Source organism: Streptomyces sp. NPDC001903, assembly GCF_042891345.1.
GTDB lineage: Bacteria > Actinomycetota > Actinomycetes > Streptomycetales > Streptomycetaceae > Streptomyces.
The window spans coordinates 56,753-100,366 of the sequence record NZ_JBIASZ010000027.1 but is presented as its reverse complement, the minus strand read 5'-3'; the positions used below and the strand labels follow the sequence as shown (position 1 = coordinate 100,366).

At 72.6% G+C, this 43,614-nt stretch carries 43 protein-coding genes and 1 pseudogene (1 of these 44 running past the window's edge); 28 read left to right on the top strand and 16 right to left on the bottom strand.

Annotated elements, in window-relative coordinates; genetic code table 11:
* The 3 genes and pseudogenes from ACFYZS_RS37510 to ACFYZS_RS37500 form a co-directional block, all read left to right on the top strand.
* Window positions 1-95 (top strand): annotated as a pseudogene (locus ACFYZS_RS37510) (ABC transporter permease); the annotation flags it as partial.
* Window positions 96-473: 378 nt separating this feature from the next.
* Window positions 474-1,877, top strand: a complete 1,404-nt coding sequence (locus ACFYZS_RS37505; protein WP_389023145.1) for a sulfatase — start codon at window positions 474-476, stop codon at window positions 1,875-1,877.
* Between the two features lie 79 nt (window positions 1,878-1,956).
* A complete protein-coding gene (locus ACFYZS_RS37500) occupies window positions 1,957-2,868 on the top strand; it encodes a formylglycine-generating enzyme family protein (protein ID WP_389023142.1) in 912 nt (303 codons plus the stop codon).
* Between the two features lie 37 nt (window positions 2,869-2,905).
* Here ACFYZS_RS37500 and ACFYZS_RS37495 read toward each other — a convergent pair whose 3' ends face one another.
* Genes ACFYZS_RS37495 through ACFYZS_RS37485 form a run of 3 tightly spaced genes read right to left on the bottom strand, consistent with a single transcriptional unit; the run spans window position 2,906 to window position 5,764 of the window.
* Entirely contained in the window at window positions 2,906-3,961 is a 1,056-nt protein-coding gene (locus tag ACFYZS_RS37495) for a tartrate dehydrogenase (protein WP_389023139.1), read from the bottom strand.
* 57 nt (window positions 3,962-4,018) lie between these two features.
* Window positions 4,019-4,912, bottom strand: coding sequence for a LysR family transcriptional regulator (locus ACFYZS_RS37490; protein ID WP_389023136.1), 894 nt, complete (start codon window positions 4,910-4,912; stop codon window positions 4,019-4,021).
* A 3-nt stretch (window positions 4,913-4,915) separates the two neighbouring features.
* A complete protein-coding gene (locus ACFYZS_RS37485) occupies window positions 4,916-5,764 on the bottom strand; it encodes an MBL fold metallo-hydrolase (protein WP_389023133.1) in 849 nt (282 codons plus the stop codon).
* A 111-nt stretch (window positions 5,765-5,875) separates the two neighbouring features.
* Between ACFYZS_RS37485 and ACFYZS_RS37480 the strand changes: the two genes are divergently transcribed.
* The 3 genes from ACFYZS_RS37480 (at window position 5,876) to ACFYZS_RS37470 (ending at window position 9,247) form a co-directional block, all read left to right on the top strand.
* Window positions 5,876-7,372 carry a carboxylesterase/lipase family protein gene (locus tag ACFYZS_RS37480; RefSeq protein ID WP_389023130.1) on the top strand — a complete coding sequence of 499 codons (1,497 nt, stop codon included), beginning with the start codon at window positions 5,876-5,878 and terminating at the stop codon, window positions 7,370-7,372.
* A 76-nt stretch (window positions 7,373-7,448) separates the two neighbouring features.
* Window positions 7,449-8,291, top strand: coding sequence for a polysaccharide deacetylase family protein (locus ACFYZS_RS37475; protein ID WP_389023127.1), 843 nt, complete (start codon window positions 7,449-7,451; stop codon window positions 8,289-8,291).
* A 104-nt stretch (window positions 8,292-8,395) separates the two neighbouring features.
* The gene (locus tag ACFYZS_RS37470; RefSeq protein WP_389023125.1) at window positions 8,396-9,247 is read left to right on the top strand and encodes a class I SAM-dependent methyltransferase; all 852 of its coding nucleotides are present in this window, start codon (window positions 8,396-8,398) and stop codon (window positions 9,245-9,247) included.
* 69 nt (window positions 9,248-9,316) lie between these two features.
* Here the strand turns inward: ACFYZS_RS37470 and ACFYZS_RS37465 are convergent, their stop codons facing one another.
* Both ACFYZS_RS37465 and ACFYZS_RS37460 read right to left on the bottom strand, forming a co-directional pair.
* Window positions 9,317-10,666, bottom strand: a complete 1,350-nt coding sequence (locus ACFYZS_RS37465) for a lipase family protein (protein ID WP_389023123.1) — start codon at window positions 10,664-10,666, stop codon at window positions 9,317-9,319.
* A 308-nt stretch (window positions 10,667-10,974) separates the two neighbouring features.
* Complete coding sequence (locus ACFYZS_RS37460; protein WP_389023120.1) at window positions 10,975-11,481, bottom strand: MarR family winged helix-turn-helix transcriptional regulator; 507 nt, start codon at window positions 11,479-11,481, stop codon at window positions 10,975-10,977.
* 148 nt (window positions 11,482-11,629) lie between these two features.
* Between ACFYZS_RS37460 and ACFYZS_RS37455 the strand changes: the two genes are divergently transcribed.
* From ACFYZS_RS37455 to ACFYZS_RS37435, 5 genes are all read left to right on the top strand, one after another.
* Entirely contained in the window at window positions 11,630-12,904 is a 1,275-nt protein-coding gene (locus ACFYZS_RS37455) for an MFS transporter (RefSeq protein WP_389023117.1), read from the top strand.
* A gap of 304 nt (window positions 12,905-13,208) precedes the next feature.
* A complete protein-coding gene (locus tag ACFYZS_RS37450; RefSeq protein WP_389023114.1) occupies window positions 13,209-14,750 on the top strand; it encodes a Re/Si-specific NAD(P)(+) transhydrogenase subunit alpha in 1,542 nt (513 codons plus the stop codon).
* Window positions 14,751-14,756: 6 nt separating this feature from the next.
* Entirely contained in the window at window positions 14,757-16,214 is a 1,458-nt protein-coding gene (gene pntB, locus ACFYZS_RS37445) for a Re/Si-specific NAD(P)(+) transhydrogenase subunit beta (protein ID WP_389023111.1), read from the top strand.
* Between the two features lie 167 nt (window positions 16,215-16,381).
* Window positions 16,382-16,873 carry a DUF2975 domain-containing protein gene (locus tag ACFYZS_RS37440; RefSeq protein WP_389023108.1) on the top strand — a complete coding sequence of 164 codons (492 nt, stop codon included), beginning with the start codon at window positions 16,382-16,384 and terminating at the stop codon, window positions 16,871-16,873.
* Window positions 16,873-17,178, top strand: coding sequence for a helix-turn-helix domain-containing protein (locus ACFYZS_RS37435; protein ID WP_389023105.1), 306 nt, complete (start codon window positions 16,873-16,875; stop codon window positions 17,176-17,178). Before ACFYZS_RS37440 ends, ACFYZS_RS37435 begins: the two co-directional genes overlap by 1 nt.
* 22 nt (window positions 17,179-17,200) lie before the next feature.
* Here the strand turns inward: ACFYZS_RS37435 and ACFYZS_RS37430 are convergent, their stop codons facing one another.
* Window positions 17,201-18,274 (bottom strand): alkene reductase, encoded by a 1,074-nt coding sequence (locus tag ACFYZS_RS37430; RefSeq protein ID WP_389023102.1) that lies wholly within the window; start codon window positions 18,272-18,274, stop codon window positions 17,201-17,203.
* Window positions 18,275-18,402: 128 nt separating this feature from the next.
* Between ACFYZS_RS37430 and ACFYZS_RS37425 the strand changes: the two genes are divergently transcribed.
* A complete protein-coding gene (locus ACFYZS_RS37425; protein ID WP_389023099.1) occupies window positions 18,403-18,783 on the top strand; it encodes a MerR family transcriptional regulator in 381 nt (126 codons plus the stop codon).
* Between the two features lie 52 nt (window positions 18,784-18,835).
* Here the strand turns inward: ACFYZS_RS37425 and ACFYZS_RS37420 are convergent, their stop codons facing one another.
* Window positions 18,836-19,771, bottom strand: coding sequence for a DMT family transporter (locus ACFYZS_RS37420; RefSeq protein WP_389023097.1), 936 nt, complete (start codon window positions 19,769-19,771; stop codon window positions 18,836-18,838).
* An 82-nt stretch (window positions 19,772-19,853) separates the two neighbouring features.
* On the opposite strand from ACFYZS_RS37420, the gene ACFYZS_RS37415 reads away from it, so the two are divergent.
* From ACFYZS_RS37415 to ACFYZS_RS37400, 4 genes are all read left to right on the top strand, one after another.
* Window positions 19,854-20,798 (top strand): LysR family transcriptional regulator, encoded by a 945-nt coding sequence (locus tag ACFYZS_RS37415; RefSeq protein ID WP_389023094.1) that lies wholly within the window; start codon window positions 19,854-19,856, stop codon window positions 20,796-20,798.
* A 379-nt stretch (window positions 20,799-21,177) separates the two neighbouring features.
* A complete protein-coding gene (locus ACFYZS_RS37410; protein WP_389023091.1) occupies window positions 21,178-21,840 on the top strand; it encodes a deoxynucleoside kinase in 663 nt (220 codons plus the stop codon).
* Window positions 21,841-21,869: 29 nt separating this feature from the next.
* On the top strand, window positions 21,870-23,090 hold the full coding sequence (locus tag ACFYZS_RS37405; RefSeq protein WP_389023088.1) for a hypothetical protein: 1,221 nt from the start codon (window positions 21,870-21,872) through the stop codon (window positions 23,088-23,090).
* Window positions 23,091-23,220: 130 nt separating this feature from the next.
* Complete coding sequence (locus tag ACFYZS_RS37400) at window positions 23,221-24,240, top strand: alcohol dehydrogenase catalytic domain-containing protein (protein ID WP_389023086.1); 1,020 nt, start codon at window positions 23,221-23,223, stop codon at window positions 24,238-24,240.
* 27 nt (window positions 24,241-24,267) lie between these two features.
* Here the strand turns inward: ACFYZS_RS37400 and ACFYZS_RS37395 are convergent, their stop codons facing one another.
* On the bottom strand, window positions 24,268-25,341 hold the full coding sequence (locus ACFYZS_RS37395; RefSeq protein WP_389023083.1) for an AraC family transcriptional regulator: 1,074 nt from the start codon (window positions 25,339-25,341) through the stop codon (window positions 24,268-24,270).
* A 149-nt stretch (window positions 25,342-25,490) separates the two neighbouring features.
* Between ACFYZS_RS37395 and ACFYZS_RS37390 the strand changes: the two genes are divergently transcribed.
* Window positions 25,491-26,276, top strand: coding sequence for a type 1 glutamine amidotransferase domain-containing protein (locus ACFYZS_RS37390; protein WP_389023079.1), 786 nt, complete (start codon window positions 25,491-25,493; stop codon window positions 26,274-26,276).
* Between the two features lie 181 nt (window positions 26,277-26,457).
* Window positions 26,458-26,958, top strand: coding sequence for a VOC family protein (locus tag ACFYZS_RS37385; protein ID WP_389023076.1), 501 nt, complete (start codon window positions 26,458-26,460; stop codon window positions 26,956-26,958).
* 25 nt (window positions 26,959-26,983) lie between these two features.
* Here the strand turns inward: ACFYZS_RS37385 and ACFYZS_RS37380 are convergent, their stop codons facing one another.
* From ACFYZS_RS37380 to ACFYZS_RS37370, 3 genes are all read right to left on the bottom strand, one after another.
* Window positions 26,984-27,556 (bottom strand): dihydrofolate reductase family protein, encoded by a 573-nt coding sequence (locus ACFYZS_RS37380; protein WP_389023073.1) that lies wholly within the window; start codon window positions 27,554-27,556, stop codon window positions 26,984-26,986.
* A gap of 83 nt (window positions 27,557-27,639) precedes the next feature.
* Window positions 27,640-28,377 (bottom strand): SRPBCC domain-containing protein, encoded by a 738-nt coding sequence (locus ACFYZS_RS37375; protein ID WP_389023070.1) that lies wholly within the window; start codon window positions 28,375-28,377, stop codon window positions 27,640-27,642.
* The gene (locus tag ACFYZS_RS37370) at window positions 28,374-29,072 is read right to left on the bottom strand and encodes an ArsR/SmtB family transcription factor (protein ID WP_389023068.1); all 699 of its coding nucleotides are present in this window, start codon (window positions 29,070-29,072) and stop codon (window positions 28,374-28,376) included. Before ACFYZS_RS37370 ends, ACFYZS_RS37375 begins: the two co-directional genes overlap by 4 nt.
* Before the next feature lie 218 nt (window positions 29,073-29,290).
* On the opposite strand from ACFYZS_RS37370, the gene ACFYZS_RS37365 reads away from it, so the two are divergent.
* Together ACFYZS_RS37365 and ACFYZS_RS37360 are read left to right on the top strand one after the other, a co-directional pair.
* Window positions 29,291-29,878 (top strand): ankyrin repeat domain-containing protein, encoded by a 588-nt coding sequence (locus tag ACFYZS_RS37365; protein ID WP_389023066.1) that lies wholly within the window; start codon window positions 29,291-29,293, stop codon window positions 29,876-29,878.
* The gene (locus tag ACFYZS_RS37360) at window positions 29,875-31,008 is read left to right on the top strand and encodes a YncE family protein (RefSeq protein WP_389023064.1); all 1,134 of its coding nucleotides are present in this window, start codon (window positions 29,875-29,877) and stop codon (window positions 31,006-31,008) included. The genes ACFYZS_RS37365 and ACFYZS_RS37360 overlap by 4 nt, the downstream gene beginning before the upstream one ends.
* A gap of 42 nt (window positions 31,009-31,050) precedes the next feature.
* Here the strand turns inward: ACFYZS_RS37360 and ACFYZS_RS37355 are convergent, their stop codons facing one another.
* Complete coding sequence (locus tag ACFYZS_RS37355) at window positions 31,051-31,782, bottom strand: TioE family transcriptional regulator (protein ID WP_389023061.1); 732 nt, start codon at window positions 31,780-31,782, stop codon at window positions 31,051-31,053.
* 58 nt (window positions 31,783-31,840) lie between these two features.
* Here ACFYZS_RS37355 and ACFYZS_RS37350 point away from each other — a divergent pair, with 58 nt between their 5' ends.
* Genes ACFYZS_RS37350 through ACFYZS_RS37335 form a run of 4 tightly spaced genes read left to right on the top strand, consistent with a single transcriptional unit; the run spans window position 31,841 to window position 34,359 of the window.
* On the top strand, window positions 31,841-33,043 hold the full coding sequence (locus ACFYZS_RS37350) for an erythromycin esterase family protein (RefSeq protein WP_389023059.1): 1,203 nt from the start codon (window positions 31,841-31,843) through the stop codon (window positions 33,041-33,043).
* Window positions 33,044-33,101: 58 nt separating this feature from the next.
* Window positions 33,102-33,464 (top strand): hypothetical protein, encoded by a 363-nt coding sequence (locus ACFYZS_RS37345; RefSeq protein WP_389023056.1) that lies wholly within the window; start codon window positions 33,102-33,104, stop codon window positions 33,462-33,464.
* A 32-nt stretch (window positions 33,465-33,496) separates the two neighbouring features.
* Complete coding sequence (locus tag ACFYZS_RS37340) at window positions 33,497-34,051, top strand: hypothetical protein (protein ID WP_389023054.1); 555 nt, start codon at window positions 33,497-33,499, stop codon at window positions 34,049-34,051.
* Window positions 34,048-34,359: a hypothetical protein gene (locus tag ACFYZS_RS37335; protein WP_389023051.1), complete on the top strand. Its 312-nt coding sequence runs from the start codon at window positions 34,048-34,050 to the stop codon at window positions 34,357-34,359. Before ACFYZS_RS37340 ends, ACFYZS_RS37335 begins: the two co-directional genes overlap by 4 nt.
* 22 nt (window positions 34,360-34,381) lie before the next feature.
* Here ACFYZS_RS37335 and ACFYZS_RS37330 read toward each other — a convergent pair whose 3' ends face one another.
* Window positions 34,382-35,146 (bottom strand): YqjF family protein, encoded by a 765-nt coding sequence (locus ACFYZS_RS37330; protein ID WP_389023049.1) that lies wholly within the window; start codon window positions 35,144-35,146, stop codon window positions 34,382-34,384.
* A 114-nt stretch (window positions 35,147-35,260) separates the two neighbouring features.
* Complete coding sequence (locus ACFYZS_RS37325; RefSeq protein WP_389023046.1) at window positions 35,261-36,196, bottom strand: LysR family transcriptional regulator; 936 nt, start codon at window positions 36,194-36,196, stop codon at window positions 35,261-35,263.
* Between the two features lie 133 nt (window positions 36,197-36,329).
* On the opposite strand from ACFYZS_RS37325, the gene ACFYZS_RS37320 reads away from it, so the two are divergent.
* Entirely contained in the window at window positions 36,330-37,658 is a 1,329-nt protein-coding gene (locus ACFYZS_RS37320) for an MFS transporter (RefSeq protein ID WP_389023044.1), read from the top strand.
* Here the strand turns inward: ACFYZS_RS37320 and ACFYZS_RS37315 are convergent.
* Window positions 37,565-38,527 (bottom strand): TetR/AcrR family transcriptional regulator C-terminal domain-containing protein, encoded by a 963-nt coding sequence (locus ACFYZS_RS37315; RefSeq protein ID WP_389023041.1) that lies wholly within the window; start codon window positions 38,525-38,527, stop codon window positions 37,565-37,567. The two genes, ACFYZS_RS37320 and ACFYZS_RS37315, sit on opposite strands and share 94 nt — an antisense overlap.
* Before the next feature lie 100 nt (window positions 38,528-38,627).
* Between ACFYZS_RS37315 and ACFYZS_RS37310 the strand changes: the two genes are divergently transcribed.
* Complete coding sequence (locus tag ACFYZS_RS37310) at window positions 38,628-39,839, top strand: FAD-dependent monooxygenase (RefSeq protein WP_389023038.1); 1,212 nt, start codon at window positions 38,628-38,630, stop codon at window positions 39,837-39,839.
* 34 nt (window positions 39,840-39,873) lie between these two features.
* Here the strand turns inward: ACFYZS_RS37310 and ACFYZS_RS37305 are convergent, their stop codons facing one another.
* Window positions 39,874-42,105, bottom strand: a complete 2,232-nt coding sequence (locus ACFYZS_RS37305) for an MMPL family transporter (protein ID WP_389023035.1) — start codon at window positions 42,103-42,105, stop codon at window positions 39,874-39,876.
* Between the two features lie 268 nt (window positions 42,106-42,373).
* On the opposite strand from ACFYZS_RS37305, the gene ACFYZS_RS37300 reads away from it, so the two are divergent.
* Both ACFYZS_RS37300 and ACFYZS_RS37295 read left to right on the top strand, forming a co-directional pair.
* Entirely contained in the window at window positions 42,374-43,600 is a 1,227-nt protein-coding gene (locus ACFYZS_RS37300) for a sensor histidine kinase (RefSeq protein WP_389023033.1), read from the top strand.
* Window positions 43,597-43,614, top strand: partial view of a response regulator gene (locus ACFYZS_RS37295; RefSeq protein ID WP_389023030.1) — the start only. 654 nt of this gene lie beyond the right edge of the window; only the first 18 of its 672 coding nucleotides appear in the window; the start codon lies at window positions 43,597-43,599; the stop codon falls past the right edge of the window. Before ACFYZS_RS37300 ends, ACFYZS_RS37295 begins: the two co-directional genes overlap by 4 nt.

Below are 43,614 nucleotides of genomic sequence, written 5' to 3'. Positions count from 1 at the left end.
TCATCCTCGTCGTCGGCATCGCCATCGACCTCCTCATCTTCAGCCCCATCGAACGCCGGGTCCTGCGCACCCGCGGCCTCCTGGTCAAGAGCTGATCGGACGAGCGGTCACCGGCCGGTCCGTCCGGCCAACACCACGCCGTCCAGGCCGAGTTGCACTCTTCACATGCCGTACATGGACCGGCTTCTCCACCGCCCCTAATCTCATCGGCATGGCAGCTGGAAGCCTTCTCACCGCGCGCCGCCACCTCGATCTGGGCAGGCTGGCGAGCGCGCTGTGTCCGATCGCCCGAGCGCGACGGTAGTCACGCCTCGCCTCTTCGCACGGGATCCCCACCTGGCATCTGCGTACCGGCCCGCCCCCTCGGGGGCCGGCCGGTCGATGCCCGATGCGCGATGCCCGTCTCTCTTCCCCCTTCACGGCAGTCGCCCTGCCGTACCCGTACGAGCTGCGGAACCAGGAGAAGACATCCCATGAGCGACAACAGCAGACCGCGGGTGAGCCGCCGCGGATTCCTCGCCGGCACGGCGGCCGCCGCGGCCGCGGCGGCGGTTCCGGCCATCGCCCAGGTGGCGGCCGCCTCCCCCGCCGCTGCCGCGGCCCGCCCCAACATCCTGCTCATCGTCACGGACGACCAGCCCAAGCACACGGAATGGGCGCTGCCGAAGACCACGGCCTGGCTGGCCGACCAGGGCGTCAAGTTCACCAACGGGCACGTCACCACCCCGCTCTGCGCACCTTCCCGCTCGTCGGTCCTCACCGGCCGCTACGCCCACCACCACGGCGTCCGCAACAACAAGGCCTCGTACCAGCTCGACCAGAGCACCACGCTGCCCCGGTACCTCAAGCAGGTCGGCTACCGCACCGGCCTGTTCGGCAAGTGGCTCAACTCCTGGACCCTGTCCGACAATCCGCCGCACTTCGAAGAGTTCGCCCTGCTCCAGCCGGGCTACGTCGACGCGCAGTGGAACGTCAACGGCACGGTCCAGACGATCAACGGATACACCACCAACATCATCAAGAACCGCACGCTGAACTTCCTCGACAAGGCGGCGGCCGACACCCGGCCCTGGTTCGCGTACGTCACCCCGTACGCCTCCCACGGCCCGCGCACCCCCGAGGCCAAGTACGCCGGCACGGCCGTCCCGGACTGGGACGGCAGGCCCTCCGTCCCGGAGAGCGACCGCAGCGACAAACCGGCCTACATCCGGAACGCGACCGGGACACTGGCCGACGGCAAGCAGATCCGTGCGGAACAGCTGCGCACCCTGCTCTCCGTGGACGACACGGTCCAGGCGCTCAAGAACAAACTGCAGGCTCTCGGCCAGCTCGAGAACACCTTGGTCATCTACATCGCGGACAACGGCTTCACCTGGGCCGACCACGGATGGACCAAGAAGTCGGTGCCCTACCGCCCGGCGCACGAGGTGCCGTTCTACCTCTCCTGGCCGGCCGGCGGCCTGGGCGCGGGAACCACCGACAGCCGCATCACCGCGAACATCGACATCGCCCCCACGGTCCTCGACGCGGCCGGCATCACCCCCACCCACTCGGTGGACGGCCGCTCCCTGCTCTCCTCGTACAGCCGCGACCACCTGCTCGTGGAGTGGTGGAAGCAGGGCACGGCCGCGGGCGGCCCGCCCACCTGGGCCTCGTACGTGTCCCAGAACAAGCAGTACACGGAGTACTACGACCTCACCACCGACGGGAACGGCACCGTGTCGGGCACGGGGCAGGTGAAGTTCCGCGAGTACTACGACCTGGCGGGCGACCCCCACCAGCTGACCAACCAGCTGTACCAGGCCACCCCGGCCGACGAGCAGAACCTGGGCATCCCCGCCCTGGCGGCGCAACTCGCCGCCGACCGCACCGCTTAGCGCCGGCCGCTCGGGTGCCCCGCGGCATCACCCGCGGGGCACCCGCTCCTCCCCCTCCACGCACCCCGACGGAGCCGTCATGCTCTCCTGCTGCACCCCCGGACACGGTGACGCCACCGCCGTCGCGCTCTCCCTCGCGCCACGTCCGCCCGTGGCCGCCGCACCGCGCGCCGCCCGCCGGCTGATCGACCTGCCGGGCGGCCGCTTCCTCATGGGTACCGAGGATCCGGACTCCTTTCCGGCCGACGGCGAAGGGCCGGTGCGCGAGGTCGCCGTGGACCCGTTCCGCATCGCGCCCACGACGGTCACCAACGCCCAGTTCGCCGCCTTCGTCAAGGCCACCGGCCACGTCACCGAGGCCGAACACTTCGGTTTCTCCTTCGTCTTCGGCGGCTTCCTGACCGAGGACGTCGCCGCCGTGTCGCCGCCGGTCGCGGCCGTCCCCTGGTGGCGGGCCGTCCCCGGCGCCGGCTGGCGGCACCCCGAGGGCGCCGGTTCGTCCTTCGCGGCGCGCCAGAACCACCCCGTCGTCCACGTCTCCTGGAACGACGCCCAGGCGTACTGCGCCTGGTCCGGCACGCGCCTGCCCACCGAGGCCGAATGGGAGTACGCGGCCCGCGGCGGGCTGGAGCGGCGGCGGTACCCGTGGGGGGACGAACTCGCGCCCGGCGGGCGGCACATGTGCAACATCTGGCGGGGCGACTTCCCGACCCTCAACACCGCGGAGGACGGCTACGAGGGCACGGCGCCGGCGAAGTCCTTCCGCCCCAACGGCTTCGGTCTGTACAACGCCGTCGGGAACGTATGGGAATGGTGCGCCGACTGGTTCGCCCCCGAAACCAGCCGTGTGATGCGCGGCGGCTCCTACCTCTGCCACGACTCGTACTGCAATCGCTACCGCGTCGCGGCCCGCAGCTCCAACACGCCGGACAGCTCCACCGGCAACATCGGCTTCCGCGTGGCCGCGGACAGCGGCACCGCCGCCGGTTAGCCACTGCGCCGCCCCGGTCCGGTCGGCGCGATCCGCCTCAGAGGTGCTGGAGGAGGGCGGACGTGAACTCTGCGGTGGAGGCGGAGCCTCCGAGGTCGCGCGTGCGCACCGCGGTGGTGGCCAGGACGCGGGCGATGGCGTCGGTGATCTCGGCCGCGGGCCCGGGGTGGCCGAGATGGTCGAGCATCATGGCGGCCGACCAGATCGCGCCGATCGGATTGGCGATGCCCTGCCCGGCGATGTCGGGGGCCGATCCGTGGACCGGCTCGAACATCGAGGGGTACTCGCCCGGCGGGTTGAGGTTGGCGGACGGCGCGATGCCGATGCCGCCGGCGACCGCCGCCGCCAGGTCGCTGAGGATGTCCCCGAAGAGGTTGGACGCGACGACGACGTCGAAGCGTGCGGGGTCGAGTACGAACTTGGCCGCCAGCGCGTCGATGTGCTCCTGGTTCCACTCGACGCAGGGGTGCGCGGCGCCGCGCTCGGCCACCAGCTCGTCCCAGAACGGCATGGTGTGCACGATCCCGTTGGACTTCGTCGCCGACGTGAGGGGGCCGCCGCGCCGTTCCGCGAGGCCGAAGGCGAAGTCGAGGAGCCTGGTCACTCCCGCCCGGGTGAACACCGCCTGCTGCACGGCCATTTCCTCGGGGAACCCGCGGTTCATCCGACCGCCGATCTCGCTGTACTCGCCTTCGGTGTTCTCCCGGACGACCACGAAGTCCACCTCACCGGGCACGGCGGCGCGGACGGGGCTGGGAAGGCCGTCGAACACCCGGATGGGGCGGAGGTTGACGTACTGGCTGAAGGCCCGGCGGATCGGGATGAGCAGTCCCCACAGGGAGACGTGGTCCGGTACGCCCGGATAGCCGACGGCGCCGAGGAGGATCGCGTCATGACGGCGGAGCTGCTCCAGTCCGTCCTCGGGCATCATCGATCCGTGGCGGAGGTAGCGCTCGCAGGACCAGTCGTACTGCTCGTAGGTGAACGTGATGCCGTGGCGCGTTCCGACGGTGTCGAGGACCTCGCGCGCCGCCGGGAGGACTTCGGTGCCGATGCCGTCACCGGGGATGAGGGCGATGCTGTGGTTCGTCATGGTTCGCATTCCAGCAATCGGGGGTCGGCCGGGTCCAACACGTATCGCCGATGTGACTCATAGGCCCGCCCTATGGGCCGGTGGGGCGGCGGTCTCCAGGAAGGCGCCGGCTGCGGGTGTCAGCTGCCCCTTGCGGCTGACCAGGACGTTGTGCTGGATGCGGGCCGGTTCCAGGTCGAGGACGAGGGCGCCGGACCGCTCGGCCAGGCCGGCCCAGGACCCCGTCACGACCGCGAGTCCGACTCCCTCGAGCACCAGGGGCAGGAAGGCCATGCGGTGTTCGGTCTCCACCGCGATGCGGACGTCGATGCCCTGGGCCGTCAGGTCGTCGACGTAGGCGCGGATCCCGGTGCCCCGCTGCCCCACGATCAGCCGGTGCCCTGCGAGCTGCTCGGCGTGTACCGCCCGCCCGGGTGGAAAGGGGCCGTCCGGCGGGGTGACCAGGACGAGCCGGTCGTCTCCGACGTGGTGCGGGACGACGTCCCGGCTCGACAGCGGCGTCGAGGTGACCAGCAGCCCGAGTTCGCATCCCCCGGTGCGCACCGTCTCGATCACGGCCTCGGGGGTGAGGGCCACGCGCAGGCTGACCGACACCGCGGGAAAGCGCTCGGTGAAGCGCTGGACCATGGTGCTGAGGGGTTCGATGGTGGGCGAGGCCATCGTGGCCATCTCCAGGCGCCCGCCGCGCAGTTCGCGGACGGATCCGACGCTGGCCCTGGCCAGCTCCAGCGCGTGCAGGGCTTCCCGCGCCCGGGGAACGAGTGCGGTTCCGGCCTCGGTCAGGACCGCCCTCCGGCCGATCCGGTGGAACAGGCTGCCGTCCAGGTCCCGTTCCAGGGTCTGGATGGCCTGCGACAGGGAGGGCTGCGATACGTAGAGCGCCGCGGCCGCGCGGTTGAAGCCACCGTGGTCCACGATGGCGAGGAAGTACGTCAGCTGGCGGAAGTCCACGGTTCAGCGTAGGCCGTCCGCGACGAACCGCACGGCCCCGTCACCGCCGCGCCGGAGCAGGCCGGCCGTGGGAGCGGGGAAGTGCGTGCCGATCACGAGGGTCCCGGTGTCGGCGTACCGCTCGACGAACGCCCGCCGGGTGGCGGCGGCCTGCGCGGCGTCGGTGTCGGCGAGGCCGGCCACGTCGGGTTCGATGAACTGCACCGGGTGGTGTACGAGGTCACCGGTGATGACGGCACGGTCCCCGCCGGACTCGACCACGACCGCGACCTGGCCGGGGGTGTGTCCGGGGGCGGCCTCCAGGCGTACGCCGTCGCACACCCGGTGGTCGGTTGCGACGAGATCGACGAGGCCCGCGTCGATCAGAGGCTGCATCGTGTCGTGGAGGTTCGTCTCCTGCGCGTCCGCCCAGTGGTCCCATTCCACGCGGGTGACCAGGTGACGTGCACGAGGGAAGGTCGGCACCCACTTCCCCTCCACCAGTCGCGTGTTCCACCCGATGTGGTCGAAGTGGAGGTGGGTGCACACCACCGTGTCGATCGATTCCGGAGGGTGGCCGAGGGCGGCGAGGTCTTCGAGCCACGCCGTGTCCAGCATGCGCAGGAAGGGCACCGATGCCCGCGCGTTGCCCACGCACGTGTCGACGAGGATCCGGCGCGTCCCGGTGTCGACGACCAGGCCGTGGACGGAGAGCAGGAAGCTGCCGTCCACCCCGCTGAATCCGGGGGCGGGCCACGGATACCTCTTCAGGAGTGCCGTGTCGTCCGTCCGCAAGGCCTCTGTGAGGAGGACCCGCTGTTCCACCTCCAGCACCTTGTGGATCGTCGTCGTTCCGATGCGCCACGTCGCCATGCGTCCACCCTCCACACTCACCAGGGATCGAATAATATTGACGATCGACACTAGAGCGCAATATTTTGATGGCCCCAAGAGCCCCGCTCCCGGTCTGGAAGGACGCATTGGATGGGTTTCACCCAGAACCGCACCGCGCCCGTCGTGAACACCCGCTCGGGCCCGATCCGCGGAGTCGCCGAAGACGGCCTGGCCGTGTTCAAGGGCGTGCCGTACGCGGCGCCCCCCGTCGGCCCCCTCCGGTGGCGCCCCGCACAGCCGCATCCCGGATGGAGCGGCACCCTCGACGCGACGGAGCACGGTCCCAGCGCGCCTCAGGCCGTCCGCGAGGGCGACCCGGTCCTGGGCGGCCATGGCCTCCCGCCCTTCGACGAGGACTGCCTGACGCTCAACGTCTGGACGCCCGGCACCGATGACGCGCGCCGGCCCGTCCTGGTCTGGATCCACGGCGGCGCCTTCATCTCCGGCTCCGGGGCGATGCCCAACTACTCCGGCGAGACCTTCGCGCGGGGCGGCGACCTGGTGGTGGTGAACCTCAACTACCGGCTCGGACCCCTCGGCCTGCTGTCCTTCACGTCGGACGGCGGCGCCGGGGGCGGCAACCTCTGGCTCACGGACCAACTCGCCGCGCTGCGCTGGGTCCGGGACAACATCTCCGCCTTCGGCGGTGACCCCGACGACGTCACCGTCGCCGGCCAGTCGGCCGGAGCGCTGTCGACCGCGGCGCTCGCGGGACACGCCGGCGAACGGCTCTTCCACCGGGCCATCCTCCAGAGCGTCCCGCTCGCCATGCCCCTCGCCACGCGCGCCGAGTCCCTGGCCCGCACCGCCGCCTTTCTGGACATCCTCGGCGTCAAGGACGAGGAGGAACTGCGGGCGACCGCGTGGCCGCGCCTGGTCGAGGCCACGGCCGGACTCCTCGCGGCGACCACGGAGTGGGGGCACTGGACCGCTCCGTTCATGCCGGTGCTCGACGGCGCGACGGCGGCGCGGCAACCCGCCCTGAACCTGCTCGACGGCCCGGGCGCGGACATCGACGTCCTCGTCGGCTGGACCGGGGAGGAGTCCGCGTTCACCTTCGCGCTGGGCGAGACGTACCGGTCGGCGACGAAGGAGCAGGTGCTCCGCCGGGCGCGGGACAGCTTCGGCGACGGCGCGGCCGAGGCGTACGCGGCGTACGAGGCCGCCCGCCCGGGCGCACGGCCGGTCGACGTACTCATCGACCTGAGCACCGACGAGCTGTTCAGGAAGCCCACCCTGGCGTTCGCGGAAGAGCGGGCGGTACGGGGCCGCCCGGTATGGGCGTACGAGTTCGCCTTCCCCACCCCCGCGCACGACGGACGCCTGGGCGCACCGCACTGCCTGGAGCTGCCGTTCGTCTTCGACAACTTCGACAAGTGGTCGCACGCGCCGTTCCTGGCGGGAATGGACACGAGGATCAGGGACGGGCTCGCCAGGACCGTGCACGCGGCGTGGATCGCCTTCGTCCGCACCGGCGACCCCAACCACCCGGCCATGCCGCGCTGGGACCGGTACGACGCGCCGTCCCGCACCACGATGCGGTTCGACACCGTCACCGAGGCCGTTCCACGTCTCACTGCGCGCTGAACCCCGCACCGGCCGTCGGGAGCCCCGCGACCGGTGCGGGCTCAAGGGCGGGTCCCGGCGGGCCGATGGCAGTGCCATGGAGACACGCGCTTTCGCCCCCGTACGCCCCGCTGCGCACCGCCGGCTCCTGAGAGGGCTCGCCGGGCTGTTCGCCGTCCTTTGGCTGGTGGCACCCAGGCCCCCGGCCACGGCGGCCGGGGCCGCGCCGCCGCGTCCGGTGGCAGCCACGGACCAGGAGGGCCTGCGGTCCCTGTTCGCATCGGAGAACCGCGCGATCCGCACGGCCGCGCCGGTGGTCGCGGTGACCTTCAACGCGGCGTGGAACGACGCCGGCCTGGACCCCGTCCTCGACGAGCTCGCCCGCCGGCACGCCCCGGCCACGTTCTTCCTCACCGGCGACTTCGCCGACCGGCACCCCGAGGCCGTCAGGCACATCGCGGCCGCGGGACACGGGCTGGGCAACCACTCCTACAGCCACCCCTACTTCAAGGACCTCACCGCCACGGGACGACGCGACGAGGTCCGGGCCGCCGACCGGGCCCTGCGCACGGCCGGCGCCGGCGCGGCCCTCACCCCCTACTTCCGGTTCCCCTACGGCGAGACCGCCCCCGAGCACATCACGGAGGTCAACGCACTCGGCTTCGCGGACATCGAGTTCACCCAGGACACCAACGGATGGATGGGCACCGAAGGCGGCATGACCGTGGACCGGGCGGTCAGCAGGGCCCTGGACGCCCTGCGCCCGGGGGCGATCCTCCAGATGCACATCGGCGCCCCCGAGGGCCGCACAGAGGTGCTCGACGCCCAAGCCCTGCCGCGGATCCTCGAAGCGATCAGCACCCGCGGCTACCGCGTCATCGACCTCCGCACCCTCCTGACCACACCCCCGGCCCCCACCGCGCTCGGACCCGTGCCGTGAGCGGAACGGCCGGGCCGTGACGGGCGGGGCATGACGGACGGGCCGTGACGGACGGGCCCCGTCGGCTCCTCGGGGGTACTTTGGGACCATGGGTGGTGGTGGCCATGGTCAGCGCTCTTCACGCCGATCCCTCCAACGCCGAGCAGGCGCGGGCCTGGGACGGACAGGAAGGTGCGTACTGGGCGGAGCACGCCGACCGGTTCGACCGCGCGGTGCGGCCCTACCGGGAGGCCTTCCTCGCTGCCGCCGGCGTATCTGCCGCCGACCGGGTGCTCGACATCGGCTGCGGCACCGGAGAGACCACCCGCGACCTCGCCCGGCGGGCGACCGGGGGCCGGGCCCTGGGTGTGGACCTGTCGGCCGCGATGCTGCGGGTCGCGCGGGAGCGCGCGGCGGCCGAAGCACTCGACAACGCCGACTTCGTCCAGGCGGACGCCCAGGTCCATCCCTTCCCCGCGGGGGCGTTCGACGTGGCCGTCAGCCGCTCCGGGACGATGTTCTTCGCCGACCCTGTCGCCGCGTTCCGCAACATCGGCGGCGCGCTGCGCCCCGGCGGACGCCTCGTGCAGCTGGTCTGGCGAGCACTGGCCGACAACGAGTGGTTCCTCTCGTTGACCCGGTCCCTGGCCGCCGGCCGCCCGGCGCCCACGCCCGCGGCCGATGCCCCCGGGCCGTTCTCGCTGGCGGACCCCGCGCGGGTCCGGACCGTACTGGGCGCCGCGGGTTTCACGGACATCCGGCTGGAGCCGCACGGTGAGGCGATGTGGTTCGGCGAGGACGCGGCCGATGCGGAGCGGTTCACGCTCGGCATGCTCGGCTGGATGCTCGACGGCCTCGACGAGCAGGACCGGCGTCGCGCCGTCGACGAGTTGAGAAGCACGCTCGCCGCCCACGAGAGCGACAGCGGCGTCCGCTACGCCTCGGCGGCCTGGATCATCCGGGCGGTCCGCGCGTGACGCGGCCGATGCCCGCGGTGCCGGGCCGTCCCGACGAGCGTCGGGACGACCCGGGACCGGGGCGTGCGGTCACGAAGTGACGGTCGGCTTCTCCGGCTCCAGCGAGTTGCCGGCGGGGATCCGGCCGCAACTGGTGGGTGCGGTCCGGCCGGCGAAGCGGTCGTCCAGCCAGGCCATCGCGCGCGGCGCCCAGTACGGCATGGCGCCGACGTGGCTGAGCAGGCCGTATTCCTCGTACTTGATCGAGCCGTTGCCGTCGGCGCAGTACTGCCGGGCCAGCGCCCGTACGTCCCCGGCGACCATGACGCCGTCCCCCGTGCCGATGCCCGGCGGGGCGTTGAACGTCCCTTCGAACCAGCCCGCGTTCCCTTGTCCGATGAACCCCGGGACGGTCGGGGTGGCGGCCTGGCCCAGATTGATCTTGTTGACGGCGGCGACGAACGCCGGCACGGAGTTCGGGTCCTTGTACTCCGGTTTCGCCATGTCCTTCCAGGTCATCCCGGGGTGGCGGCCCAACGCGTCGACGATCGACCCGTGTTCGAGGTCCTTGACGACCGCGAGGCCCTTCGCGCTCAGGTACGGGGTGAGGTCGATGCCGTACGAGCGCGAGACGCCGATGACCGCCATCGGGATCACCCCGTTCCACACCAGGGCGCCGTCGACGTACTTGAGGTTGTGCGCGGGGGCGACGAGCAGCCCGCCCTCGGCGAAGCCGACCAGCTGCCCGTTCACCTCGGGCGCGTACGCGGGGGCGAGGGCCGAAGTCCAGTTGGTGGCGATGGCCCCGCCGGAGTAGCCGAACAGGCCGATCCTGGTGCCCGCGTGCAGGCCCGCCTCCTCGGTGCGGATGGCGGCGCGGATCGAGTCCAGGGTGTTCGTTCCGTACTCGGGGCCGGCCGCGAAGTCGGCGTTCTGGCCCTCGGTGTCCGGGATCACCAGGTCGTAGCCCTTGAGCAACAGCGGTGCCAGGATGAGGGATTCGGCGTTGGCGATGGCGCCACCGAGGGAGACGTCACCCGCGATCGCCCGGGAGGGGCCGTCCTCCGGGCTGAGGGAATCGTAGAACGACTGGTACGACACCGCCTTGCTGCCGTCGCCGTGGGGGCTGCGGACCACGGTGGTCACGTTGGCCGAGGGCCTGCCCTGGGCGTCGGTCGTGCGGTAGAGCAGTTGGACGGCCTTCAGCGGCGTCGGGACGCCGAAGACGTGGTAGTTCAGCGTGCGCTTCTTCAGGACGTCGCCCGGCCGGTACGAGGCCAGCGGCTTGCCGCCGTCGTAGCGGTAGAACGCGTCGGGCGTCGCCGTGGCCGCCCGTGCGCCCGCACGGGGTGCGGCCGACGCCGTCGGCGCCGCGCCCACGGCGAGGGCGAGCGCAGTCACGATGGCCGTGGACAGCAGAGCAGTGGTTCTCCGGTTCATTACTCCCCCGTACGTCGAGCCGCAGCGGCTTTACCTGGCGGTAACTTACTGGAGGTAACGCCGTTTCACATAGGCGCGTCACGTTGGTTTTCGGAGTCCACCGCACGACCGGACGGGCCCGTACGGAGAGGGCGAAACCGGCCACATCGGATGGAAGGTGCCGGCGGACGGACTGCCGGCACGCCCCGGTCAGGTGGAGGGAAAGGTTCCAACTGCCGCCCCCGTATGGCTTCGCCGCAGATCAGAGGCGGTACGGACGCAGCGTGGCCGGATGTGTGGGGGCGACCTGACACAGCACCCGCAGGGCCCTAGCCGATCGAAGTGTCCCCGTGGGATTCCAGGAGGGTGCGCAGCGCCGAGGCCACCGTGTCGCAGGTGTCGCGGTCCAGGGGAGCGAGGAGGGAGGCGAAGTGGTGCAGATGCTCCGCCATCACCTTCTCCGCGACCTCGCGGCCCTGCCCGGTCAGGCGGACGCGGACCGATCGGCGGTCCTGGCCGTCACGGATCCGTTCGACCAGACCCTTGGCCTCCATCCGGTCGATGCGGTTGGTGATCGCCCCCGAAGTGACCATCGCGGCCGGGATCAGCGCCCCGGCGGTGAGCGTGTACGGCGGGCCCGAACGCCGCAGCGTCGTCAGGATGTCCAGCTCGCCGACCTCCAGGTCGCGTTCGGCCACGAAGGCCTTGAGCTGCTTCTCGATGATGCGGTTCATCCGCTGGATCCGGGCCAGGACCTCGATGGGCCACAGCTCGTCCGTCAGGTCGGGCCGCTGCGCCGCCCACTGGCCGACGATCACATCCACCGCGTCGCTCATCAGGCCTCCGCCCCTCTCGATCACCCGCTCGTGCCGGACCCAGCATAACCCGAATCCCTCAACGTTAAGAGACTTGACGTTCAGGAGCTTCTGGTGATTTTATTTCAACGTTGAGATTATTAACCTTCAGATGGATTGGAGCGGCGCCATGACCACCGCGCCCGCAGGCACAGACACCGGCATCCGTGCCGGGACCGGCACGTCCGCCACCCGCGTACCCGGAGCCCAGGCCGCCCCCGGCCGCCCAGCGGCCCGCGGGCCCGTCCCCGCCTTCTGGCTCGCGCTGCTCGCCACCCCCATCGCCGCCGGGGCCAACGCCCCGGTCCTGATCCTCCCGGACATGGCCCGCTCGCTCGGGGTGTCCACCTCCACCGCGTCCTGGCTGGTCTCCGCGTTCGCCTGGGCCATGGCCATCGGCACCCCGCTGCTCGCCGGACTCCTGCGCCGCACCGGTCTGCGGCCCGTGCTGCGCCTCGCCTCCGTGCTCGTCCTCGGCGGCACCCTCCTCGTCGCGGTCTCCCCCTGGCTCCCGCTCACCCTGTTCGGCCGGGCGGCCCAGGCCGCGGGAGGCGCGGGACTGGTCGCGGCGGCGATGAGCCTGGCCGGCACGGCCCGCCGGATGGGCGTCATCAGCGCCGGGTTCGGCATGCTCGGGGCGGCCGGCCCGCTCCTCGGCGAACAGCTCGCGCACGCCGCCTCCTGGCGGCTCTCCCTCTCCGTGTCCGTGGTCGCGGTGCTCGCCGTGCCCGCGGTGCTCCGGTACGCCGGCGCCATCACGCCCTCCTCCGACCGCTTCGACGGCCGCGGCGCCGTCCTGCTGACCGTGCTGGCCAGCGCCCTGGTCACCCTCCCCCACGCCCCGCTCGCCGCACTCGGCGCGGCCCTCGTCGCGGCGGTCCTGCTCGCCCTGCACATCCGCCGCCGCCCGGAGGGGTTCGTCCCGGCCGCCCTGCTGCGCACGCCGGTCTTCCTCACCTCGGGCCTGCTGGCGCTCCTCCTCTCGGGGTCGTACTTCACGCTGCTCTTCGCGGTACCGCGACTGCTCGGCGACCGGGCCGGCTGGGACACCGGCGCGGCCGGGGCCGGGCAGCTCGTCGCGCTGCTCGTCGGCTCGGCACTGTCCTGGCTGCTCGCCGCGGCCTCCGCCCGGATGGGCCGCCCGGCCGTACTGGCCGTCCTGATCGGCGTCGGGTCCCTGGCCGCTGCCGCCGCGGCCTTCTCGGACTGGGGCCCGCTCCTGCTGGCGGCCACCGTCGGCGGGGTCTTCGCCGCCACCGGTGCCAACGCCTGCCTCTCGATGCACGCGGCGGCCGGCGCCCCCGAGCACCAGCGGCCCACCGCCATCGGCCTGTTCGCCCTCTGCTACCAGCTCGGCGGCGCCTTCGGCCCGGCGGTCGCCGCGGCCCTGGTGCTCGGCTCCTGACCCAGGGCCGCCCGCAGAACCCCGACCCCCGGGCCCGTCCCGCCACACCGGCGGCGGCGGGCCCGCCGTCGTTCTCCCCCGGACGGCGGCCGGCCCCGCGGTCGCACGATCATGCCCTCGCTCCGCCGGACGGACACGACCCGTACATGACGCAATACCGGCTCGCACCTGCCCGGATGGGCGTCCGCGTGACCAAAATCTGGCGGGCGAAGGCGGTCATGAGGGAACTGATCGGCCGCGACTTCGGACTACAGCCGCTGTCGGCTCCATTCCACATTCACGTTCATCACAAGGGAGGTAAACCATGGGTCATCCCGTACCGCAGCGGATCGGTGTCGCAGCCGAGACAAGCCCGGGAGAGACGCGCGTGGCGGCCACGCCGTCGACCGTGCGCCAGTTGGTCGCGCTGGGCTACGAGGTCGTCGTCGAGTCGGGGGCCGGCACCGCCTCCGGCTTCTCCGACGACGCGTACGTCGCGCAGGGCGCGAAGGTCGGTGACGCCTGGGGCGCGGACGTCGTACTGAAGGTCAACGCACCGTCGAGCGACGAGATCCGGAGCCTGCGCGACGGGGCGACGCTGGTCAGCCTCATCGGCCCGGCGCTCAACCCCGACCTGGTCGAGGAACTCGCGAGCCGTCCGATCACGGTCCTCGCCATGGACGCGGTCCCGCGGATCTCGCGGGCCCAGTCCTTGGACGTGCTCAGCTCCATGGCGAACATCGCCGGTTACCGTGCGGTCGTCGAGGCGGCCCACGCGTTCGGCCGGTTCTTCACCGGTCAGGTGACCGCGGCCGGAAAGGTTCCGCCGGCGAAGGTGCTCGTGGCGGGCGCCGGCGTGGCGGGACTCGCGGCCATCGGCGCCGCCAGCAGCCTGGGTGCGATCGTCCGCGCGACCGATCCGCGGCCGGAGGTGGCGGAGCAGGTCCGTTCGCTCGGTGGCGACTTCCTCGCCGTCGAGGTGGAGCACAAGGCCGGCACCGACGGGTACGCCAAGGCGACCTCGGAGGAGTACGACCGGCGGGCCGCGGAGATCTACAGCGAGCAGGCCGCCGACGTCGACATCGTCATCACCACCGCGCTGATCCCCGGAAGGCCGGCGCCGAAGCTGCTCACGGCCCAGGACGTCGCGAGCATGCGCCCCGGCAGCGTGATCGTCGACATGGCCGCCTCGCAGGGCGGGAACGTCGCCGGCACGGTGGCGGGAGAGGTGGTCGTCACCGACAACGGCGTCACGATCATCGGCTACACCGACCTGCCCGCCCGGCTGCCGGCCCAGGCATCGCAGCTGTACGGCACGAACCTCGTCAACCTGATGAAGCTGCTCACGCCGGCCAAGGACGGCCGGCACGTGATCGACTTCGAGGACGTGGTGCAGCGGTCCATGACCGTGGTGCGTGACGGAGCGACCACGTGGCCGCCGCCCCCGGTGCAGGTGTCCGCCGCTCCGGTCGCGCAGGCGCCGGTGGCCGCGAAGCCGGTCGTACCGGAGAAGAAGCCGATGTCGGCGGCGGCGAAGTACGTGCTCGCCGGTACCGGAATGGCGGCGCTCTTCCTCCTGACCGCGTTCTCCCCGTCCCAGCTGATCGGCAACTTCACGGTCTTCGTGCTGGCGATCGTCATCGGCTACTACGTCATCGGCAAGGTGCACCACGCCCTGCACACGCCGCTCATGTCGGTCACGAACGCCATCTCCGGGATCGTCGTCGTGGGCGCCCTGCTGCAGATCGCCCAGACGGACACCACGATCACCGTGCTGTCGTCCGTCGCGATCCTGCTGGCCAGCATCAACATCTTCGGCGGATTCGCGGTCACCCGCCGCATGCTCGCCATGTTCTCGAGAGGCTGATCCCCCATGACTGCCGCCACGGCCGCGCAGGCCGCCTACATCGTCGCAGCACTCCTGTTCATCCTCAGCCTCGCCGGGCTCTCGAAGCACGAAAGTTCCCGTTCAGGACTCGTGTTCGGCGCCTCCGGAATGGTGATCGCCCTCGCCGCCACCATCGGCCTGGCCTCGCGCAGCATCACCGCGACGGGCCTGACCCTGCTCGTCGTCGCCGTGCTGATCGGCGCGGGTGTCGGTTTCTGGCGTGCCCGGGTCGTCGAGATGACCGGCATGCCCGAGCTCATCGCCCTCCTGCACAGCTTCGTCGGCCTGGCCGCCGTACTCGTCGGCTGGAACGGCTACTTCGAGGTCGAGGGGGCGGGCCCCGGGCACGCCGCGGTGGCCCAGGACCTGCTCGGCATCCACCACGCCGAGGTGTTCATCGGGGTGTTCATCGGAGCCGTCACCTTCAGCGGATCGATCATCGCGTACCTGAAGCTGTCGGCGCGCATCAAGTCCAGCCCGCTGGTACTGCCCGGCAAGAACCTGATCAACCTCGGGGCCCTCGTCGCGTTCGCGGCCCTGACGGTCTTCTTCGTCCTCCACCCGAGCCTCGGCCTGCTCATCGCGGTCACCGCGGTGGCGCTCGCCCTCGGACTGCACCTGGTCGCCTCGATCGGCGGCGGCGACATGCCGGTCGTGGTGTCGATGCTCAACAGCTACTCCGGCTGGGCCGCGGCGGCGTCCGGGTTCCTGCTGAACAACAACCTGCTCATCGTCACCGGAGCGCTGGTCGGCTCCTCCGGCGCGTACCTGTCCTACATCATGTGCCAGGCGATGAACCGCTCGTTCATCTCCGTGATCGCCGGCGGCTTCGGCGTCGAGGCTGCCGCGAGCGACGACACCGACCTCGGCGAGCACCACGAGATCACCGCCGAGGCCACCGCCGAACTGCTCCTGAACGCCTCGTCCGTCGTGATCGCCCCGGGCTACGGAATGGCCGTCGCGCAGGCCCAGTACCCGGTCGCCGAACTGACCCGCAAGCTGCGCGAGCGGGGGGTGGACGTGCGCTTCGGGATCCACCCCGTGGCCGGACGACTGCCGGGGCACATGAACGTGCTGCTGGCGGAGGCGAAGGTGCCCTACGACATCGTCCTGGAAATGGACGAGATCAACGACGAGCTCTCCGACACCACGGTCGTGCTCGTCATCGGCGCCAACGACACCGTCAACCCCGCCGCCGCCGAAGACCCCAACAGCCCGATCGCCGGCATGCCCGTACTGCGGGTGTGGGAAGCGGAGAACGTCGTCGTCTTCAAGCGCTCGATGGCCACCGGATACGCGGGCGTTCCCAACCCCCTCTTCTACCGCGACAACACCCAGATGCTCTTCGGCGACGCCAAGCAGCGGATGGAGGACATCCTCGGGGCGCTCGGATCCGACACCGCGTCGCACCGCTCGCCCGCCGTGCTCGCGGCGTCGCGGTAGCCGGGCGGGCGGACCCCGCCTTCGCGCAGGATCGGCCCGTCCGGTGGGACGGGTCGGAGCCTTCGCGGAGGCGGGGTCCTTCCGCTTTCCGGGGGTCGCCTCTCCACCCCTTGCCCGACCTATCGATTTTCGATAGATTCCCATCGTAAATCGATGGAGGGATGGGCATGGGAAAGCTGACCGTGGGTGCGCTGCGCGCGGTGCTCGTGGTGGTGCTCGCCGGCACGGTGGGCGTGCAGGCGTTGATGGTGTGGACGCTGGCGAGCGGGAACGACCCGGAGGACGGATCGCTCCCGCTGACCGCGATGCGCGTGATCACGATCCTGGGCCTGGCGTCCGCCCAGGTCGCCCTGGTGTGCGTATGGCGGCTGGTGACGATGGTGCGACGCGGGACCGTCTTCTCCCACGCCGCCTTCCGGTACGTGGACGTCATGATCGGCGCGATCGTGGCGGCCGCCCTGGTCTGGTTCGCGGTCACGGCCGTCAATGCGCCGGGCCAGCGGGAGGACCCGGGCGTCACCGTCATCATGGGCGGGATCGGACTGGCCATCCTGGGGGTCGCGCTCATGGTCCTCGTCCTGCGGATGCTGCTCGCCCAGGCCGTCGCGCGCGACGTCGAGGCGACGCAGATGCAGGCCGAGCTGGACGAGGTGATCTGATGCCGATCACCGTCGACATCGACGTGATGCTGGCCAAACGGAAGATGTCCGTGGGCGAACTCGCCGACCGCGTGGGGATCACGCCCGCCAATCTGGCGGTGCTCAAGAACGGCCGCGCCAAGGCGGTGCGCTTCGCGACGCTCGCCGCGCTCTGCGAGGTGCTCCAGTGCCAGCCGGGCGACCTGCTGCGCTGGGAGGCCGGGAACGCCGAGGGCGGCGACCGGTCGCCCGATCACGCCGAGACCGACCGGACGACCGTGCCCCGGGGGCCGAGCCGCCCGGATCAGACGGTGCGGCCGAAGTAGCCGGGGCTCGGATCGGGCTCGGTCAGTTCGCGTGCTGATACGCCGGGTACGTCAGGTAACCCGCGTCGCCGCCCTGGTAGAACGTGCTCTCGTCCACCGGCGCGACCGGCAGTGCGAGGCGCAGCCGCTCGACCAGGTCGGGGTTGGCGATGTAGGCGCGGCCGAAGCTGACGAGGTCGGCGCCCTGCCCGAGCCAGTGGTCCGCGTCGGCCCGGCCGGTCTGCTTCGGCCCCATCGGGAGGGTCGGGTTCACGATGAGGGTGCCCGGCCAGGCACGGCGCAGGCCCAGGAGCACGTGCTCGTCGGTGGTGGCCTCGAGGTGGACGTAGGCCACGTCGAGGCGGGCGAGCTCGGCGAGCAGCGCGGCGTAGAGCTCGGGGACGTCGGATTCGGCGACGCCCCAGAAGGTCCCGCCCGGTGAGAGGCGGATGCCGGTCCTGGCGCCGCCGACGGCGTCCACGGTGGCGGCCGTCGCCTCGACGGCGAACCGGATCCGTTGGGCCACCGAGCCTCCGTAGCGGTCCGTTCGCAGGTTGGCGTTCGAGGACAGGAACTGCGAGATCAGGTAGCCGTTGGCGCCGTGCAGCTCGACGCCGTCGAAACCGGCGTCGACGGCGCGGCGGGCGGCCTCCGCGTACGACAGGGCATGCCCGGCCACCTCGGCGGTGTCCAGGGCTCGCGGCACCGGCGCGGGCCGGGGCCCGGCCGGGGTGAACACCTCACCGGCGGCGGGGACGGCGGAGGGCCCGACCGGCTGCATGCCGGTGGTGTCGGGGTGCGAGACGCGGCCGCCGTGCATGATCTGGGCGAAGATCCGTCCGCCGTTGGCGTGGACCGCGGCGGTCACCGGGCGCCACGCGTCGACCTGCTCGTCGGTGTGCAGTCCCGGGGTCCCCGGATTGGACTGCCCGATCAGGCTCGGCTGCACCCCCTCGGTCACGATCAGTCCGGCGGTCGCCCGCTGGGCGTAGTAGGTCGCCATCGACGGTGTCGCCAGACCGCCGGCGGCGGCCCGCACCCGGGTCATCGGGGCCATCACCACGCGGTTCGGCAGGGTCAGGTCACCGAGGCGATGGCTGTCGAAGAGTGTTGACACCGTGGGGCTCCTTCGCGGTCCGCAGCGCCCGGATGTCGGGCACAGCGGCTACGCTAAAACCTGACATTGACGTCAGAGGCAAGCTGTATGCCGCACCATGTGGTGCGGGTCACGGCCGGGAGGGCGAGATGCGCATCGGGGAGCTCGCGACGCGGGCCGGAGTCAGCGTCCGGTCGGTGCGGTACTACGAAGAGCAGGGGCTGCTCGCCAGTACGCGCAGTGCCAGTGGGCAGCGGCACTACACGGACGACGAGGTGGAGCGCGTGGCGTTCATCCAGCGGCTGTACGCGGCGGGCCTGTCCAGCCGCACCATCGTCGAGCTCCTGCCGTGCGTCGACGCGCCCAGTGAAGAGAACTCCGAGGCGGCGCTGGAGCGGATGCTGCAGGAACGCGACCGGCTCTCCGAGCACATCGCCGGCCTCATCCACACGCGGGACGCACTGGACGGGCTGATGGCCACGGCCAGGGCGCACCGCGAGGGTCTGCGCCCGGAGGTGACCGCCTCCTGAGCCGACCGCCCCCTGAGCCCGATGGACCTCGCGGCGATCGGGCCCCGGGCGGTCAGGCGCCGGTAGGTGTCATCGGCCGACCTGCGCGCTCCTCCTTCCCGGCGTGCTGCGCAGTGCGGTGGGCGCGCTCGACGGCCTGGCCCCAGTAGGTTCCGGTGATCATGAGAGCGGCGCCCAGGAAGGCCCATGCGGTGAGCCGTTCGCCGCCGAGGGCGATCCCGACCGCGACCGCCCAGATCGGTTCGGTGCCCAGCAGGAGGCTCGCCCGGCTGGCGGAGGTGCGTTGCACGGCCCAGGTCTGGGCGAGGAAGGCGAACACGCTGCAGAACAGGGCGAGATAGACCAACTGTGCCCAGGTGGCGGCACTGCTGCCGGCCAGGTCCGGGAGGTGCGCGATCGCGGCCGGCAGGAACAGCGCCGAGCCGACGACGGTCTGGACCGTCGTCAGGTGCAACGGGTCCACGGGGCGGCCGGCGGTGAGCCGTCCGACGAGCGCGACGTGCCCGGCCCGGACGACCGCGGCGGCGAGCATCAGCCCGTCCCCCAGCCGGGGTGCGTGCAGTCCGGTGCCGGAGATGAGCAGTCCGACGGCCAGGACGCAGAGGCCTGCGGCGAGGAAGAACGTCACGGGCAGCGCGGGGCGTCCCCCGGTCCGGTCCATCAGCGGTGTGAGCACGATGGTCAAGCTGATGATCAGTCCGGCGTTCGCGGCGCTGGTGTGCGCCACCCCGTAGGTCTCCAGCACGAGAACGGCCGCCTGGGTGACGCCCAGGAGCACCCCGATGCGCACCTCCGCCCGCGTCCAGCGGCGCGGCCGGCGGCGCGCGGCGACCAGGGCGCCACAGGCGAGCGCGGAGATCGCGTACCGGGCGAACAGGACCACCAGGACGGGAAGGAGGACGGTGGCCGTCTTGGCTGCCAGATAACTGGAGCCCCAGACGAGCGCGACCAACAGGAGTACCGCATCGGTACGGCGGGCAACAGGCATGCCCCACACGCTGCACGACGTGGGACGTTGAAGGCCATGACCAACTTCTTAAACCAACTTGTAGCAGCCCTACACTGTGGGCATGGATGAGCGGCAGTTGCGGATCCTGCGCGAGCTGGGTGAGCTGGGAAGCGTCAGTGCGGTCGCCGAGGCGCTGCATGTGACGCCTTCCGCGATCTCGCAGCAGCTGAGGCTGCTGCAGCGCTCGATTCCCGTACCGCTCACCGAACGGGCCGGGCGTCGGGTGGTGCTGACCGACGCCGGGCACGCCCTGGCCGGGGCGGCCATCGAGGTGGAGACCGCGCTGGCCCGGGCCCGGCACACCATCACCGATTTCGCGGAGCAGCCCGACGGCAAGGTGTCGATGGCGGCGTTCCACAGCGCGGGCTCCGCGTTCTTCCCGCTGATGCTGCGCGTCTTCGCCGGCCCGGACCGCCCCCGTCTGACCCTCGCCGACGAGGACGTCGCCCAGGACCGCTTCCCCGCCCTCACGCGCGACTACGATCTCGTGCTCGCCCACCGCCTCGACCACGGTCCGCCGTGGCCGCGCACCGTGGCCGCCACCACCCTGCTGCACGAGCCCCTCGACATCGCCCTGCCCGTCGGCCACCCGCTGGCCTCCCGCCCGCAGCTCTCGCCGCAGGACGTGGCCGACCAGCCCTGGATCACCGTCCACGACGGCTTCCCGCTCATGGCCACCATCGAGGCCATCGCCGGCGTCGCCAACCGCCGGCTCGACATCGTCCACCGCATCAACGAGTTCGCGGTGGTCGCGGAGGCGGTGGCCGCCGGCGGCGGCCTGGCGCTGATGCCGCGCTGGACCACCCGCGTGCACCCCGACGTCATCCTCAGGCCGTTGAGCGGGGTGCACGCCCGACGCCGCATCGACGTGCTCCACCGGCCCGAGCGCACCGCGCGCAAGGCCGTCCGTACGGTCCTCGCCGAGCTGCACCGCGCCGCCGCGGCGATCCGGGGCCGGGACCCCGGCGGCCGCCCGGGGGACGCCGGCACGCGCGCCCTGTCCTGAGCCGGACGCGAAGTCCTCCGGCTCGGGACCGAGTTGGCCTGGCGACCCCGGGCAAGGGGTCCGACGCCGTCCGGGCTCACCCGTGAACGTCGCTGATCGCCCCGGCGACCGCCGCATGGCCAGTACGGGGTCGATCGTCATTTAAGATTCAAGACGGCCGCTGGGCTGCGGCTCGTCACCGTGCGCGGCGGCCGTGGAACGGTCAGGCCGGCCGGTCGAAAAGAGCGGCCTGTGTCAGAGCCCTGGTCCCCGTCGGGGACCACATGACGCTGATCATGAAGATCCCGGGGAATCGCGTGACCACCGGCGTGCGTCTCAGTGGTGTGGGGCGCCCAGCCCACCCGCCCACGAACAGAAGACCCCCAGGGAGAAGTGAGGGATGCCAGTGATCTGCGTCGGAGGCATGATCGGAATCGGCAAGACGAGCGTCGCCGAGCTGCTCGCCAAGGAGCTGGGCAGCGAAGTCTTCTACGAGAGCGTGGACGACAACCCGATCCTTCCGCTCTTCTACACGGCGAGCCCCGAGGAGATCCAGGCCAAGCGCTACCCCTTCCTGCTCCAGCTGTACTTCCTCCAGACGCGGTTCGCCGCGATCAAGGAGGCGTACAAGCAGGGGGACAACGTCCTCGACCGGTCCATCTACGAGGACTGGTACTTCGCCAAGGTCAATCACGACCTGGGCCGCATCAGCTCCCTCGAGATGCAGGTGTACGAGGGCCTGCTGGGCGAGATGATGCGCGAAATCGACGGCCTGCCGTACCGCAAGGCACCCGACCTCATGGTCTATCTCAAGGCGGACTTCGAGACGGTGCTGTACCGGATCGGGCTGCGGGGCCGCGGTTTCGAACAGGACGAAAGCCTCGTCGAGTACTACCGGACGCTGTGGTCGGGCTACGACGACTGGGTGCACAAGCACTACTCGGCCAGCGACGTCCTCGTCGTCGACATGAACCACACGGACGTGGTGAACAACCCCGAGGACGCGGCCCGCGTGGCGCAGGAGGTCAAGGACGCCCTGGCGGCGGTCGAACACCGGGTCTGAGGCCGGCCGTCCGTGGGCAGCCTCGGGCCATGGCCCTGAAGATATCGTGGCTGCACCGCGCGATCGCGGATGCCGACCTGCTCAACGTGTACTGGTTCCACGAGGAGGACGGGCAGGCACGGCGCGCCGCGCCGGGCGGGCTCGGCTCCTCCTACGTGCGGCGCACCGAGGTGTACGTGGCCCACGCCCCGCAGGAGGCGGCCGTCTGGAATGCCGCTGCCCTCGCCTACCTGAGTGCACTCCGCCCTGCCGTGAAGGAACTGGAGCGGGTCGAGGAGCGCGTCCGGCCATGGCGCGGGCGATGGGTGGGCCGGCGGTGGGCCGAGGCGACGTACGCGAGGGCCGAGGCCGCCTTCCTGGAGCGGGTGGAGCCCGCGGCAGCCGCCTACCGGCTGGTGCGGGAGGCCGTGGAGCGAAGGATGGCCGAAGGGAACGCGGGGCGGGCAGAGGCGGGCCGGCGTGCCGACCAGGAACGGGAACAGCGGCGGAAGAAGGCCCGCGCCCGGTTCGAGGCGTGGGAGCGGCGCCAGGCGGCCGCAGACCGGCCGCTACCCGGCGCAGGCACTCCGCGGGAGCTGGCGGCGCGGGGCGAAACACCGCAGGACTGGCCCGCCGAGCTGCGGGAGACGGTCGGTGACATCGACACCTGGTGGGAGCGCGTGCGCGGATCGGTCCGCAACGAGCGGGCTCGCGAGGAGGCCGTACGGCAGGTGGTCGAGGTGATCACCGAGACCGTGGCGGGCCTGGAGTCGGCCGGCCGGCCGGGCATCGGCGCCGTCAAGGACAGGCCGGACCAGTTGCGCCACGGATGGTGGGTGGACTTCACCTGGTCCGGCCTGCCGGAAGCCACCTGGCTCGGGCCACCGCCGGACATGCCGACGGGGCACCTGAACGCAGGACGGTGGGAGGACGACGTCTACCACCCGGACCGGATGCTCCTCACGCGGAGCCCGTTCGGTGCCTACGGTCTGGCGGTCGTGACCAGTGAGAACATCGGGAACGGACTGGCCACCCTGTACAAGTGGCAGGAATGGGACATCGAGGAGTTCGCGCAGGCGCTGCTCCCCGAACTGCTCGACTACACCATGACCCACGCTTTCGAGGTCTCGGTGAGCCTGCCCATCACGGACCACGCCGATCCGGCCGTCTTCGTGCCGTACGCCGAGGAGGTCGCACGCCGGGCGACCGCGGCCTTCCGGGCGGTGGCGGCCGGTCATCGGCGCGCGTTGGGCGACGGACCATCCGGCTGACAGTCCCGTCGTCAGCGCGTGGGTACGCGATCACGGGGCGGGGCGTGTGCTGTTCTCCGTACAGCGCCCCCGGCTCGCATTCCGCGGCGCCGCCGCAACCCACGGCAACGGCTTCCACCCGAGGTGAGACATGTCTGAGTACCGCGCCGTCCAGGTGACCGGATCCCGCAATTTCGAGCTCGTCACCCGGGAGGTCGAGCCGCCGCCCGCGGGGCACGTACGGATCAGGGTGGAGGCTTGCGGCGTCTGCCATTCGGACGTCCTCGCGGTGGAGGGGCTGCGGGCCGATCCCGCGGTGCCCGTCGTACCCGGCCACGAGGTGGTCGGGGTCATCGACGCGTTGGGGGACGGCGTGTCCGCCTGGCAGGTCGGTGACCGCGTCGGCGTCGGCTATCTCGGCGGCCACTGCGGGGAGTGTGGACCCTGCCGGCGCGGTGACTTCGTCAACTGCGAGAACCAGCATCAGACGGGGACCACCAACGACGGTGGATACGCCGAGGTCATCACCGCCAAGAGCACTGGCCTGGTCGGGATTCCGGAGGGGCTGTCCGCCGTGGACGCCGCCCCTCTGCTGTGCGCCGGTCTCACCGTCTACAGCGCCCTGCGGCAGGCTGACAGCCGTCCCGGGGCGCTGGTGGCCGTGCAGGGCATCGGCGGTCTCGGCCATCTGGGGCTGCAGTACGCCGACAAGCTCGGCTACCGGGTCGCCGCCATCGCCCGCGGCGAGGAAAAGCGTGCGCTGGCGCTGCGGCTGGGGGCCGATGAGTACGTCGACAGCGCCGCCGGGGACCCGGGCCAGGCGCTGCGGCAGCTGGGCGGAGCCACTGCCATTCTGGCCACGGCGTCGAGCGGCGCCTCGATGACGCCTCTGGTTCCCGGCCTCGCTCCGCGCGGGAAGATGATCGTCCTCGGAGCCGCCACGGATCCCATCGAAGTCGCCACGCCGGACCTCATCTTCGGGGGCCGCAGCATCACGGGCAGCCTCACCGGCACGTCGATCGACAACGAGGACAACCTCGATTTCGCCGTCCGGCGGGGCATCCGTCCGATGACGGAGGTCTTCCCACTGGCCGAGGCGCCCAGGGCCTACGAGCACATGATGTTCGGACGGGCGCGCTTCCGTGCCGTCCTCGACATGACGGCCGGCTGATCCTCACCCGGGCCCTGGGGGGTGTCGTCAAAGTCCCTTCCGGCCGGCCGCGGCCCCGCCCCGACCTGTGACGCCCGAGGTCCGGGCCCGGTACGTGCCGGGGGTGATGCCCTCCCAGCGGGTGAAGGCGCGGACCAGGGCCGTGGCTCCGCTCAGGCCGACGAGGGGGGCGATCCGGTCGAGCGGCAGGTCCGTGGTCTCCAGCAGCCGGCGGGCCCGGTGGTGGCGGGCGGCGGCAAGGAGGGCCCTCCAGGAGGTTCCCTCCTCCTGGAGGGCCCGGCGCAGGGTGCGGGGGCCGAGGTGGAGGCCCCTGCCCGCGTCGGCGGGGCCGGTGCCGTCGAGCGGGGCGTGGTCGAGCCATTGCCGGACCCGCTCCGCGAGGGTCGCGGACGGCGACAGTTCGCGCAGCAGCCGGTCGGCGTAGGCCCGGTGCAGGGCGCCGAGTTCGGGATCGTGCGGGGCCCTGGGCAGGTCGAGGTCGCGGTTGGCCACGGTGATCGCGTTCTCGGGGGCGTCGAAGGCGACGGGGCAGCCGAGGATCCGGGCGTACGGTTCGGCGGAGCCGGTACGGGAGTGGGTGAAGGACGCCGACATCGGCGCCCAGTCGTCCCCCGCGACCCAGCGGGCGGCCCGCACCATGGCGGCGACGACCGCCTCGACCTGCTGCGGGTGCATGGTCGCGGGGTCGACGGTCGGCCGGTAGCGGATGCGGGTGGTCCCGCCGCCGCGGTGCGCGGTGACCGTACCGGCCTGGCTGACCAGGGGGTGGTAGCGGACCGCCGCCTCGACGGCTTCCGCGAGGCTCGCGCTGGTGAGGACCACGTGTCCGAGGACGTGCAGGCTGCCCGGCTTGATCGCGTCCCCGAGCCGGAGACCGGCGTGCGGATCGCCGTCCCCGGTGCCGATCACCCTGTCCCAGAGGGCGCGCACCTCGGTGAACGGGAGCCGGTCCAGGGGCGAGGCCCAGGACCCGGGCGCCGTGGTGCCGTCGGCTCCGGCGGCCGCGTCGGCCCCTTCGGCCGTGTGGGCCGCGTCCGTCGTGGCGTTCAGGACGGCCTGCGCGTAGCACACGGCGACGGTGGACGGCTCGATGCTGGACATGGCGGCCAGTCAATGCCGGGGCGCGGTCCGCAGTCAACCGGCGGCGGGGGCCGGGGAGTCAACGACGTGGCCGCCAGGGTCAATGACCGGGCCCGGCGGCGCTCCTAGGGTCGGGCTGCCCGTTGCGTGCGCACCTGAAGGAGCCCCTCTTGATCGTCTTTCTGCTGCCCTCGTCCGGGTACGACCCCACCGAAGCGGCCGTGCCCTGGGCCGCGTTGCGGGACGCCGGGTACGACGTACGGTTCGCCACGCCCGACGGGCGGGTGGCTCTGGCCGACCGCCGCCTGACCGAGACCGGCTTCTCCTGGCTCTCCCCCTGGCTGATGACCCGGCGCGCCGAGCTGGCGGCCTACGGGCGGCTGACCGAGGACCCCCGCTTCCGTGCCCCGCTGTCCTACGCCGAGGTCGATCCGGCGCGGCTGACGGGATTGTTCGTTCCGGGCGGGCACGCCCCGGGGATGCGCACGCTGCTGGAGGACGCGGCCGCGCAGCGGCTGTTCGCGCGGGTCTTCCTGGCGGGGCTGCCGGTGGGGGCGGTGTGCCACGGGGTGTTGCTGGCGGCGCGCGCGAAGGACCCCGCGACCGGCCGGTCGGTGCTGTACGGACGGCGGACCACGGCCCTGACCTCGCTGCTGGAACTCACCGCCTGGAACCTGACCCGGATGTGGCTGGGCCGCTACTACCGGACCTACCCGGCCACCGTCCAGGCGGAGGTCACCGCGGCCCTCGCCGATCCGGGCCACTTCCTGGCCGGCCCGCCGCTGCCGGTCCGGGACACCTCGGCGCGTCCCGGCCGCGGGTTCACCGTACGGGACGGCAACTACGTCTCCGCCCGCTGGCCGGGCGACTGCCACCGGCTGGCGGCGGACTACCTCGCGCTGGTCCGCTCGCACCGACGCTCCCCCGCACCCTCCGCCACGGAGAGCGGAAACTGACGGGGCACGGCCGCCGGCGACCACCGCCGGGCGGTCTCCGTGGGTGCGGGGCGGACACGGTCGGGTGTGATCGGTCGGGAGTGATCGGTGCGGCAGATCACGCCGGTAGTTCGAATTTGAACGTTATGCTGGAGGCGCCCACATCGAGCCAGACCATTCGAGCCACCGGGAGTGCTGCCGCATGTCCGTCCGCCGCCTGAACCACGCCGTGCTCTGGATCCGCGACGTCGAGCGCTCCGTGGCGTTCTACACCGACGTCTTCGGATTCCAGGTCGATCACCTGACCGCCGGTCGCGCCGCCTTCCTGAGCGCCCCCGGCAGCCTCAACGACCACGACCTCGGGCTGTTCGCGATCGGCGCCGACGCGCCCGGTCCCGAGCAGGGCCGGGTCGGCCTCTACCACCTGGCCTGGGAGGTGGGCACCCTCGGCGAGCTCGCCGAGCTGGGCCGCAAGCTCACCGATCGCGGCGCGCTGGTCGGTGCGAGCGACCACCTGGTCTCCAAGTCCTTCTACGCCAAGGACCCGGACGGCAACGAGTTCGAGGTGATGTGGCGCGTCCCCCGCGAGGACTGGCCCGCCGAGGACGCCGACCTGCGCCCCGGCCCGCTCGACCTGCAGGCGGCGATGGCGCGCTGGGGCGCGGACCTCGCGACGGGTTCGGCGGCCGGCTCCGCCACCTGAGCGGGACGTGCGTGCGGGCGCCCGGTCAGCGGACGACGTCGAAGACCTGCTTCTGGAGGCCGTTCGAGTAGGCCTCGTACTCGACCAGCTTCAGCTTCTGGGTGTCCTTGTCCGCCGTGCTGAACAGGCGCTTTCCCGCTCCGAGCAACAGCGGGAAGACCAGCAGGTGGTAGCGGTCGATCAGGCCCGCGTCCGAGAGGTCGCGGTTCAGCCGGGCGCTGCCGTGGACGATGATCGGGCCGCCGTCGGTCTCCTTGAGCGCGGCGACGTCCTCGAGTGAGCGCAGGATGGTGGTCTCACCCCAGTCGGAGACGAGGTCGTCGTCCGTGAGGGTGGTGGAGACGACGTACTTCGGCATCGTCTTGTAGCGCGCGAACTCGGCCATCTGCGGCCACACGGGGCTGAAGGCCTCGTAGCTGGTCCGGCCCATGAGGACGGCGGTGGACTCCTGCTGTTCGCGCCCCTTGATCTCGAACGCCTCGGGGACGAAGTCGATGTCCTTGAAGGTCCAGCCGGAGTTGCGGTAGCCGGGTTCGCCGCCCGGTGCCTCGACGACCCCGTCGAGCGAGATGAAGGCCGTGCTGATCAGAGTGCGCATGGGAGGCGGCTCCTCGTTGTCTTGGACGGGCGTTGTCGTGTTGGACGGGCGTTGCGCGTGCGCGAGCCTGCTCGCGGCGCGGGTCAGGTGAAGAGGGAGTCCAGCCACTGCTGCCAGGCGGTTTCGGCGCGGTCCGTGTCCGGGCCGAAGAGGTGGTGGAACATCAACGCGATGCCGGGGCCGTGGTGGAAGGTGTAGAGGCCGTCGGAGGTACGGACCTCGAAGCGTTCGCCGTCCGCCCAGGTCACTTCGCCGTCGACCGGGGGCAGGCCGGCCGGCGCCGCGGACGCCCGCGCACCCGCGGTGACCGGGCTCGGCAGTGACAGCCCGCGGACGAGGGCTGCCCGGACCTGCTGCGCGGGGGTCGCGCCCGTGAGCGCCATGGCGAAGACCGGGACGCCGGTGCGCCCGGGGAAGTGGGTCAGGTACTCGCGGAGCGTGTGGAGGTGGAAGGGCCAGCCGCGGCGCAGTGCGTCGTACTCGTCCTGCCAGTCGTCACCGAGCATGCCGCCGTGGACGACGCGCAGGACGGTGCTGCCGCCGTCGCGCCCCTCGATCAGGTACTCGAAGGCCATGAAGCGGCCGTCGTCACCGGTGGCGGTGCGGGAGGCCAGGCGTTTGCCCGGTTCGTAGGCGGTGATGCGGGCTTCCTGCCGGTTGCCGCCGGTGTCCATGGCGGCGGTGCCGCCCACGCGCGGCTCGAGTTCGTTGCGCCCCATGAACCAGGAGTCGATCCCGGGTCCGGTGGCGATCGCCTCCCAGACCTGTTCGGGGCTCGCCGGCAGGACGATCTCCTGCTCGATCTCGAACGGGTGCGTCATCGCGGGTTCTCCTGTCGTACTCCGGATTCGCGTCCGGATCCGGTTCCGGTTCCTTCTCCCCGGGTCTCCCCGGGACGGTGCTGCGGTTCGGCCTTCTCCCCGGCGGTGCCGGGCGGTGCGGTGGGGATCTGATGGAGGCCGACGACCACCCGGTGGCTGCGGCCCTGAGGGGCGCTCTCGTCGTGGTAGCGGCTGACGAGGGCCGTCACGGTCTGGGTCAGCTCTTCGGCGAACGCCATCCGGTCCGCCGCGGAGGCGAACCGTACCTCGGCGTCGATCGCGAAGGTGGCGACCCGCCGCCGAGCCCGGGACGCGCCGGTCACCAGGGCTCCGACCTCCTGCACCAGCCGGGACCCCAGCGCCAGCAGCCAGTGGGCCGAGAGCTGGTCCGGGGACCGGGAGGGGTCCGGGCTGACGGAGGCCAGGGCGCTGGGAGAGATCACGTAGGAAGCGGCGGTGGCGGCGTAGATCCGCTCGGTGACGTTGCCCTTGCGCCGTTCCTCGGCGAGCTCGACCAGCCCGTGCCGCTCCAGTTCCTTGAGGTGGTAGTTGACCTTCTGCCTGGGCAGCCCCAGGCGGACGGCCAGCATGGCGGCCGAGCCGGGCTCGGCGAGGGCCGCGAGGATCCGGGACCGCATCGGGTCCAGGGAGGCCTCGGCGGCGGCGGGTTCTTCGATCACGGCGACGTCCAGCACCGTCCCAGGATCCGACCGACAAAATTATTTGTCAAGACAAGGAGATCTGTCGGACGCTGCCGGTGGGCGCGCCGTGGAGCCGACGGCGGTCCCTTGCGCATCGACCGATCGGATGACGAGCGGGAGCCGGTCCGGGGGCGGGGCGGCGCCGGGGGTGGGGGGAGGATCGGGACCAGGACAGGCGGCCGCGAGGCCGTGGAGCGGATGAGGGGTACGGGATGAAGGCCGTCGATCGTCAGTTGCTGGACGCCGCACGCGCGGGGGACGCCGAGGCCGTACGGGCGGCCGTCGAAGGGGGCGCGAACATCGAGGTGCGCGATGCGGAGCTGCGCACGCCGCTGCTGCTCGCCTCCCTCGGGAACCACGTCGAGGCGGCCCGGGCGCTCGTGGCGGCGGGCGCCGACGTCGACGCACAGGATGCCCGGCAGGACAGCGCCTGGCTGGTCACCGGGGTGACCGGCAGCGTGGCGATGCTGCGCACGCTGCTCCCGGCGGGGCCGGACCTGCGGCTCACCAACCGGTTCGGCGGCGTGTCGCACATCCCCGCGAGCGAGCGCGGGCACGTCGCGTACGTACGGGAGGTGCTGGCGGTCACGGACATCGACGTCGACCACGTCAACCGGCTCGGCTGGACCGCCCTGTTGGAGGCCGTGATCCTCGGCGACGGGGGCCCGGCCCACCAGGAGATCGTACGGCTGCTGCTCGCGGCCGGGGCGGACCGGGAACTGGCCGACGGCGACGGGGTGTCGGCGCTCGCCCACGCGGAGCGGCGCGGGTACGCCGAGATCGCGGAGCTGCTGCGGTGAGGGCGCCGCGGGCACCCCGGGCCGGAGCCCGCCTGACGGCACTGCTCCTGGCCGGGGCGGCCGTGCTCGCCGGATGCGCCGCGGGCGGGGGCGGTACGGGCGCCACCGACGGGGCCGGGGCAGCGGCGGCGCCGCGGGTCAAACCGTCGGCGCTCGGCGCGGGCACGCCCACGGCGCACGGCACCCTCCTGGTCACCGACTTCGGCGGTTCGACCGTGACCTTCGTGGACCCCGCGAGCGGCCCGGTCGGCGCGGTGGAGGTGGGGACCGCGCCCTACGGACTGGCCCTCGGAGCCGACGGGCGGGCCTGGGTCGCCACGGCGGAGGGGGTCGCCGTGGTGGACACCGCCACCCGCACCGGCCTGGGCCGCATCCCGTACCGCACCCCCAGCGGGCCCGTGACCACCGGCGAGTACCGGGGCGGCGGGATGGGCATCGCGCTCGCGCCCGACGGGCGGCGACTGTACGTGGGGGTCAACGTGCCCGGCGGCCCGGGGGTGCTGGAGGTCATCGACACGGCGACCCGTACGGTGACCGCGACCGTGCCCGTCGGCCGCCGCCCCTTCGACGTGGACGTCGCGGCGGACGGCGGCGAGGTGTACGCGACCGGGCACGACTCGTACGACGTGACGGCGGTCCGCGCCGACACCCTCGCGGCGCGGCGGCTGATGGTCGCCCCGTACGGGGAACGGGGCCTCGGCTCCTGGCTGAAGCCGCACTACGCGGTGGTGCGGCCCTCCGACGGGCGGCTGTTGCTGCCGTTCGAGGGCGAGAGGCTCGCGGTGCTCGACCCCGGCACGGGCCGGGTCTCCGCCCTGCCGATGACCGCGGACGTCCACCAGCACGGGGCCGCCCTCGCCCCCGACGGCACGCTGCTGGTGGTCGGCGCGCCGGAGGGCGGGGACGGAGCCTCGCTGACGGTCCGGTCCCCCGGCGGGACGGAGCGCACGATCCCGCTGGACGGGCCTCACGAGGACGTCGCGCTCACCCCGGACGGCCGCACCGCGTACGTCACGGGCGGCTTCACGCGGGACGGGTACTGGGACGGGATCACCGTCGTGGACCTGCCGGCCGGTACGACGCGCCGGCTCCCGGCCGGCGCCCGCCCGCTGGGCGTCGTGGTGCTGTAGGGCGCCGCCGGCGGGCCGCGCGGCCGGCCGGTCCGGGGGCTCTCATCCGCGTGCCCGGAGGTACGCCTCCAACTCCGCGCTCCCGTTCAGCATCGCCCGCCCGCGCGCGGACAGCCGGGCGCGCCAGTCGTGCAGCGCGGCCTCCAGCGGCTCGAGCCCGCCGGCCTCGCGCACCTGGGCGATCAGCGGGGCGATGCGGTCCAGCAGGTAGCCGCCCCGCCTGAGTTGGTGGGCGAGCCGGGCGTCCCGTACGTCGGCCTCGTCGTAGACGCGGTACCCGGTCAGCGGGTCGCGGCGGGGTCGCACCAGCCCGGCGCGCTCCCATTTGCGCAGCGTCGCGGGCCGGATTCCCAGCGTCCGCGCCAGCAGGCCGATGAACACGCCCTCGGGCCCGGAGGCGTCGGCCGGATCGGGCCCGGCGGCGGGCCCCAGGTCGCGGAGGGCACTCTCCACCGCCTGGAGGGTCCGCCGGTCGTCGAGGAGCTGGGCGTGGCTCTCGTCGATGAGGCGCAGCGCATCGTCGACCGCGCCCTCGTTGACGGCCCGCATGATCGATGTCGCCGTCCGGTGGCCGTGGGCGGGCACCAGGGCGAGGAACGCGCGCAGGGCCCCCGCGTGCAGCGAGGTGTAGGTGCGGTAGCCGTGGGCCGTGCGGCCGGCGGCCGGAAGGATGCCGGCCTCCTCGTAGTTCCTGACCGCCTGCGTGGACAGACCGTGCACGCGCGCCAGATCAATCGACCTGAGTCGTTCGCCGCTTTGAAGGTTTTCCCGCATGCGGCCCACGGTATCGCGGAAAAGTTTCAACCGAAGGTTCAAAGATACCGTTGAAGGCATGGCTACTGACATCGAGGACAGCGCCCGCCCCGTCGAGGCTTCCGCCGTCATGGGGCTGCTCCCGGCCCGGCCCCGGCTGCTCGCCCTGGGCGAGCCCACCCACGGCGAGGACACCCTGCTCCGGCTGCGCAACGAGCTCTTCCGGCAGCTCGTCGAGCAGGAGGGCTACCGGACGATCGCGATCGAGAGCGACTGCATGGCGGGGCTGGTCGTGGACGACTACGTCACCGCGGGCACGGGGACCCTCGACGAGGTCATGGAGCACGGGTTCAGCCACGGCTGGGGCGCCTCGGCCGGCAACCGCGAGCTGGTGCGCTGGATGCGCGCCCACAACGACGTCCGCCCCGCCTCCGAGCGGGTCCGCTTCGCCGGCTTCGACGGCCCGCTCGAGATCACGCACGCGGCGAGCCCCCGGCAGGCCCTCACCGCGCTCCACGCTCACCTCGCGCCCCGGGTGGACGCGGAGCTGCTCCCCTGCACCGCGGCAACGCTCGACCGGCTGCTCGGTGACGACGACCGGTGGACCGATCCCGCCGCGATGACGGACCCGGCCCGGTCCGTGGGGCAGTCGGCCGAGGCCGCTCGGCTGCGGGTGCTCGCCGACGACCTGGTGGCGCTGCTCGAGGCGCAGGCACCGCACCTGATCGCGGCGACCTCGCGGGAGGACTGGGACCGGGCGCGCCTGTACGGGCGCACCGCGGCCGGCCTGCTGCGCTACCACCACTGGATGGCCGACGACTCGCCGGCCCGCATGGCGCGGCTGTGCGCGCTGCGGGATCTGACGATGGCCGACAACCTGCTCGCCGTCGCCGCCCGGGGCCCGGCGCTCGTCCACGCCCACAACGCCCATCTCCAGCGGGAGAAGAGCACGATGCAGATGTGGCAGGGGCCGGTGGAGTGGTGGAGCGCCGGTGCGCTGGTGAGCACCCGGCTCGGCGAGGAGTACGCCTTCCTGGCCACGGCCCTCGGCACGATCCGGCACCAGGGAGTGGACACGCCGCCGCCGGACACCATCGAAGGCCTCCTGTACGCACTCCCGGAGGACCGCTGCCTCGTCGACGCTCCCCGGCTGGCCACCGCCCTCGCCGACACGCCGCCCGTGCCCCGCGTCTCCCCCTGGTTCGGCTACGCCCCCTTCGACCCGGCCCACTTGGCGGACAGCGACGGCATCGTGTTCGTCAAGGACCTCCCGCGGGATTAGGAAGTGTCCGGCCTCGTGATGCGGTGTGGGCCGCGCCGTCTCGCGGCACACTGACCCCATGACGCACTCTTCCTCCCGCGCCGTCGGAGGTTCCTCACTCTCCCTGTGGTCCAAGGACTCCTTCCTGTCGATCGGCTCGGTGGGGTCCGTGCTGTCGATCGGGTCGGTGGGCAGCGCGCTGTCCATCGGCTCGATCGGCTCCGCCCTGTCCGTCGGCTCGATCGGCTCCGCGATGTCGCTGGTGTCGTACGGGTCGCTTCAGAGCATCGGAAGCGTGCTGTCCGTCCAAGCCCGGTGGTCCCTGCTGACCGCGGGCCCGTACCGCGCGCTCGGCCCGCGCGGCACGCGCACCGTGCTCGGCGTGGGCGGCCTCGCGGTGGTCGGCGCGGTCGCCCTGCTGACGCGGGGCATCAGGCGGTGACGGACCCGGGCCGGCCGCGCGGAGGGCCTGGCATGTCGGCCGCGGACTGGTCCGATCGGCGGATCGCCGCCGTCCGCGACGATCCTGCGGGCCGGCTGGCCCTGATGCAGCGCTGCTACCGCGGTCCGTTCGGCAAGGCCCCACGCCATCTGCCCTTCCGCCGGGCGGCGACCTCCTTCATGCGCTGGCAGCTCCGGCGGGGTCTGTTGCGGCCCCTGTCCGGCGATCGTCCCGGCAGTCCGTGGTGGCGCGCGGTGAACGAGCGCATCCTGCGTGACGGCTGCGAGGCAGTGGCCTTGAGCGGAGACCTCCCCGGACCCGCCTCCTCGCGGACGGTCGGTTTCTGGACGGCCTTCGCCGACCGTCCGACGGCCCGGGCCTGGTACCGGGCGCACAACGGGAGCGTGGTCGCCGCCTACCTCGAACACCGCGACCTGGCGGAGGCGGAGAACGAGGCCGAGCGCTTCTTCATGAACGTCGTGCTCTGCCGGGTGCTCTACACCCACGCACTCGTTGCGGCCCCCCGCATCTCGCTGGGTGGCTTCGCCCGCTCGGCCCGTTCCTCGGTGATCCGAGGCTGGGCATGATCGGCGTATTCCTGCAGCTGTCCCGGATCCTCCCGGACGAGTACCCCCTCACGGCCGGTGTCCGGTTCTACCTGGGTGACGAGGGCGGATTCGGCCGGCTGCTGGACTACGGGATGATCGCCCCGAGGTTGCAGCAGCTCTACGAGTGGTCGGCCCACGAGCTTCAGGCGCCGGACCTGCTGGACTGCGTCCGTGACGGGGTGCTGACGTACGCGTGGCCCTTCGAGGAGCGCGGTGTCTGGCAGCCGCCGCCGTCGTTTCCGGTCCGGATGGCCCATCGGGTGGTCCCACCGGAACGACGCGGCTGAGGCGTACGGGATCGGCTCGATGTCAGGCGGGGGTGCCGAAGCGGACGGGGACTCCGGGTGAGAACAGGACGCTGACCGGCGGGGCGGCGGGGGACGGCAGACCGGCCGCGGTGATCAGGTTCTCGTCGAGGTGCAGCAACTCGGCGCGGTGCAGTCTCCACCGCGGGTGCGCGTTCGGGAGGTAGAGGGTCCTGCCGTACGGGTCGCTGTGCATGCCCCAGCGGGCCGTGAGGAAGTCCTCCAGTCCGCTCGGCTGCGCGATCCGCTCACCGATGCGCAGACCCAGTCGGGCGTGGGCCCCTCCGCTGCCCCCCGCTCGCGGCCAGCGGCGCCTGGTGGCGTATTCGACGCCGTCGCCCTCCCGACGGACCGACATTTCGGCCCACATGTACGGCAGCCGGAAGCCCAGGTTCGCGATGAGCACCGGGAGCAGCCGCGACGCCTCGAACGACCGGAAGACCACGCCGCGGCGGCCGCGTTCGTCCACCGAGTACAGGCGCACGTTCGTCTCCGGGAAGTTTCCGAAGTACGGCACGCCGGGCAGTCCGAACCAGCCGACCCGGTGCATCCGCAGGGCGATCAGACCCACGTACGTCGCGCCCTCGTACACGTCGGGTCGCAGGCCGCGGGGCAGCAGCCCGCCCACCGACTCCGGGGCCAGCGCCCAGTGCACGAACGCGACGTCCAGCCAGGACTGGTGGAGCAGCGTCCTGCGGAGCGGGTTCGGCGGCTCGGGGGTCACCGGCTCGACCGGCGCGGGCCCGGCTCCGTCGTGCGGATCGCTCACCTGGTTCCGCTCCTCTCGGGCCCACCACCCACCGTCCAGCGCCCACTGGCAGCCAGGTGCTCGGATGCGTACGGAACTCCATTCTGCGCCGGCAGGCCGCTCGCCACGTCGGGTTCAGTGCGGGATCACCCAGTCCGGCGTCCAGGTCCCGGCGGCATCGTGGCCGGCCGCCGTGGTCGCGAGGTGGGCTCGGAGGGTCGCCAGCGCGGGGTGGGGGTTGTCCCGGTGCCACAGGAGCGAGTGCGGGTAGACGGGCGTCGGATCGGTCACCGGGATGCGGCGCAGGCCGTGGCCGGCGGGCCAGACGAGGCGGGTGTGCTCGCCCATGAAGGTGGCCAGGGCAGGGGTGTCGGCGACGGTGTCGAGGAGTGCGTCGGAGCCGAAGTTGGGGCCGGTCGCCTCGATGGTGAGGCCGAACTCGGCGACGAGGTCCTCGTAGTAGGCCGCCCACTCGGTACCGGGGACGATGCCGGGCATCCAGATCCGGTGCCCCGCGAGCCCGGCGAGGGGCACCGACCGGGCGCCCGCCAGCGCGTGGTCGGGGCCGGTGAGCAGCTGGAGCGGTTCGTCGAGGACCCGTACGGACTCGATGTCCTCGGGGAGGGGCCGGCCGGGCGCGGCGACGGCGCGGAAGGACGCGTCGATCTCGCCGGAGCGGATGGCGGCGAGGGCCGTCTCGATGCCGAACAGCATGAGCACGTCGAGGTCGGTGTCCGGGTGGGCGCGGTGGAAACCTCGCATCAGACCCGACGCGGCGCCGCGCGAGGCGATGATGTCGACGCGCAGCGGGCGGCGGGCGGTGTGCACGGACGCGACGGCGCGCTCGGCGACGCGCAGCAGCTCGCGCGCGTGGGGCAGGAAGGCCTGCCCGTCGATGGTGAGCTCGGCGCCGCGCGGAGTACGGGTGAACAGCCGCACTCCGAGGCTGCGCTCCAGCGCGGCGATGCGTTTGGAGACGGCCTGCTGGGTGACCGCCAGCTCGGCGGCCGCCTCCTGGAACCGTCCCGCGTCGGCGGCCGCGACGAAGGTCCGGACAGTGTCGAGGTCCATGCCGACAGCCTAGGGGTACATCCGTTGGTTGTGGCTGGTGGCTCGATGGTTGTTTGACCCCAGGTCGTGGCGCTCGCTTTGATGCCGTGGAACGCGGATCGGTTGTGCAGGCGGGTGGCGAGGGACGGCGGGCGTGGTGGGCGGGCACAGGCTGGGGCGACGGTTCGGGTGGCTCTGGGGAGCGTACGCAACCAGCGCTCTCGGCACGTGGCTCGCCTTCGGCGCGTTCCCGCTCATCGCCATCCGGGAGCTGCACGCCGGACCGGCCGAGGTCGCCGCCCTGTCCTGCGTGGGGGCTGCGGTGGGCGCGGCCGTGGCGGTGCCGCTCGGCCCGTGGGTGGAGTTCCGCCGCAAGCGGCCGGTGCTGATCGCGATGGACCTCCTGCGGTTCGGGGCGCTGCTGACGGTCCCCGCGGGGTTCGCGCTCGGCGTGCTCACCTTCGTTCAGCTGCTGCTGGTCTCGGTCGTCGTCGCCGCGGCCGACATCACCTTCCGCGCCGCCTCCGGCGCGTACGTGAAGACGCTGCTGACGGACGGGGACCTGCTCGTCGCCAACGCCCGGTTCGAGTCCACGGCCTGGACGACCACGATCATCGGACCGCCGCTGGGCGGCGCGGCCATCGGACTCCTCGGGCCGGTGGTGACGGTGATGGCCGATGCGGTCAGCCACCTGCTCTCCGCCCTGGGCATCCGCGCCATGGGCGGGCACGAGCCGCGGCCCGAGCGCCGGGAGGCCGAGCCCCGACGGGCCGGCGAACTGCTCGACGGCTGGCGGTACATCCTCGGCGACGAGGTGCTGCGTCCGCTGTTCTTCAACACCGCCTCGTTCAACGCGCTGGTGATGGCCACCCAGCCGCTGCTCGCCGTCCTGATGCTCGGGCGCCTGGGGTTCGCGCCGTGGCAGTACGGGCTCGCCTTCGCCGCGCCCTCGATCGGCGGGCTGCTCGGGGCGCGGCTGGCCCGACCGCTCGTCACCCGGTACGGGCAGCACCGGGTCCTGGTCGCGGCCGGGGCGCTGCGCGCGCTCTGGCCCGTCGGCCTGGCCTTCGTCGGGGCGGGCACCGGAGGACTGCTGCTGGTGATCGGAGTCGAGCTCGGGCTCATCTTCTGCTGCGGGGTCTTCAACCCCGTCTGCGCCACCCAACGGCTCCGGCTCACCGCGCCCGACCGGGTCGCCCGTACGCTGTCCGCCTGGGCGGTGACGACCAAGGCCTCGACCGCGCTCCTGACGGCGGTCTGGGGTGTACTGGGCGCCCTGCTCGGCCCGCGTACGGCCATCGCCCTGGCCGGGGTACTCCTCCTGGCGACCCCGCTGCTGCTCCCCCGCCGGCCGCAAGAGCCGCTCCGCGGGCCGCTCGACTTCCCCGTTCAGCCGGCGGAGGCTTCACCGAGCAGTGAGGCCAGTCCGTCGAGGAGGCGTTGGAGGCCGAACTCGAAGAGGGCGTCGAGGTCGAGGTGGTAGCCGGCCGAGGCGAGGCGCGAGAGGGCGGGGAACCGGCCCGTGGCCAGGATCGCCAGGAGCGCGGGCTCCTGGGTGTCCGTCCACTCCTTGCTGTCGAGGCCGCTGTGCGCCTCGGCCTCCCGCTCCGCCTCCAGATGGACGGCGATTCCACGGGCGTAGTTGAGCAGCATCAGGTGCGCCGTGAAAGCGGAGTGCACGTCGAGTCCGTGCGCGTGCAGCACGGAGAGGTTCCACTCGCTGTACGGCAGTGCCGAGGTGACGAGCTGAGGGCGCGTCACCGACAGGGCCGGTGCGAGCCACGGATGGCGGCGGAACAGCTCCCACAGCTGCCGGGCCGCCAGCTCGATCGCCTCCCGCCAGCCCGCCGGCGGTGCGGCCGGCAACGGGTGCTCCGCGATGACCGAGTCCATCATCCGCGTCAGCAGGTCGTCCTTGTCGGACACGTGCCGGTACAGCGACATGGGCGCCGCCCTCAGCTCGGCGGCCACCCGGCGCATCGAGACCGCGGCCAGCCCCTCCGCGTCGGCGACCGTGACGGCGGCGGCGACGATCCGTTCGAGCGTGAGCGACGACGGGGCCGCCGGCGCGTCGGCCGGCTCGCCCGGGCCCGGGGAACTCGCGGGGCGGGCGGTGCGCGGCGGGCGTATCGGGGCCCGCACGACCGTCCCGACGCCGGGGACGGCCCGGATCGCGCCGTCTCGGCGCAGCTCGGTGAGCACCTTGGTCGCGGTCGCCATCGCGACGCCCCACTGCTTGGTGATCTCGCGGGTCGACGGCAGGCGGTCGCCCGGCGCCAGTTCGCCCGTCTCGATCCGCCGCCGCAGTTCGCCGACGATCTGGCTGTACCGCGGTATCGCCTGTCCGCCCACCCGATGCCCTCCGCACTAGTGCACTAACTGGCCAACCCTTTACGTTGAAAGGCCAGTTCATCCTTGCACAGCGGCTCGCGTACGGCGTACGTTCGAGGTCATGTCGAAGAAGGAAATACTGATCTGCGGCGCCGGCATCGCAGGGCCCGCGCTGGCTTACTGGTTACGCATGGGCGGCTTCACGGTCACGGTCGTGGAGCGCGCGCCGACGCCCCGCCCGGGCGGGCAGACCGTGGACCTGCGCGGCGCCGGCCGCACCGTCATCGAGCGGATGGGCCTGATGGACCGGGCCAGGGCGGAGAGCGTGCAGCAGCGCGGCCTCGCGTGCGTGGACGCCTCCGGCCGGATCACGGCCCGGATGCCCGCCGACAGCTTCGGCGGTGAAGGGATGGTCTCCGAGATCGAGATCCTCCGCGGCGATCTCGCCGGCATGCTGCACGAGGCCACCCTGCCGGACACGGAGTACCTGTTCGACGACACCGTCACCGGGATCGATCAGGAGGCGGACGCCGTCACCGTCACCTTCGAGAAGGCCGCGCCGCGCCGGTTCGCCCTGGTCGTCGGCGCGGACGGTCCGCACTCCGTGGTGCGCGCGCTGGCCTTCGGCCCGGAGGAGGAGTTCGTCCGCCCGCTCGGCCTCTACACCTCGTGGTTCACCGCCTTCGACGACCTGGAACTCGACGGCTGGTACCTGATGCACAACGCGCCCGGCGGACTGGTCGCCTCCGCACGGCCCGGACGGCTCCCCGGCGAGATCAAGGCCGGCCTCAGCTTCCGCTCCGCACCCCTCGCCTACGACCGCCGCGACGTCGGCGCCCAGCGGGAGCTCGTGGCCCGCCGCTTCGCGGACGTCGGCTGGGAGGTCCCGCGCCTGCTGCGGGCCATGCGCACCGCCCCGGACTTCTTCCTCGACTCCATGGGACAGGTCCGCCTGGACCGGTGGTCGCGCGGCCGTGTGGCGCTGCTGGGCGACGCCGGATACTGCGCGACCCCCCTGACCGGTCTGGGTACGAGCCTGGCCCTGGTCGGCGCGTACGTGCTGGCCGGTGAAATCGCCGCGGCCGGGGGCGACCACCGCGTCGCCCTCCGCCGCTACGACGAGGTGATGCGGCCGTACGTGGGCCGGGCCCAACAGCTCCCGCCCGGAGGCGCGTCGGGGTACGCGCCCTCCGGGCGGCTCGGCATCCGCCTGCGGGACCTCTCCATGCGGCAGATGTCCCGCTGGCCGATGCGGAACCTGCTCGCCGCGCAGTTCGCGAAGGCCGGGGACATCGCACTGCCGGAGTACGGCTTCGCCCCGGGCGGACGGTGATCGGCCCCGGTCAGGGGGTGCACGCGGCGCCCGATCAGCCCACCGGCACGGGCCGCTCCGGGCCGTCGGCGCGGTCGGTGCGCCCGTGCCCGCCGGTGTGGCGGGAGGCGGTGTGGTCGGTGCGCCGCGGCCGTACCGGCCACCAGATCGACCGGCCCAGCAGCGCGGCCAGGGCCGGAACCAGCACGACCGACAGGACGAACGCCGACAGCATGATCCCGAGCGCCGTCGCGAAGCCGATCTCCTGCGTGCCCGGATTCGGGTTGACGGCCAGGCTCCCGAACGAGGCGGCCAGGACCAGGCCCGCCGTCGCGATGGCCGGCGCGGTGTGCCGTACCGCCCGGGCCACGGCCGCCCGGGCCGGACCGGGCTTCTCCATCTCCTCCCGGATCCGGTCGCTGATCAGGATGTTGTAGTCGGTGCCCAGCGCGACCACGAACAGGAACAGCACCAGCGGCAGCATGAAGTTCACGCCCGGCCGGTCGAGGAGGTTCTGGGAAACCAGCGCCGAGGCGCCGAGGGTGGCCGCGAAGCCCAGACCGACGGAGATCATCAGGACCAGCGGTGCGAGCAGACTGCGCAGCAGCAGGAGCAGGATCAGCGAGATCAGCCCCGCGGCCACCGGGAAGACCACCTTCAGGTCGCCGGAGACGGCGGACGAGATGTCGGCGAAGAGCGCGGCCGTACCGCCCACGTGTACCTCGGTGCCGTCCGGCCGGTGGGCGGCCACCACGTCCCGCACCGGTCCGGACACCAGGTCGCGGGCCCGCTGCCCCTGCGGATCGGAGGTCAGGAACACGTCGATCCGCGCGGCCCTGCCGTCCTCGCTGGGTACGGCCGGAGTGACCCGGCCGATGCCGTCGACCGCCGCGAGCGCCTTGGAAAGTCCGCCCAGCGACTCGGTTTCGACCTTGCCGCCGCCGGAGGCGGTGACGAACACGGTGGTCGGGTCCGACACCCCGGCGGGCAGGGCGCGCGAGATCTCGGCCGCCGTGCGCGCCGCCGCCGTACGCGAGTCGCCCCCGCCGCCCGGCCCGTAGTCCATGCGCATCCCCGCCAGGCCCGCCGCCAGCGCGCCGAGCAGGGCCAGCGAGGCGAGCACCATCGTCATCGGGCGCGCCGCCACCCGGCGGCCCGTCCGGCCCGCCATCCCCTCCGGGGGCTCGCGGCGCAGGCCGCGCGAGGGCCAGAACATCTTCCGCCCGGTGACGGCCAGCAGAGCCGGCATCAGGGTGAGGCTGCCGAGCAGCATCACCAGTACGGACACGGCGATCGCCGGGCCGAGCACCCGGAACTGGCCGAACGAGGCGACCGCGAGGGTGGAGAAGGCGGCGACGATCGTCAGCGCCGCGGAGGTGACCGCCGTACCCACCCGTCCGGCGACCTCGGCCGCCGCGGCGCGCCCGGTCTGCTCGGGCCGGCTGCGCAGCTGCTCGCGGAAGCGGAACAGCAGGAAGAGGAAGTAGTCGATCCCGATCCCGATCAGCACGACGTTGATCAACTGCGGGGTGGAGGCGTCGAGTTGCACGCCGGTGAGCAGGGAGGCCGCGACCACCACCCCGGCGGCCGCGCCGCCGATCACCGACACCACGAGCAGCGGCAGCAGCGCCGCGAGGAGGCTGCGGAACACCAGTACGTGCAGCAGCACGATCACCGCGAGCATGGCGATGCCGACGATCGTCGAACGGGTCTTCTCGGCGTCGGCGGTGTCCACGCTGTCCGCGAGCCCGGCCGTGAACCCGGTCCGCAGCCCGGCCTCGGCGAACTCGGCCCGGGCGTGGTCCCGGAAGGCCCGGTACAGGTCCTGCATCCCGGGGTCCAGGGGATTGCCGGCCAGCTCGACCGACAGCAGCCGGAAGCTCCGGTCCGGGGCCGTCATCGCCGGACTGACCCTGGGGACCTGCGAATGGTCCTCGGCGAAGGGCGGCGTCTCCTGCGACTTGGGCATCGCCACCTCGCGCCGGGCGAGCTTCGCCGCCTCGGCGTCGATCGTCCGCTCGTCGGAGTCGGACAGCTTGGCCCCGTCCGCCCGGGCCACCAGCATGGTGAGCGGGTTGGCGTCGGGCTTGACCCCGAAGTGCTCCTCGGCGACCTTCAGCGCGGCCGCCGAGTCGTAGGTGGCGGGCAGGAACTCGCCCGCACTGGGCTGCGTGGCGCGGAAGACGAACGCCTGGCCGAGGAGGGCCATGGCTATGCCCAGCACCGCCCAGAGGGCGATGACCTTCCAGGGACTTCGGGTGGCGAATCCGGTCAGGGCGCGGATCACAGGGTCCTCCGTAACTCGATCGACCGGGGGTTCCCGGACGTCGTCCAGCTCATCAGCGCCCGCGCCGCCGAACGTCGTGACCTGGGAGGAACCCGAGACCGGGACCGGGGTCCGGCACACCGCCCCGACCAGGACCGGAGTCCTGGTCCGGCCTCCCCCTCCGGGTCGGGGGCCGGCCGCGCCGACGCTGCGAGAATGGTTCCCGTACGCGAATTGCGGTGCCCCGGTACGGATCCGGCGGGCCGGTGACGGAGGGGGACCGGCGGGCATGGCGATACGCAGTGGGGGCCGTACCGGCGGAATCGGGGCGAAGGCGCGCGGGCCGGTCTTCGACTGGACCCGCAATGACGCGCTCGTGGCCATCGGGGCGGCCGTGAACGACCTGATCGGCTATTCGCTCGGCGCCGCGGACGACGGCCGGCCCCTCACCGTGCAGGCCCTCGTCCTCGTGGTCCTCGCCGCGCCCTGCCTGCTGGCCCGCCGGGCCAGGCCGGTGACCGTGCTGTGCGCCGTCCTCGCGCTGGGGGCCGCGCTGAACCTGACCACCCCGCAGGGCCCGCACTTCTCCGCCGCCTACATGGTCGCGCTCTACACCGTGACCCGCCTGCGCAGCCCCGCGGTCACGGCGGCGGCCGCCCTCGCGACCGTACCGGTCACGATGATCAGCAGCGGCCACGGCGGCTCGTCCGTCCTGACGGGCCTGCTCGGCAACACGGTCGCGGTGGTGCTCGTCGTCGGCACCGGGCTGGTGGTGCGGCGCTGGCAGCGGGAGGCCGAGGCCAGGCGCGTCCTGCTGGCCGACCGGGCGGTGGCCGAGGAACGCCGCCGGATCGCGCGCGAGTTGCACGACATCGTCGCGCACCACATCACCACCATGCAGCTGATGGCCGGCGGCGCCCGGGCCAACCTGGCGCACGACCCGGGTACGGCCCGCGAGGCCTTGGTCACACTGGAGGACTCCGGGCGGATGGCGCTGCGGGAGATGCGGCAACTCCTCGACGTCCTGCGGGCCGGGGAGGAACCGGAGCTGGTCCCGCCGGCGCCGCAGCCCGGGACCGGGGACCTCGACCGGATCATCGCCGAGTCCCGGCTGGCGGGCACGCCCACCGAGTTCACCGTACGGGGGACGGCCCGCCCGCTGCCGCCGAGCGTCGGCCTGGCGGTGTTCCGGATCGTCCAGGAGGCCCTGACCAACGCCCGCAAGCACGCCGTCGGCGCGCGGGCCCACGTACGGCTGACGTACGGTCCGGACGGCGTCGAGGTGGAGGTGCGGGACGACGGCGCGGGCGGCACCCGGCCGGGGCCCTCGCGGCCGGCGGCGTCGAGGAGTGCCGCCGGCTCCGGCAGCGGGTACGGTCTGATCGGAATGCGGGAACGCGTCGCGCTGCAAGGCGGCACCCTGGAGGCCGGCGCGTGCGACGGCGGCGGATTCAGGGTGGCGGCCATGCTCCCGGCGGGTGCCCCGGGGGGACAGCGAGAGGACCGACGCGGATGATCCGTGTGCTCATA

Coding starts and splice junctions, on each gene's coding strand:
- ACFYZS_RS37505 (WP_389023145.1), top strand. CDS start 474: ATGAGCGACAACAGCAGACCGCGGGTGAGCCGCCGCGGATTCCTCGCC.
- ACFYZS_RS37500 (WP_389023142.1), top strand. CDS start 1,957: ATGCTCTCCTGCTGCACCCCCGGACACGGTGACGCCACCGCCGTCGCG.
- ACFYZS_RS37495 (WP_389023139.1), bottom strand. CDS start 3,961: ATGACGAACCACAGCATCGCCCTCATCCCCGGTGACGGCATCGGCACC.
- ACFYZS_RS37485 (WP_389023133.1), bottom strand. CDS start 5,764: ATGGCGACGTGGCGCATCGGAACGACGACGATCCACAAGGTGCTGGAG.
- ACFYZS_RS37480 (WP_389023130.1), top strand. CDS start 5,876: ATGGGTTTCACCCAGAACCGCACCGCGCCCGTCGTGAACACCCGCTCG.
- ACFYZS_RS37475 (WP_389023127.1), top strand. CDS start 7,449: ATGGAGACACGCGCTTTCGCCCCCGTACGCCCCGCTGCGCACCGCCGG.
- ACFYZS_RS37470 (WP_389023125.1), top strand. CDS start 8,396: ATGGTCAGCGCTCTTCACGCCGATCCCTCCAACGCCGAGCAGGCGCGG.
- ACFYZS_RS37465 (WP_389023123.1), bottom strand. CDS start 10,666: ATGAACCGGAGAACCACTGCTCTGCTGTCCACGGCCATCGTGACTGCG.
- ACFYZS_RS37460 (WP_389023120.1), bottom strand. CDS start 11,481: ATGAGCGACGCGGTGGATGTGATCGTCGGCCAGTGGGCGGCGCAGCGG.
- ACFYZS_RS37455 (WP_389023117.1), top strand. CDS start 11,630: ATGACCACCGCGCCCGCAGGCACAGACACCGGCATCCGTGCCGGGACC.
- ACFYZS_RS37450 (WP_389023114.1), top strand. CDS start 13,209: ATGGGTCATCCCGTACCGCAGCGGATCGGTGTCGCAGCCGAGACAAGC.
- pntB (WP_389023111.1), top strand. CDS start 14,757: ATGACTGCCGCCACGGCCGCGCAGGCCGCCTACATCGTCGCAGCACTC.
- ACFYZS_RS37440 (WP_389023108.1), top strand. CDS start 16,382: ATGGGAAAGCTGACCGTGGGTGCGCTGCGCGCGGTGCTCGTGGTGGTG.
- ACFYZS_RS37435 (WP_389023105.1), top strand. CDS start 16,873: ATGCCGATCACCGTCGACATCGACGTGATGCTGGCCAAACGGAAGATG.
- ACFYZS_RS37425 (WP_389023099.1), top strand. CDS start 18,403: ATGCGCATCGGGGAGCTCGCGACGCGGGCCGGAGTCAGCGTCCGGTCG.
- ACFYZS_RS37420 (WP_389023097.1), bottom strand. CDS start 19,771: ATGCCTGTTGCCCGCCGTACCGATGCGGTACTCCTGTTGGTCGCGCTC.
- ACFYZS_RS37415 (WP_389023094.1), top strand. CDS start 19,854: ATGGATGAGCGGCAGTTGCGGATCCTGCGCGAGCTGGGTGAGCTGGGA.
- ACFYZS_RS37410 (WP_389023091.1), top strand. CDS start 21,178: ATGCCAGTGATCTGCGTCGGAGGCATGATCGGAATCGGCAAGACGAGC.
- ACFYZS_RS37405 (WP_389023088.1), top strand. CDS start 21,870: ATGGCCCTGAAGATATCGTGGCTGCACCGCGCGATCGCGGATGCCGAC.
- ACFYZS_RS37400 (WP_389023086.1), top strand. CDS start 23,221: ATGTCTGAGTACCGCGCCGTCCAGGTGACCGGATCCCGCAATTTCGAG.
- ACFYZS_RS37395 (WP_389023083.1), bottom strand. CDS start 25,341: ATGTCCAGCATCGAGCCGTCCACCGTCGCCGTGTGCTACGCGCAGGCC.
- ACFYZS_RS37385 (WP_389023076.1), top strand. CDS start 26,458: ATGTCCGTCCGCCGCCTGAACCACGCCGTGCTCTGGATCCGCGACGTC.
- ACFYZS_RS37380 (WP_389023073.1), bottom strand. CDS start 27,556: ATGCGCACTCTGATCAGCACGGCCTTCATCTCGCTCGACGGGGTCGTC.
- ACFYZS_RS37375 (WP_389023070.1), bottom strand. CDS start 28,377: ATGACGCACCCGTTCGAGATCGAGCAGGAGATCGTCCTGCCGGCGAGC.
- ACFYZS_RS37365 (WP_389023066.1), top strand. CDS start 29,291: ATGAAGGCCGTCGATCGTCAGTTGCTGGACGCCGCACGCGCGGGGGAC.
- ACFYZS_RS37355 (WP_389023061.1), bottom strand. CDS start 31,782: ATGCGGGAAAACCTTCAAAGCGGCGAACGACTCAGGTCGATTGATCTG.
- ACFYZS_RS37350 (WP_389023059.1), top strand. CDS start 31,841: ATGGCTACTGACATCGAGGACAGCGCCCGCCCCGTCGAGGCTTCCGCC.
- ACFYZS_RS37345 (WP_389023056.1), top strand. CDS start 33,102: ATGACGCACTCTTCCTCCCGCGCCGTCGGAGGTTCCTCACTCTCCCTG.
- ACFYZS_RS37340 (WP_389023054.1), top strand. CDS start 33,497: ATGTCGGCCGCGGACTGGTCCGATCGGCGGATCGCCGCCGTCCGCGAC.
- ACFYZS_RS37335 (WP_389023051.1), top strand. CDS start 34,048: ATGATCGGCGTATTCCTGCAGCTGTCCCGGATCCTCCCGGACGAGTAC.
- ACFYZS_RS37325 (WP_389023046.1), bottom strand. CDS start 36,196: ATGGACCTCGACACTGTCCGGACCTTCGTCGCGGCCGCCGACGCGGGA.
- ACFYZS_RS37310 (WP_389023038.1), top strand. CDS start 38,628: ATGTCGAAGAAGGAAATACTGATCTGCGGCGCCGGCATCGCAGGGCCC.
- ACFYZS_RS37300 (WP_389023033.1), top strand. CDS start 42,374: ATGGCGATACGCAGTGGGGGCCGTACCGGCGGAATCGGGGCGAAGGCG.